The sequence below is a fragment of the Agathobaculum sp. LCP25S3_E8 genome, assembly GCF_052117165.1.
Taxonomy (GTDB): Bacteria; Bacillota; Clostridia; order Oscillospirales; family Butyricicoccaceae; genus Agathobaculum.
Map to the genome: position 1 here is coordinate 1 of NZ_JBQKJR010000029.1, position 40,630 is coordinate 40,630.

47 protein-coding genes, 1 tRNA gene and 1 pseudogene are annotated in these 40,630 nt (G+C 52.1%); 36 read left to right on the forward strand and 13 right to left on the reverse strand.

The features are described from left to right. The 6 genes from ACTQ34_RS10635 to ssb all read right to left on the reverse strand — a co-directional run. A partial coding sequence (locus tag ACTQ34_RS10635) for an LPD25 domain-containing protein (protein WP_441363788.1) occupies window positions 1-3,682 on the reverse strand: 3,682 nt, incomplete at its 3' end. Beyond that, window positions 3,610-3,999, reverse strand: coding sequence for a TnpV protein (locus ACTQ34_RS10640; protein WP_441363789.1), 390 nt, complete (start codon window positions 3,997-3,999; stop codon window positions 3,610-3,612). The genes ACTQ34_RS10640 and ACTQ34_RS10635, both read right to left, overlap by 73 nt. Window positions 4,000-4,869: 870 nt before the next feature. Next, window positions 4,870-5,364 carry a hypothetical protein gene (locus tag ACTQ34_RS10645; RefSeq protein WP_441363790.1) on the reverse strand — a complete coding sequence of 165 codons (495 nt, stop codon included), beginning with the start codon at window positions 5,362-5,364 and terminating at the stop codon, window positions 4,870-4,872. 455 nt (window positions 5,365-5,819) lie between these two features. Beyond that, window positions 5,820-7,061 carry a hypothetical protein gene (locus ACTQ34_RS10650; RefSeq protein WP_441363791.1) on the reverse strand — a complete coding sequence of 414 codons (1,242 nt, stop codon included), beginning with the start codon at window positions 7,059-7,061 and terminating at the stop codon, window positions 5,820-5,822. Window positions 7,062-7,076: 15 nt separating this feature from the next. Further along, window positions 7,077-7,511 carry a hypothetical protein gene (locus ACTQ34_RS10655; RefSeq protein WP_441363792.1) on the reverse strand — a complete coding sequence of 145 codons (435 nt, stop codon included), beginning with the start codon at window positions 7,509-7,511 and terminating at the stop codon, window positions 7,077-7,079. Window positions 7,512-7,561: 50 nt separating this feature from the next. Next, window positions 7,562-8,293 carry a single-stranded DNA-binding protein gene (gene ssb, locus ACTQ34_RS10660; protein ID WP_441363793.1) on the reverse strand — a complete coding sequence of 244 codons (732 nt, stop codon included), beginning with the start codon at window positions 8,291-8,293 and terminating at the stop codon, window positions 7,562-7,564. A gap of 393 nt (window positions 8,294-8,686) precedes the next feature. Here ssb and ACTQ34_RS10665 point away from each other — a divergent pair, with 393 nt between their 5' ends. Next, complete coding sequence (locus ACTQ34_RS10665; RefSeq protein WP_441363794.1) at window positions 8,687-9,205, forward strand: hypothetical protein; 519 nt, start codon at window positions 8,687-8,689, stop codon at window positions 9,203-9,205. Between the two features lie 11 nt (window positions 9,206-9,216). Here the strand turns inward: ACTQ34_RS10665 and ACTQ34_RS10670 are convergent, their stop codons facing one another. The 5 genes from ACTQ34_RS10670 to ACTQ34_RS10690 form a co-directional block, all read right to left on the reverse strand. After that, the gene (locus ACTQ34_RS10670; protein WP_441363795.1) at window positions 9,217-9,717 is read right to left on the reverse strand and encodes a hypothetical protein; all 501 of its coding nucleotides are present in this window, start codon (window positions 9,715-9,717) and stop codon (window positions 9,217-9,219) included. Between the two features lie 19 nt (window positions 9,718-9,736). Further along, on the reverse strand, window positions 9,737-9,901 hold the full coding sequence (locus tag ACTQ34_RS10675) for a hypothetical protein (protein ID WP_441363796.1): 165 nt from the start codon (window positions 9,899-9,901) through the stop codon (window positions 9,737-9,739). A 174-nt stretch (window positions 9,902-10,075) separates the two neighbouring features. Further along, on the reverse strand, window positions 10,076-10,927 hold the full coding sequence (locus ACTQ34_RS10680; protein WP_441363832.1) for a DNA-methyltransferase: 852 nt from the start codon (window positions 10,925-10,927) through the stop codon (window positions 10,076-10,078). Between the two features lie 147 nt (window positions 10,928-11,074). Further along, on the reverse strand, window positions 11,075-11,950 hold the full coding sequence (locus tag ACTQ34_RS10685; RefSeq protein WP_441363797.1) for a 3'-5' exonuclease: 876 nt from the start codon (window positions 11,948-11,950) through the stop codon (window positions 11,075-11,077). 217 nt (window positions 11,951-12,167) lie between these two features. After that, window positions 12,168-12,587 carry a DNA N-6-adenine-methyltransferase gene (locus tag ACTQ34_RS10690; RefSeq protein ID WP_441363798.1) on the reverse strand — a complete coding sequence of 140 codons (420 nt, stop codon included), beginning with the start codon at window positions 12,585-12,587 and terminating at the stop codon, window positions 12,168-12,170. On the opposite strand from ACTQ34_RS10690, the gene ACTQ34_RS10695 reads away from it, so the two are divergent. From ACTQ34_RS10695 to ACTQ34_RS10815, 25 genes are all read left to right on the forward strand, one after another. Further along, window positions 12,588-12,920, forward strand: coding sequence for a hypothetical protein (locus ACTQ34_RS10695; protein WP_441363799.1), 333 nt, complete (start codon window positions 12,588-12,590; stop codon window positions 12,918-12,920). 4 nt (window positions 12,921-12,924) lie between these two features. Beyond that, window positions 12,925-13,443 carry a hypothetical protein gene (locus ACTQ34_RS10700; protein ID WP_441363800.1) on the forward strand — a complete coding sequence of 173 codons (519 nt, stop codon included), beginning with the start codon at window positions 12,925-12,927 and terminating at the stop codon, window positions 13,441-13,443. A 4-nt stretch (window positions 13,444-13,447) separates the two neighbouring features. Continuing rightward, on the forward strand, window positions 13,448-14,164 hold the full coding sequence (locus ACTQ34_RS10705; protein WP_441363801.1) for a hypothetical protein: 717 nt from the start codon (window positions 13,448-13,450) through the stop codon (window positions 14,162-14,164). A 44-nt stretch (window positions 14,165-14,208) separates the two neighbouring features. Beyond that, window positions 14,209-14,622 carry a DUF1492 domain-containing protein gene (locus ACTQ34_RS10710; protein ID WP_441363802.1) on the forward strand — a complete coding sequence of 138 codons (414 nt, stop codon included), beginning with the start codon at window positions 14,209-14,211 and terminating at the stop codon, window positions 14,620-14,622. 119 nt (window positions 14,623-14,741) lie between these two features. Next, window positions 14,742-14,816, forward strand: a tRNA-Gly gene (locus ACTQ34_RS10715). 162 nt (window positions 14,817-14,978) lie between these two features. Next, on the forward strand, window positions 14,979-15,383 hold the full coding sequence (locus tag ACTQ34_RS10720; RefSeq protein WP_441363803.1) for a terminase small subunit: 405 nt from the start codon (window positions 14,979-14,981) through the stop codon (window positions 15,381-15,383). Next, window positions 15,376-16,803: a phage terminase large subunit gene (gene terL, locus ACTQ34_RS10725; RefSeq protein WP_441363804.1), complete on the forward strand. Its 1,428-nt coding sequence runs from the start codon at window positions 15,376-15,378 to the stop codon at window positions 16,801-16,803. The genes ACTQ34_RS10720 and terL overlap by 8 nt, the downstream gene beginning before the upstream one ends. A 6-nt stretch (window positions 16,804-16,809) precedes the next feature. Further along, window positions 16,810-18,150: a phage portal protein family protein gene (locus ACTQ34_RS10730; RefSeq protein ID WP_441363805.1), complete on the forward strand. Its 1,341-nt coding sequence runs from the start codon at window positions 16,810-16,812 to the stop codon at window positions 18,148-18,150. Continuing rightward, window positions 18,147-19,064, forward strand: coding sequence for a phage minor head protein (locus ACTQ34_RS10735; protein ID WP_441363806.1), 918 nt, complete (start codon window positions 18,147-18,149; stop codon window positions 19,062-19,064). The genes ACTQ34_RS10730 and ACTQ34_RS10735 overlap by 4 nt, the downstream gene beginning before the upstream one ends. Beyond that, complete coding sequence (locus tag ACTQ34_RS10740; protein ID WP_441363807.1) at window positions 19,036-19,470, forward strand: XkdF-like putative serine protease domain-containing protein; 435 nt, start codon at window positions 19,036-19,038, stop codon at window positions 19,468-19,470. The genes ACTQ34_RS10735 and ACTQ34_RS10740 overlap by 29 nt, the downstream gene beginning before the upstream one ends. Before the next feature lie 39 nt (window positions 19,471-19,509). After that, window positions 19,510-20,421, forward strand: a complete 912-nt coding sequence (locus ACTQ34_RS10745) for a hypothetical protein (RefSeq protein WP_441363808.1) — start codon at window positions 19,510-19,512, stop codon at window positions 20,419-20,421. Beyond that, a complete protein-coding gene (locus tag ACTQ34_RS10750) occupies window positions 20,422-20,811 on the forward strand; it encodes a capsid cement protein (RefSeq protein WP_441363809.1) in 390 nt (129 codons plus the stop codon). A 16-nt stretch (window positions 20,812-20,827) separates the two neighbouring features. After that, the gene (locus ACTQ34_RS10755; RefSeq protein ID WP_441363810.1) at window positions 20,828-21,853 is read left to right on the forward strand and encodes a hypothetical protein; all 1,026 of its coding nucleotides are present in this window, start codon (window positions 20,828-20,830) and stop codon (window positions 21,851-21,853) included. Between the two features lie 13 nt (window positions 21,854-21,866). Then, a complete protein-coding gene (locus ACTQ34_RS10760; protein WP_441363811.1) occupies window positions 21,867-22,319 on the forward strand; it encodes a hypothetical protein in 453 nt (150 codons plus the stop codon). Beyond that, window positions 22,319-22,723 carry a hypothetical protein gene (locus ACTQ34_RS10765; RefSeq protein WP_441363812.1) on the forward strand — a complete coding sequence of 135 codons (405 nt, stop codon included), beginning with the start codon at window positions 22,319-22,321 and terminating at the stop codon, window positions 22,721-22,723. The genes ACTQ34_RS10760 and ACTQ34_RS10765 overlap by 1 nt, the downstream gene beginning before the upstream one ends. Continuing rightward, on the forward strand, window positions 22,723-23,115 hold the full coding sequence (locus tag ACTQ34_RS10770; protein WP_441363813.1) for a hypothetical protein: 393 nt from the start codon (window positions 22,723-22,725) through the stop codon (window positions 23,113-23,115). The genes ACTQ34_RS10765 and ACTQ34_RS10770 overlap by 1 nt, the downstream gene beginning before the upstream one ends. Further along, entirely contained in the window at window positions 23,069-23,494 is a 426-nt protein-coding gene (locus ACTQ34_RS10775; protein ID WP_441363814.1) for a hypothetical protein, read from the forward strand. The genes ACTQ34_RS10770 and ACTQ34_RS10775 overlap by 47 nt, the downstream gene beginning before the upstream one ends. Before the next feature lie 4 nt (window positions 23,495-23,498). Then, on the forward strand, window positions 23,499-24,365 hold the full coding sequence (locus ACTQ34_RS10780; RefSeq protein ID WP_441363815.1) for a hypothetical protein: 867 nt from the start codon (window positions 23,499-23,501) through the stop codon (window positions 24,363-24,365). 2 nt (window positions 24,366-24,367) lie between these two features. Then, a complete protein-coding gene (locus tag ACTQ34_RS10785) occupies window positions 24,368-24,577 on the forward strand; it encodes a hypothetical protein (protein ID WP_441363816.1) in 210 nt (69 codons plus the stop codon). A gap of 9 nt (window positions 24,578-24,586) precedes the next feature. Then, on the forward strand, window positions 24,587-26,026 hold the full coding sequence (locus tag ACTQ34_RS10790) for a phage tail sheath subtilisin-like domain-containing protein (RefSeq protein ID WP_441363817.1): 1,440 nt from the start codon (window positions 24,587-24,589) through the stop codon (window positions 26,024-26,026). Window positions 26,027-26,041: 15 nt separating this feature from the next. Further along, window positions 26,042-26,521, forward strand: coding sequence for a phage tail tube protein (locus ACTQ34_RS10795; RefSeq protein ID WP_300186430.1), 480 nt, complete (start codon window positions 26,042-26,044; stop codon window positions 26,519-26,521). An 11-nt stretch (window positions 26,522-26,532) separates the two neighbouring features. Then, window positions 26,533-27,018 carry a phage tail assembly chaperone gene (locus ACTQ34_RS10800; protein ID WP_441363818.1) on the forward strand — a complete coding sequence of 162 codons (486 nt, stop codon included), beginning with the start codon at window positions 26,533-26,535 and terminating at the stop codon, window positions 27,016-27,018. Window positions 27,019-27,104: 86 nt separating this feature from the next. Further along, complete coding sequence (locus ACTQ34_RS10805; protein ID WP_441363819.1) at window positions 27,105-27,230, forward strand: hypothetical protein; 126 nt, start codon at window positions 27,105-27,107, stop codon at window positions 27,228-27,230. A 3-nt stretch (window positions 27,231-27,233) separates the two neighbouring features. Beyond that, window positions 27,234-30,338: a tape measure protein gene (locus ACTQ34_RS10810; RefSeq protein WP_441363820.1), complete on the forward strand. Its 3,105-nt coding sequence runs from the start codon at window positions 27,234-27,236 to the stop codon at window positions 30,336-30,338. Continuing rightward, window positions 30,339-31,046 (forward strand): LysM peptidoglycan-binding domain-containing protein, encoded by a 708-nt coding sequence (locus ACTQ34_RS10815; protein ID WP_441363821.1) that lies wholly within the window; start codon window positions 30,339-30,341, stop codon window positions 31,044-31,046. A 10-nt stretch (window positions 31,047-31,056) separates the two neighbouring features. Here ACTQ34_RS10815 and ACTQ34_RS10820 read toward each other — a convergent pair whose 3' ends face one another. Next, the gene (locus ACTQ34_RS10820) at window positions 31,057-31,974 is read right to left on the reverse strand and encodes a hypothetical protein (RefSeq protein WP_441363822.1); all 918 of its coding nucleotides are present in this window, start codon (window positions 31,972-31,974) and stop codon (window positions 31,057-31,059) included. Between the two features lie 6 nt (window positions 31,975-31,980). Then, complete coding sequence (locus ACTQ34_RS10825) at window positions 31,981-33,378, reverse strand: DUF4041 domain-containing protein (RefSeq protein ID WP_441363823.1); 1,398 nt, start codon at window positions 33,376-33,378, stop codon at window positions 31,981-31,983. 417 nt (window positions 33,379-33,795) lie between these two features. Here ACTQ34_RS10825 and ACTQ34_RS10830 point away from each other — a divergent pair, with 417 nt between their 5' ends. The 10 genes and pseudogenes from ACTQ34_RS10830 to ACTQ34_RS10875 form a co-directional block, all read left to right on the forward strand. Next, window positions 33,796-34,047 carry a hypothetical protein gene (locus ACTQ34_RS10830; protein ID WP_441363824.1) on the forward strand — a complete coding sequence of 84 codons (252 nt, stop codon included), beginning with the start codon at window positions 33,796-33,798 and terminating at the stop codon, window positions 34,045-34,047. Further along, entirely contained in the window at window positions 34,044-34,793 is a 750-nt protein-coding gene (locus ACTQ34_RS10835; RefSeq protein WP_441363825.1) for a BRO-N domain-containing protein, read from the forward strand. Before ACTQ34_RS10830 ends, ACTQ34_RS10835 begins: the two co-directional genes overlap by 4 nt. A gap of 73 nt (window positions 34,794-34,866) precedes the next feature. After that, complete coding sequence (locus tag ACTQ34_RS10840) at window positions 34,867-35,865, forward strand: XkdQ/YqbQ family protein (RefSeq protein ID WP_441363826.1); 999 nt, start codon at window positions 34,867-34,869, stop codon at window positions 35,863-35,865. Between the two features lie 10 nt (window positions 35,866-35,875). Then, window positions 35,876-36,124, forward strand: coding sequence for a hypothetical protein (locus ACTQ34_RS10845; RefSeq protein WP_441363827.1), 249 nt, complete (start codon window positions 35,876-35,878; stop codon window positions 36,122-36,124). After that, entirely contained in the window at window positions 36,125-36,595 is a 471-nt protein-coding gene (locus ACTQ34_RS10850) for a DUF2634 domain-containing protein (RefSeq protein ID WP_302665711.1), read from the forward strand. Further along, on the forward strand, window positions 36,596-37,723 hold the full coding sequence (locus ACTQ34_RS10855) for a baseplate J/gp47 family protein (RefSeq protein WP_441363828.1): 1,128 nt from the start codon (window positions 36,596-36,598) through the stop codon (window positions 37,721-37,723). Beyond that, window positions 37,720-38,295: a putative phage tail protein gene (locus ACTQ34_RS10860; protein ID WP_441363829.1), complete on the forward strand. Its 576-nt coding sequence runs from the start codon at window positions 37,720-37,722 to the stop codon at window positions 38,293-38,295. The genes ACTQ34_RS10855 and ACTQ34_RS10860 overlap by 4 nt, the downstream gene beginning before the upstream one ends. Then, window positions 38,292-39,638 (forward strand): hypothetical protein, encoded by a 1,347-nt coding sequence (locus tag ACTQ34_RS10865; RefSeq protein ID WP_441363830.1) that lies wholly within the window; start codon window positions 38,292-38,294, stop codon window positions 39,636-39,638. The genes ACTQ34_RS10860 and ACTQ34_RS10865 overlap by 4 nt, the downstream gene beginning before the upstream one ends. Further along, on the forward strand, window positions 39,639-40,367 hold the full coding sequence (locus tag ACTQ34_RS10870; protein WP_441363831.1) for a DUF4376 domain-containing protein: 729 nt from the start codon (window positions 39,639-39,641) through the stop codon (window positions 40,365-40,367). Then, window positions 40,364-40,630 (forward strand): annotated as a pseudogene (locus ACTQ34_RS10875) (putative ABC transporter permease); the annotation flags it as partial. The gene ACTQ34_RS10870 and the pseudogene ACTQ34_RS10875, both read left to right, overlap by 4 nt.

A 40,630-nucleotide genomic window follows, 5' to 3' on the forward strand; every position in this document is an offset into this window, starting at 1 on the left:
ACACATCACGTGAAGGGTCTGCGGCAGCAGCCTGCACGGCTTCTTCCAGTGTGTTCCCTTGGAACACATCACGTGAAGGGTCTGCGGCAGCAGCCTGCACGGCTTCCTCCAGTGTGTTCCCTTGGAACACATCACGCGAAGGGTCTCCGGCAGCAGCCTGCACGGCTTCTTCCAGTGTGTTCCCTTGGAACACATCACGTGAAGGGTCTGCGGCAGCAGCCTGCACGGCTTCTTCCAGTGTGTTCCCTTGGAACACATCACGTGAAGGGTCTGCGGCAGCAGCCTGCACGGCTTCCTCCAATGTGTTCCCTTGGAACACATCATCAGATGAAACGGGCTGTTCTGCGCTTGCGTGCAGGGCAGGATAGGTTTCATCAAACACCGCTTTATGCAGACGGTTATGGAAAGAACTTAGGTCATAATAAAGCCGGAGGAACTCGGTATCCCCGACACTCACCGCCGCGCGCCGTGTTGCAGCATCCGCTTCAATACGGGCATTTTCCTCGTCTGAATTCATGCAGGCATTTTGATAGGCAGCGTCAGCCATGACCTTTTCTTTAATCACTGGCAGGTATTGGTCATAAATCTCTTTTACCGTCCGCGCCGTCCGTTTGGGCGCGGCGCTTTCCGATGTGTTCCGTCGGAACACATCGTCGGCAGCAGGCTGTGTGTTCGATTGGAACACATCTTCAGCGGTGGGCTGCGTGTTCGACTGGAACACATCGCGCGAGGGGTCTGCGGCAGCAGCCTGCTGCAATATCTGCAGGATGCTTTGGTATTGGGGATACCGGCTCAGGAAATCCAGTACCCCACCATCACCATCACCAATATCCTGCCGCTCCGTATATGTTTGCCCATCAGGCATAACGATAGTAAATTTGGTTTTATCATAGCCAAGAAACCTCGCGTTTTCAGGATCATCCGCTTCGTACCAGTCCTCCCATGTGCCATATTTTTTCAAAGCGGCGTTTTTCCCTGCAACCTGTTCGTCATCCGCCTGCTTCATCAGGCGGTCAAACTCATAGATGGAATACCGTTTCCCATCTTCAAATACGGGGCTTTCGCTCCATTCGCAGATGATATAGGGGACGCTGTCCGGCTCATATGGATTTTCCACCGGCGTTTGGGGCGTGGCGGGCGGAATCACATGGCCTGTCCGTCTCTCCGGCATAGAGGGCGCGGCCATTTCATCTTTAGCGGCAGGCTGTGTGTTCGACTGGAACACATCTTCAGCGGCAGGCTGTGTGTTCGATTGGAACACATCCGCAGGGGTGGTCTGCGTGTTCGCTTGGAACACATCGTCACGCTCAACGCTGACCTGAGCCTGTGCAAGCCGGTCGGGAAAAACGCCGTAAATGCGAAGATATTGCTTTTCCTTTAAGTCATAGACGGCAGCGCCGTCATAGGCAAGCCCGCCGGTTTCCATACTTCCGCGAATATACGCCTGTGCAATGCGTTCTGCCTCCTCCTGCGTCTGATACTCCGGCTTTTCATCAAAACCGTTTTCTGTGCGGTGATAAACTATTACCTGATAGCGCGGAGCCATGCGGCGCTCATAGCTGCTGATCGCGTCCTCTGTCAGCCAGTCCGGTTTCTCCGGCAAAGCGTGATACAGTTCCCGCATTTTTGCAATCTGTTCACGGACAGTCCCTGCCCATAAGTGCCTTTCGTTCCGCTGCCCGCCGCCGAGGAAATATTCGCAGTCTGCGCGCAGCCGGTCTAAAAGCTGGTACTCAAAGCTGAAGTCTTTCTGCGGTTTCGCGGATGCGCGGGGTGCGGGCTGCTCTTGTCCCGCACCCTGCTCAATGGTTGCTTTATCCGGTGTAGGGGATACAATGGACGCCTCGCGCAGCTGCGGCAGGATGCTTTGGTATTGGGGATACCGGCTCAGGAAATCCAGCACCCCGCCATCGCCATCGCCAATATCCTGCCGCTCCGTATAGGTCTGCCCATCAGGCATAACGATAGTAAATTTGGTTTTATCATAGCCAAGAAACCGCTCGTTTTCAGGATCGTCCGCTTCGTACCAGTCCTCCCATGTGCCATGTTTTTTCAAAGCGGCGTTTTTCCCTGCAACCTGTTCGTCATCCGCCTGCTTCATCAGGCGGTCAAACTCATGGATGGAATACCGTTTCCCATCTTCAAATACGGGGCTTTCACTCCATTCGCAGATGATATAGGGGATGCTGTCCGGCTCATATGGATTTTCCTCCGGCGTTTGGGGCATGATGGGCGAAACTGCATGGTCTGTCTTGTCCTCTGGCACAGAAGGCGCAGCCATTTCCTCCTGTTCCGCCAGCGCGTTCTCCTCGCGCACCTTATCAGCAGCAGCCTGTGCTTCTGCGGACAGATACCGGTTGTTCTGCACCAGCGCGGCAATGCGTTTCGCGGTATGTTCCCATGTGAGGTGGATATCCGGGCAGCCGTTTTTTCTATAATGAATCCCTTTTCCGTCATAATCTTCCCAACTGTGGGAAGAGCCGGACAGCGCGTGGGATCGCCCGCCGATGCCATATTCCTCCTGCAGGAAGTCTTTCTGCTCTTTCGCAGAGTGTCCCTGCTGGAAGAAGGCGTAGATACGGTTTTTCCCGCCTGCGACGTTTCCACCGCCCGAAAGGGAAACATCAATTTCATCGTCTGTGATAAACCGGCCGATCTCCGGGATTTTCGTCATTCCCGAAGCAAAAGTCCTGCGGGGCAGGGATAGATCATGCAGACCATCCATGATGTCCCTAGGGGTATGATGCCGAAACCGCAGCAGGTCATGGTTCAGGTCATAGGCGGACAGGAACGCGGCATATTCCTCTGTGAACGTCCGGAGAAATTCTGGACTTTTCAGTTGTTCCGCGAGCCATGCGGTTTCTTCCGGATAATTGTTTCGCCGTATTCCAGACAGGCTGGGCAGATAGCCTTGTGCATTTTTGCCGAAGTCATGATAAAGGAACCAGATTTTTTCCGAAAGCTGTCGGCGTTCGTATCCCTCGGCTTCCGCGACCTCGGCATTGGTGGCAAACTGTCCAGTTTCTATAAGATGTCCGATCCGTTTCGCCGCCTGTTCCCATGGGATGAGATACGCCCCGGCGTCATACCGTGCGGAGCGCCCGCGGGAAAGATGGACACCGTCCCTGTCATACCATGCGGCAAACCTTTCCGCGCCGATGGAAAAACCGTTACCGCCGTGGTAGATGGTTTGCAGATCGGCTGCAATCCCGCCGATGGGTTTCTGCTTTTCAAAGGCTGCAATGATACATTCGCGGTGGCGGTCTGTGTTGCTGCCGAGCCGCAGCACATGGTCTATTTCCGCCTGCGTAAATTCATGCCGGCCAGACTGTGTGTTCCGATGGAACACATCTTCGGCGGCTGGTTGCGTGTTCTGCTGGAACACATCTTCGGCGGTTGGCTGTGTGTTCGACTGGAACACATCTTCGGCAGCGGTTTGCGTGTTCGACTGGAACACATCCGCAGCGGCGGGCTGCGTGTTCCGATGGAACACATCCTGCGCAGGCATTTCCTCCGGCATCAGCGAAAGCTGAACCGCGGGCGGTTCGTCAGAAAAAGGGAAAGCAGCAGGTTTTTTCAACTCTGTCGCTTTCCCTTTTTCATTATCATTTAACAGTAAATCCAGTCCTGCCGCACGATCTCCAGCGCGCAGTGGCGGTAGTTGTTCATCAGCCTCACCCATCTCATGGGGTCTGTCCGTTTCAGGTTTTCGTCCGTCCCATCCTGTTCCGCCTGCGCCTGGATGAGCTGCTCCATTTCCTTCTCCGCGTTCTCCGCGATCTCGTTTAGATACTGGGTCAGCGTCCCTTTCACCACCATATCCTGATAGGATTCCGGGTCGTTCTTCATGAGATACCTCAGGTGCTCCTGCCCGAACGGCCCGTACTCCTTCGGCGTCTTGTCCGGGTATTTTTTCCCGTCCGTCCCTGTGTAGTAGGTGATCTCCTCCGTTTCGGCCTGCGCGGTCTGGCCCTGCATTCCTTCGGTCATTTTGCCCATCTCCTTCCGTAAGCTGCCGGTCTTTTTCCGTATCCTTATTATACACCCCCGCGCCCTGTCTCGCAATACGGTTTCGCGTTGTAAATCGAAAAAGTTTACACCCGTCCAAGTGTTTCATTGTCTGCTCAACGGACGATAATACGGTTTTAACGGACTGTTGGGTTACAGAACCCAAGCGGTGCAGGTCTGCGGTTGAAAACCCGCCGGTTGGGATAAAGCGGACATAAGGCGCGGGGTCTATGCCGCACCGGCGCAGCACGCAGTAGGCGGCGGACGCCACTGCCGCACGGATAAAATCAAGGTCCTGCGTGATGCTGCCCGCGTCATGGAACGCCTGGTTCTGCGCCGCGATAAACAGGTTATCAGAAAAGCTGTCCAGTAAACGGGTATCTTCACCGGACTGCGCGGACAGGTTATCCAGTACGGCGTCCTGCGCGTCTGCGCGCATCTCCCAAATGTACGGCGGCGGGATGTTATCCCGCCGGGGGAGGGTATCTGAAATATCAAACAGGTACTGCACCTGTTCCTGCCCATCCGCACGGCGCTGCACAATGCCGATGCCGGATGAATCGCGCGCTATCCTGCGCAGCGTGCGGTTGTTCCAGAACGGCAGGCCGGCGCAGGCGGTGGCGTCCGGCCGCTGGTTGAAGATCATGACCTGCGAGGGGAAATCGTACTTGTACAGCCTTGCCGCTGTGTCGAGGAACTGCATCCAGCTTTCCGGTGATTCGCGGAAACGGCGGACTGTCTGCTCCATTTGCTCTTTGAGCTGGTCTGGTGTGAATTTTGCCATATCAATTTTCCTTTCTGCCAGTTTCGCACTGGCGGCATATTAAAATAAAAACATACTGCGGACAATATGCTTTATTTTCAGATGGCGGTGCCGGAGGATAACAGTTCGCCCAGCCTGTGAACGCTTTCCCAAGCGCTTGGGCGCTGGATATTATTTTTGCGGGCGATTTCCGCAATGGATTTCCCGCGCAGGAAATAATCTATGAACCGTTCTTTCTGCGCTGGGGTCAGCCCGCCGCTGTGCAGCAGCAGGAGCGCCGCACGGACTGCGAGCCGGCGCTGTTCCCGCTGCAGCAGCGCTGTACACGGCTCAGGATCTGACGCCGGCAGCGCGGCGGCTACATCGTCAAAATCTGCATCGGTTTTCATGTAGCCGTAGCGATAATCTGTTTGATGTTGTTCAAAGAACATGCCGTCCGAGATTTCCTTGATCTGCCGGAAGTCCTCTGCGGTGTATTCCGGGTTTTCACGCAGGTAGTCCTCCAGACGGACCACCTGTGTTGTGCCGTCTGCGAAGCAGTATACAATCCCGTCGCTTTCCCTGTTGACCGCCCATTCGTTTACTCTGCCCATGACGCTGCAACCTCCTTTTTTAGCACAAAAAAAGAGCATCCAGCCATTTGGATGCTCTTTGCGGGCGCGTCCCGTCGGGCGCTGCCCGTGGGCTTCCGCCCAGTATACAGATTATCACAGGCAGGGTGGACAAAGCGGACAAGTTGCAGGGAAAAAGAAAGTTTTTTTCGGCTTGCCGTTCATACCGGTATTGTTATCAGAAATATAATTAAACAGGTATAAATGAAGGATATTTTATTGTTTTAAGACAAATTGCATCCTGCCTGAACCGCATACAGCCCTAATACCATTGCCCCTCTTTTCTACCACCCCCCGAAAACAGGCGTATGGTGTGTCAGGGGCGCGTGCGGGGCTGTGCAAACCGCAGATCCCGCGCCGGGACGGCGGCATTCCCCGGTTTTGGGCAGAAAAAAAGCACGGCCATAAGCCGTACTGCATAAACGCTGGTACGGCTGTCAGGTCGTGCTTGTATTTTTTTGTTCGGCTTCCGCAGCAAGACGCTGGCGGCGTACATCTTTGATCCGCTCCAGCCACTCCTGCTCCCAGTCGCTGAGCGGCTTGGCGCGCTGATTCCCCGCGGACGCGCGCTCCTGCATCCATTTCAATAGCACCGCGCGCAGATAGGCGGCAGGGTTGCCGGCGCGGGACAGGTCTATTTTCGTGCTGAGGAAGGACGCCATATCCGCATAGGTGCAGCCGGACGCCAGCGGCGCGCGCTCGGCAAGGGGAACGCTGCGTTTGCTGACCGTAAGTTCCGGCGCGTTTTCGATCTCCGCCAGCGCGCCCGCTGCCATACCTACAAGCCCAGCGTCATACTGCCATTCCAGACGGTCCGCGTCAATGCGCCGCCGCACGGCTTCTATTTCCGCTTGGGACGGCGCATACGGCGTTTTTGACGTCTTAGCAGGAATGGATGCAGCGGCATTGGAACCGCGCGTGTGCGCCGGCTGGGTGCAGGCGCGGCGCAGTGCGCGCAGCTTCTTCCCCGCATGACTTAAATACTCCGCAATCGTTTTTGCAGTGGATACCGTGCCGTCCGCATGATGGTTCGTAAGATACGGGGTTTCCTTGTCCGGTTCCGCCAGCAGCTCATACTGATAGGAAAAACCGTCCTCCGGCCCCGTGGGGTAGCGGTGCTGCTTGAGCAGGCCGCTGAGCTTCAGCGCGCGCCATACCGAGGAAAAGCGTTTCAGGCGTTCCGCGCAAAACGCGCGCACGCCCTCCGGGTTCAGGTGGAAATGCGGGATCTGTGTCAGATGTAAAACCACGCCGAAAAGCCCTTTGACTGCCAAAGGGATGGTTTTGCTGCGCAGCACGGCATTGGGGATACGGGTAAAATCGCGCATGGTATCGCCGGCGGGGTGGAAACGGCAGTCCCCGCCCGTGCGCCCGGACGGCGCGGCATACTGATATGCAGGGGAATCCTCCGGCATCTGCAGCAGGTCATATGTATGGACAAATGCGCCGCTGTTGCCAGTCTGGGAAAAGCGGTGCTTCAAATATCCGGCTTCCAGTAGGTCATGCCACGCTTTTTCCAGTGCATAGCGGCTTTCGCAGAACTGCACCAGCTGGGACTTGGAGAGCCGCCATCCCGGCATACCGCAGAACGACGATATGACAAGGTACAACCCCTTGGCTGCAAGGGACAGGCCTTTGCTGCGCAGGGCATAGCTGCACCCCATTGTAAATCCGGACATTTGAAGCACCTCTTTTCATATCGCTTTTGATGTGTCTTGCGGCAATGTTTTTAAGTATCGTTCCGCGATCTTGCGGACGCTGCTGGCGGTATTGTCCCCGCCGACCCGTGCGGCGATCTGACGCCACTGCAGATTATCTACATAGCGGTAAAGCAATATCTGCCGCAGCAGGGGGTCTTCTATCCCATTGATAAATGCGTTGAGCTTGGCATACTCCAGAATACTTTCGAGCACGCGGTCCATGATGACCCGTTTCAGTTCGTCTATAATGGATATGTACAGGCTGACATTATCCTGCAAAACGCCGATATGCGGCAGACCGGATATGGAAGAAGTGCGGCCGGAAACGGCGGATTCCAGTTCGTGCAGCCGCCGCAGGTCATGCTCCAGTTCACGGTTCAGGCTCCTCAGATGTTCCAATTCCTCTTTGCTCATGGTTACCTCTGTCATACAAGGGTATCCGTGTGTTCCATTGGAACACACGGATATGGGCGCGGCGGTCAGATGGGGGAACCCGTGTCATCGTCCGGAACCCCCTCGGGGATGCTGTACACAGCGGCTGGCGCAGGCTCCGCCGCAGGGGGCGCTGCCTGTGCGGTATGCAGTATGCTGATCACACAGTCCTCGCCCGGCCTGACAGACGCTGTGACCGAGCGCGCCGCAGGAGAGTAGTGCGCGGGGGCTGCAATCTCTGTGATGATGTACTCCCCGGCGGGCAGGCCAACGATATGCGCGCCGCTGTCCGTCCCCGAAATGTTGCGACGGACAGGCGTGCCGTCCGCGTGGTACAGGTCATAGGCTGCGCCGGACAAAAGCATACCGGTATCTGCATCCAGCGCCATAATCTGTACACTGCCGCGCGCGGCGTCCTCCTGCTTGTCCGCAGATTCGCGTTCCACCCGTTGGCGTCTGGTTTCCCCGAACTGGATCTGGTCGCACAGGACCTCAAATGCAATGTGGTTGCCGCCCTGATCGTCCGCCCATATACGGGAGGTAACCTGCCCGATCACGACAGCCAATGTGCCTTTGGAAAACCACTGGGATACAAACTTCGCTTTTTCACGCCATGCCACGCAGGGGATAAAGTCTGTTTTCTCTTCACCGGAGGTCTGCCGTGCGACCGCCAGCTTAAAAAAGCACATGGGGATATCCCCGTTGACATACCGCAGCTCCGGATCGCGGGTAAGGCGTCCCATAAGGACGGTGTTGTTGATGGAAATTGCGTTGCTCATGTGTGATCATCCTCCTATTGATTTTTTTGTGATGTTCGTGATATAGTTAGTGGCGCTGTTTCCAATTCTATATAAAGAATTGATTTCTGGTTTATTTCTGTCCGGCCGTTGCTACAGTGTAGCACCATCTTCCCATGACGGAATTCAACTATGTCCGCATTCATCAGAAAGAAGTCAATATCATCGTGAAAATAATTGGAGTAAAAACAGAATGACAGATTCGTCCGGTCTGAAAGATGGATGATAAGACGGTGAAGATAGGCTTTGCCGGTTGGGTCACAGGTTACAAAAATTTGGCGCTTTATATGGAAATAGCGCCCAAGCAAGCAGGATAACGACAAAGCGACAATAAAGATTGCTGCAAAATGTATTAGCATAAGGAGTTCGACTTCCATGTTCGAAGGAATATTAAAGCTGCTGCCCGCGATAAGAAAAGTAAATTTTTATGTATTTACCCTTCTATGGATAATCACTATATTAGTGGTATTACCGTTCTCGCCGATAAAATCAATACTTTCTGCCTACCCATTAGAATTTGTGACAGCCTCTCAATGGTTTATTAAATACGAAACTTTGCTGTTTCAGATAGCTAGTATATTCTTTTTGATATATTTTTTTGTTGTCTTGTTGTGCGTTATTGCTTGGCAACGTGAGAGAAGAGAAAAATACATACAACTTGATATGCTTTCAGATGGGATGATGCTGATTGGTCACTATTACATCATGATTATGGAGATATTGCATAGTTTGGGAATAACGCAATTTGGCATGCTTCGAAGCGTTTATGGCCTTGCTAATATGATTTCGCACAACTGGAGTATGATTTTTAGCATGCTCAGCTATTTTTTCTCGATTGTCACCTTGTTGGTTGCAATACTTGACTACTTTATTGACATCCGAGCACATAGCTGACAGGTGATGTCCTATAGTTCTGGGCTATCAATGACCTTTTGAGATCCGGAATGGGGAGAAGCGGGGGTATGTCCGGCAACATGCTGCAGGCGATCCTGCACCTCGGCTCGCTTGGCGTTATTGAACCGGTCCAGATCGCCAACCTGATAGCCGGTAATGCGCCGGATATGTTCAAACCCTACACTCTCACCAATTATCGGATCGTCTGAACCCTGATGTATTGTACGCCCGCCTGCTGTATCGTGATGGAAGCGCGCCATAAACTGATCCTCGTCCAGACGGCTGGCAGAGCCAGTAGCATCGCAATACTTCTGGTACAGGGCATAGTCCAAGCCAGGCGCAGTATCTGACACGACCAATTCCTGCACGAGATTCTGTTCCATGATGTTCTGGAACGCATAGAGGGCAGTGTCGGCCTCTTTCGGTTTAAAATGAAGCTCCACGCGGTCGCCAGACGGCTCAGTATAGGCGATAGCCGCAGCGTCCCCTGCTTTTAGTGTTATATTCGCCATTTTACCCCACCTTTCTTTTTCACTTCTCAACATGCTTCGCTTTGCGCGCGGCTCGTATCTCTGTCAGGACATATGAGCGGCGCGCCATTTCTATATGACGCCGGATGTGTTCCGGCTGTCCGCCTGTCTTTTCATCCAGCTTGACCGTCTGCTCCGCAGAACTGATCTCAAAATTAAACTGCATTTTATTACCTCCCTCCTTTATGGGTCTGCGTTACTGCGCATGGCCATGCGCCGGATTGGTGGGGGATACAGGCAAAGGCAAAAAGGGGGAAAGCGTCCGCCTGTGGTTTCCGACGCATGACCACGGGCAGTAAATGCCGTGGCCGTATGTGGTTGTGGTTCCGTCCGGCAGCGCTCAGTCATTGTCCGGTCCGGATAGCCGTTCCTGTGCCAGCCCGCAAAAAGCAGGGTTCAGTTCTATGCCAATATAGTGTCTCCCCAGCTGTTGGGCGGCTAAACCGGTAGTCCCGCTGCCGAAAAAGGGGTCAAGCACGATGCCGGCAGGGGGGCATCCTGCCACAATGCAGGTTTCTGCCAGTTTGGTAGGGAAAGCAGCAAAGTGCGCGCCCTTATAGGGGACTTTATTGATCTGCCATACGTCCCTGCGGTTCCGGGGCGTGGATGCTGCCGTAGGCTCCGCCACACTGTCCGCATCATAAAAGTAACGGCGGGATTTTGAGAACAAAAAAACGTGTTCATAGCATCTGGTGGGGCGGTCTTTCACACTTTCCGGCATGGGATTATTTTTCATCCAGATAATGTCCGAGCGCCAGTACCACCCGCCTTGCCGCAGTGCGAAGGCCAGCATCCACGGAATACCCATCAGGTCTTTCGGTTTGCAGCCGGACGGAAGCTGCGCTTTGTGCAGCACACCGGCTATTGTCCCGCGATTGGTACCCTGCTTGCCGCCTTGCCGGTGACTGCCGTCCGCGTCCCGCCCCTTCCCGCTTCCGGCATAGCTGTCTGCTATATTCAGCCACAGGGTGCCGTCTGCCCGCAGTATGCGCCTTACCTGACAGAACACCTCTGCCAGCCGGCTTATGTACTGCTCCGGCGTATTCTCCTGCCCGATTTGACCGTCCATGCCGTAATCACGCAGGCCGTAATACGGCGGGGATGTTACACAGCAATGTACGCTGCTGTCCGGCAGCTCCTTCAGGATTTTCAGGCTGTCACCGCACAGGATGGTATCAGGCAATAATTCCATATTGTATTTCTCTGTCAATTTGTATTCCCCTTTATATTTTTTACCGGATTACCCCAGCCGCTATTCACACTTCCTCTGCATTTTGAGCTATGTTTTATCGTCTGGGTTTTATAATCAAGTAATACCGTCTCCGTGTGCTATAAACCTTTAACTTACGATTAGCTTTTTGTAGCAGTGCAGTGTTGCCATGGCATCGTGCAAACTGTTATGCGCAGATCCCTGCCATGCATAGCCGAAATAATCAGCGCAAAATGTGAGTTTGTGATATCTGTTCCCGTCGCAAGGGTCATCATGCACAGCATAATAATCTGCAAAATCCTGCATTACGTCAAAAATCTGTATATTGGATGGATGAATACCCCAATTCCGGAGGAATCCAAGGTCAAAATCAGGATTGTATCCTATCAAAAGTACTGTTTCAGAGAAAATTGTTTTGATGGTAGGTAGTAGTTCGTGAGGGTATGGGGCATTAGCTGCCATGTCAGGTGTAATGCCGTGAATTTTTTCTGCATCAGGCCATGTGCTGTGATAATACGGATGGACAAGCGTATCCAGCAGAATGTTGCTGTTATCGTCGATAATGCTGATCTGTAAGATCTCATCCGTAGGATTTAATCCGGTAGTTTCTGTATCGAGCACAATCACTTTGCTGCGGGCAGATACAGGCGGTACACAACGAGCTGCGATATCGGAAAGGAAGTTACGGACGAGCAAATGGTTGGCTTGAATCTGTGCATCCTTAATTTCCTGCGCCTGTTCCTGCTGCGCTTTTTCTAATTTCCTCTGATGGGCAGCTGCGCGTTGATCGCGTTGTCTGGCGCGGATCGGAGCAAAAAAATCCGTCAATTCCTCGTCAGTTCCATCGTGTACGTCGCTGGGGGCAAAGTAGATAAATGATCGTTGGCGATGTCCGTTGCTCCACATACGCATACCAACGGAATCGCTGTTAACGATTTTCCCGTCTTTGGCCCACTGCAGCTGTGTGCGATAATCAATGTGCGGGTAATTTGTCCGAGTTTCCATACGGCTTATCCTTTCTTGGGCAGATGTCCCCATAATATGAAATCAAATATGCTGTCCATTATGCGGTACTTATTTGATATGCTGCTCATGGTCATGCACCGGAGTGATTCGAGGATATAAGCATTGCGGGGGATGATTCACAAGACTTATGTCCCCGGCACATGACCACAAACAGCATGGTTTGTGGCGCTTTTTAACTTGACGGTTGTAAAATAATTTAACTCGTTGGCCTAAATACTACGACCATGGACGGAAACGGCGCGCTGTTTTTGCTGTTACCAAACTTCAGCCGTCCACGTAAAAACCGGACTTCAACACGGCCTTTTTGGTATATAAAATCGTGAAACCATCTTGTGTCAGTCCGGGCAGGCAACAGCATAACAACCGTTGCTCCCCTTGCTCCAGATGCTATCGATGCCGTAAGTATCCATTTCCCGATGTCCCTTCCATATGGAGGATTGCACCATACTACGCCATCCCACGGCTGAGACAGTCCATCATCATCTGGCGTATAAAACTTCTCACACTTTGCATTTCCCTGAACTGCGCATACATCAAGCGTAAAGTGGAATTCGCTGTTTAATTCATCAAATAAGTCCTGCGGGGTTTCCCACATATCAGTTCGGCTTGAAAACATATGGCCAAGGTGTTTCGGCTCGGTACCGCGCAGCTGAGCGGATATGAGTGCGGGCGCGCAGAGCCGCCGGAGGATGTGAAGGAAGCACTGGTATTTCTGATTTTGGGCGACCAAAAAGAAAAGCGAGACGACCGGGAACTGCAAGAAATAGAAAAGACGCTGATGGTCCAGCTTAGTAAACCGAACATTCCTCTCGAAACGGGCTGCCTGCTCAACCCAGCAGGACAATATGCAGTGAAATTCGCGGAGAACCACAGCATGTCGATCAATGAGGCAATGGAGCAGCCTATGGTAAAGGCACGGTTTGAGTTTTTCAACCAGACAGGAAGGTGACAAAGTGGATAAAATCCGGATCTCAACCAAGAAAAAGGTTTTGACCATAGAAATGACGGAAAGGCAAGCGGACCGCTATTTCGACGAGTTATGTCAAAAACTGCGCAGCGTGCTCCAAAAGGATGAGCTGACAAACGCGCCCGTTGACCATGCAACTGTATTTAACAATCCGGTGTGTGGCTGGCCGGCAGAAAAAGACGACGCAGATCAATCGGGGGGGGTAAATGTGAGACAGGACAAGCCTGACGGCTACAAGGGATTTCTGTACCTACGGTGCGAGCACTGCGGCGAGGAACATGTATTTAATATCAAGGCACCAATCGAAGACTATGTCTGCAAAAAGTGCGGAGGTGCAATGCCGCTGCAGGATTTGCGCCGGGCGCGCTTCCGCTGCGAATGCGGTCGGGAATGGAAATACCATACCAATATCGACGCTCGGCTGCTGGAAACGACGTGTGTAAACTGCATGTCCCCGATGGTTGCCGAGCAAGACAAGAACGGCGATTATTGGCCATTGAGGTGAGGATATGAAGCCTATTCTTTTCAATACGGGAATGACACGCGCGATTCTCGAAGGTCGAAAGACGGTAACGCGGCGGGTTGTGAAGCCGCAGCCGGAGGGACACCCAGTCCCGATGCCAGCGGATAGTTGCTGGTCAGGTTATTTTGCTATTCAAGGCGCAGAAAGAGTTGTCCGGCCGCCGTATCAGCCCGGTGATGTCCTGTGGGTGCGTGAGACATGGAGAAACGCAGTTCTTGATGTTTCTCAGTACTCTTTTGGCGAGGTTGTCAACGAAGAATCGTACGACGGATATCAATACAAAGAGGATATGTCGTTCAATTTCCCGAACAGGCCATGCGAAAAATTCGACCCGGAATATTATATTGTAAGCCCTTCAGCGGTTGGAAGGTGGAGACCATCCATCCACATGCCGCGCGAAGCTGCCCGTATCTTCCTGAGGGTGACGGGTGTAAGGGTAGAGCGGTTGCATGAAATAGCTACAATTGAAGCACAGCAAGAGGGACAACCAGAATGCACAGGCGGTATTATGTCGTGTGGAGGTCAGGAGAGCTGTTTCGACTGCGAAGCGAGTTACCAAAACGCGATACGCTGGTTTTCCAGTGTGTGGGATAATACAATCAAATCGGCTGACCGAACCACCTGTGGCTGGGATGCTAACCCGTGGGTGTGGGTGATCGAGTTTGAGCAAATCAGTAAGGAGGAGGCCGTTTACGGTGTCTGAATACGCGGCTCACATAAAACAGTACATGCATTGGAGGTATGGAGTTGACCAAAAAGGAACTGTCACAGCTGCTTTGGCTCAACCGAGAGATTGCGGAAGAGAAACGAAAGCTGGCCGAGCTGGAAGTGGCAGCGGCCGGATCAACAGCAAAAATCACAGGTCTGCCACATGTGACGGGTGCGCATGATAAGGTTGGCGATCTGGCGATCCTGATTGCCGAACAGCGCGATCTGATTGACCTAAAGGTGCGGCAGTCAGTTATCGAGTACAACCGCCTAAATCGGTACATAAATGGCATTGAGGATGCGCAAATGCGCATGATTCTGTCGCTGCGGTATGTTAATGGCCTGAGTTGGCAACAGGTGGCGTTTGCCATAGGGGAGAGCGATGAAAGCTATCCGCGCAGAAAGCACAATGAATTTTTGCGAAAAAGCGAATCCGCCGAAAATGCCGAATGAATCCTGATACAATGGTATTAGGCAAAGCCGAAAGGCGATGCCGAGACTAAATCTTTCTCTTTTTCTTTCTTTCCCCAATATACCCCCTATATCCGCCCTGCAATCGCGGGGCGGAACACGCGCCGCTGATGTAGTCGGCAGCATACCAGTCCTCCAAACTGGGCGGACGGGTTCGAGGCCCGTGCGGCGCTCCATCAGGTGAAAGCCTGAATATTCGTGCGGGTGAGAAGTTGCCCGAATGCTTGAGCCCGCCGAAGCCCTACGTTCCTACGTGGGGTCAGGCGGGGCAGGTAAAATTTATTTACAACACCGCTCAAATATGGGCGGTTTTCTTTTGTAGAAAGGGCGGTGAGACTATGCCAAAACTGACAGAAAAACAAAAAGCGTGGATCGATTACTACAAGCAGGGATATACTGCGGCGGAAGCAGCACGTCTCGCCGGGTACAGGGCAAAAAGCGATAAAGCATTCCAAAATATTGGTAGCGAAAACTTGGGGAAACTTGGGGCGTTCATCGCAGATCGCGAAGAAGTCCTTGAAACTCCGCGTATTGCCGATATGAAAGAGATCAATACCTTCTGGACGGATATCATGCGCGATGAGGACGAGTCGACAAAGAACCGTCTGAAAGCATCGGAACTCCGGGCAAAGGCCGCGGGTGCATTTATCGAAAAGCTGGAGCACTCGGGCTGTGTGGACGTCAACCCGTATGCCGGCCTGACGACCGAGGAGCTGCGGAAGCTGGCGGGATCGGATGGTTGATCCGGCGATCCGGCGCGCGGCTCGGATGGAACTTGCCCGGCGTGAATTCTGGTCGTACTGCAAGCTGATGGCGCCGGACTTCTATCGGGAGGATCGGCCGTACCTGAAGGAGCTTTGCACCCGCTTGCAGGCGTTCTGCGAGAGCGACCGCAAAGTGCTGGTCGTCAATATGCCGCCGCGTCATGGCAAGAGCCGCACGGCGGTTTTGCTTTCTCAGTGGCTGTTTGGACGCGATCCCAGCGAGCAGATCATGACCGGCAGTTATAACGAGACACTGTCCACCACATTCGCACGCTCAGTGCGCGACGGCATTGCCGAGGAAGCGTTCGACCCGAACCGCACCGTGTTCTCGGATATTTTTCCTCACACCCGCATTAAGTACGGCGAGGCAGCGGCAGGTAAGTGGGCGCTCGAAGGCCAGTATGCGAGTTATCTGGCGACCTCGCCCGGCGGCACGGCGACCGGCTTCGGCGCGCGCAAGCTGATTATCGACGACCTGATCAAGAAGGCCGAAGAGGCGTTCAACGAGAATACGCTCGAAAAGCAGTGGCAGTGGTTTACCGACACCATGCTGTCACGAACCGAGACCGGCTATAAAATCATCATCATTATGACACGCTGGGCGACCAACGACCTGGCAGGCCGTGCGCTGGCGCATTGGCCGGACGCGGAGCACATCACGATGAAGGCGCTGCAGGACGACGGCACGATGCTGTGCGACGCGGTGCTGACCCGGGCAGACTACGACGACAAGGTGCGCACCATGTCCGAGGAGATCGCGTCCGCCAACTACCAGCAGGAGCCGATCGACCTCAAAGGCAGGCTGTACAGCAGTTTCAAGATCTACACCGATATTCCGCGGGACGAAAACGGCAAGCCGCTCTTTACCCGCATCAGTAACTACACGGATACCGCCGATCAGGGCAGCGACTTTCTGTGCTCGATCATCTACGGCGAGTACAATCACGAGGCCTATGTGCTGGACGTGTACTACACCAAGGCGCCGATGGAGGCCACCGAGCCGGAGACGGCGCGGCGGCTTGCGGCGCACAGCTGTAACGTGGCCCGTATCGAGAGCAACAACGGCGGCCGGGGCTTTGCCCGCAATGTGGAGCGGGAGCTGCGCGTGCTGGGCACCAACCGCTGCCGCATCGAGTGGTTCCATCAAAGTGAAAACAAGATCGCACGGATCCTCACCAACGCAACGTGGGTGCAGGATCATATTTATTTTCCGGCAAATTGGCGCGACCGGTGGCCGGAATACGCAAAAGCAATGCAGTCCTACCAAAAAGAGGGCAAGAACGCGCATGACGATGCGCCCGACGCCACGACCGGCATTGCGGAGCGCATGACTGGGAAACAGCAGGTGGTTGTGCCAAAAACCACAGTGCCGTCGCAACAATCGTATTGGAAGAGGTGACCGCGATTGAAATATGAATATGGACGCATCGGTCAATACAGATATTCTGGCATGTTTTTTGAAGAGTTCTTGCCGGAGCTTCGCGGGACACGCGGTGTGCAAACGTACTACCAGATGTCCGAGAACGATGACACAGTCGGGGCCATCCTGTTTGCCATCCAGATGCTGATGCGGCAAGTGGATTTCACAATCGAACCGGGCGGGCCGTCCGGCATCGACAAGGCCGCAGCAGAGTTCGTAGAGAGCTGTCTGTATGACATGGCGAACACATGGCAGGACACGCTGGCTGAAATCCTGTCCTTCCTGACATACGGATGGAGCTATCACGAAATTTGCTATAAGCGCAGGAATGGCCGAAAACGTGACCCGGATTTCTCAAGCAAGTTTGACGATGGATTGATTGGATGGAGCAAGCTGCCGATCCGTGCACAGGACACCTTGTTCCGTTGGGAATACAAGCCGGGAACGGATGTGCTGCTTGGCATGTCCCAAATGCCGCCGCCGGACTTTGGCGTGTTGACAATACCGCTGGAAAAAGCGCTCCACTTCCGTACCACCAGCGTGAAAAACAATCCGGAAGGGCGTTCTATCCTGCGCACAGCGTACAAGTCATGGTATTTCAAAAGCCGCATTCAGGAAATAGAGGGAATCGGTATTGAAAGAAATCTTGCAGGCTTTCCGGTACTGTATACGCCGCCGAATATGAATCTGTGGGACCCGGACGATAAGGAATCGCAGGAAGCGTTAAGCTGGGCGCGTGACATTGTGACCGGTATCAAGCAAGATAGCGAAATGGGTATCGTGCTGCCGGGCGGCGAGGGAGGCTGGAAGCTGGAACTGCTTCACGGGAATACCGGAAAAGCAATCGATACCAATGCAGTAATTGAGCGATACGACAAGCGGATTGCGACAACGGTTTTGGCTGACTTTGTCATGCTTGGCCAGCAGTCGGTCGGTTCATTTGCATTGGCATCAAGCAAGACAAAAATATTCGCGCTGGCGGTCGGTACATATCTGGATGTGATTTGCGATGTGTTTAATAGCCAAGGCATTCCGCGGCTAATTGACCTTAACGGCAAGGCGTTTTCGCAGATTACCGATTATCCGCACATGGTACATGGAGATATCGAAGATAAGGATCTGGCTGTATTCGGAGAGTTCTTGCAGCGCGTATCTGCGTCTGGAATCATCCAACCGGATGAGCAAATTGAGGATTATGTCCGGCGTGTGGCGGGGCTGCCAAGTCGGTTGGAAACGGAAAGCAGCACTGCGGATCTTTCCATTGGACGAACAACAGAACCAATCCAGACAGAGCATGGTGCAGTGTCGCCGGGTGATATGGCATGAATGCGATCATCAAGAAAACATTTCGCCGGAACAACGCATTGACAAAGTTACGGTCCTTTCTGGATGCAAATGAGCCGGGGCTTGTGCGCGTATTATACCGCCTGTGGGATAGTCAGAAAAAGGAGATCACCTACAAGGAAATTCGCGCGGCAATCCTGTCTGGCGATTTGGATGCAGATTATATCGAGCAATGGAGGGAAGAATACGCGGCATTTGTGATGGAATATCTGTATCCGGAATGGGTCAAGGCCATGGATGAAGCTGCTGCGGAGTTCAAAATGCGCTATAAGGGTTATATTTTCAATCCTATGGCTGACGGTATCGCAGAGTGGACACGCAATCGCGCCGCAGCTTTTATCACGGAAGTAACAGATACCCAGATGGAAGGACTAAGGGCGGTGATCAACCGGGCTGTGCAGTTGGATGGACTGGGCGCGGATAACCTTGCGCATGTCATCCGCCCCATGATCGGTCTGACAAGAGACCAATCGCTCGCCAATATGCGATACTATGAAAATGCGATTGAATCCGGCATGAAAGAAGTCCGGGCACAAGAGCAAGCAATCAAATACGCAGAAAGACAGCACCGATACAGGGCATACAACATCGCCCGAACGGAGCTGTCTTTTGCATATAATCAGGGATCCTATCAGGGTGTGAAGCAGGCACAGGAGCAGGGGTATATGACACGCCCGGTCAAAGTGTGGTGCACCGCGGATGATGAGCGCGTGTGCCCGGTGTGCGGCGCATTGGACGGGATGAAAATCGGGATAGACGATGATTTTCCGTTTCGGACCAAATTACAGGATCCCGGCATCCGTCGAACACCGCCGGCGCATCCATCCTGTCGGTGTGCGGTGTATTACGAGGAGGAGGTGACAAAAAGTGTTTCATATCCTGAAAGCGGACGGTGACCAGCGGCTGGTATTCGGCTGGGCAAATGTATCCGTAACTGTGGACGGGAAACAGGTGGAGGACCTGGAAGGAGATGTGATCGATCCGGAGGAACTTGAAAAGGCGGCATACGCATATGTGCTGGATTTCCGCGATGCCGGAGAACTGCACGATCGGGGCTTGCGAAAGAAAGCACGTCTGGTTGAAAGCTGCGTGTTCACGCCGGATAAGTTGACTGCCATGGGTATTCCGGAGGGGACTGTCCCGCTCGGCTGGTGGGTTGGGTTCTATGTCGATGACGATGAGACATGGGAGAAAATCAAGAACGGTACATACACCATGTTTTCCATCGAGGGGCGCGGCGAACGCGAGCCGGTAGCCAAGTCGGCAAAGACGTTTCAAGAAATCGTTCGAAACGGAAGATAGCCGTTTCCAATACATCTCTATATTGCGAAAGGAGAAACCATGAACAAGCTCAAAAACATGAAGCTGACCAGCGTTGATTTTGTGCCTAAGGGCGCAAATCAGCACGCGGACATCGAATTGTTCAAGTCCGCACCTGCATCCCCTGCACGCGAAGGATTTTTTAAGTCCCTGGTGGACTGGCTGACCAAGGGCGCGCCGGGTACATTCGAGCAAACCCTGAGCACGGAAGATATGCGCGGGAAGCTGTGGCAGTACAGCCATGCGCTGGATGATTCGTTTGAATCCATCCTCGAAAGTGACATGAGCGCCGATGAGAAAAAGAAAATGCTGCGAGAAAGTCTCGAGCAGTTCCGTTTGGCTGTTGACGGAATGATCGAGGCTGTCAATAAGGAAAGCCCGGCTGCGGAGCTGACCGCAGAGCCGGAAGTCGATAAGGCGAGGTGTGACAAAATGAATATCGACAAGAGCAAACTGACCCCGGAGGAGCAGGCGACGTTTGATGTGTTGCTGGCCAAGAGTTGCGGCGATTCCCAGCCGCAGGACGACATCTACAAGGGACTGCATCCGGCGGTCAAAGCAGAGCTGGAGCATCTGCGCAAGGCCGTAAATGCGCAGGAGGATCGTGAACTTGCGGCTGTGGCCAAGAAGTATGAGGTGATCGGCAAGAAGCCTGAAGAGCTGATTCCGGTACTCAAGAGCCTCAAGGGCACATCTGCCTATGATGAGATGATCAGTGTAATGGATGCAGCGGTCGATGCGGTTGAAAAGTCCGCGCTGTTCACGGAGATCGGCAAGACAGGCCACGGCACGGGTGACGCCATGAAGCAGGCCAATGAAAAGGCTGCTGAGATCATGAAGGCGGATCCCAATCTGTCCCACGCACAAGCGCTGGACAGGGTATTTCAGCAGAACCCTGAGCTGGCGGCTCAGGTTGAGAAGGAGGGCTTCTAAATGAATTTTGGCGATTCCGTAAATACCAGCCCCTATTTCCAGGGCGAAGCAGGCGCGGCGATTGAGGATCCGCGCGGCAAGGCGGTAAAGTTTTCGTCCGGCCAGTTTGTACTGGGTACTTCGAATGATGCGGTAGTTGGTATTGTGCCGATCACCAGCGACCAGAATTTGCAGCAGGGCGACCCGCTTGACGTGGTATGGAAGGACATGGTCCTTGCGCTTGCGGGCGGTGAGATTGCAGCAGGTGATGTGCTTGCATGCGATTCCAATGGCGCAATGGTCAAGGCATCTGCTGCCGGCGGCACGATTGGCGTTGCGATGGAGGCCGCAGCCTCCGGACAGTATTTCCGCATGATCGTCGAGCGCGGCACCTTCACCGCTGCCGGCTAAAAGGAGTGTGACAGAAATGAATAAAATTAACGCGAAAACGCTGGAAGCTGAGATTCGGAAGGGTTCGTTCCAGCCTAACATGGTTCTCTCCAATATGGGCCTTGCCTATTTTCAGGATGACAAGAACTTTGCTGCGCGCAGTATGTTCCCGATCTGCCCCGTGCAGCTTTCGACTTCCTACTATTATAAATTCGGCAAGGGCGACCTGATGCGCGATAATGTAAAGCCCAAGCCGCAGTATGGCAAGGTCGCCCCGGCAATTTTTTCGAACGATACCGATTCGTATCGCTGCATCGTGGATCAGGTGATCATCGGTATTGATGAGATCGATTCACTGAATTACCAGCGGCAGCGCGCGCCGTGGTTTGCAGATCCTCGTCGTGCAAAAGTTCGGTTTGTCGCCGAGCAGATGAAAATTCACATGGAACACCAGTTCGCCAAGAAGTTTTTCCAGTCTGGTGTGTGGTCGGAGGAATGGACGGGACAGGACAGTTCGGCATCCGGCAAGCAGTTCATCAAGTTTACGTCGGATAACAGCGATCCGGTTGCACTCATCGACCAGCTTTGCGATCAGGTCGAGAGAAGTACCGGACGCCGCCCGAATCGACTTGGCTTGGGCGCGGATACGTTTACGGCGCTCAAGAACCACCCAGCCATTCTGGAGCGCGTCAAGTATTCCGGCGGCACGGCCAATCCGGCAACGGTCAATGAACGGGTGCTGGAAACCGTATTCGGTATTGAGCGTGTGCGCCGCCTGTCTGCGGTTTACAATGCTGCAGGATACGGTCAGGAGGACAGCATCGAGTACATTTGCGATGAAAATGCAGCGCTGCTGTGCTATGCGACCGATACTCCGGCCATTGATGAACCGAGCGCAGGCTATACGTTCACTTGGGATATGCTGAATAACGGTCAGTTTATGCCGATTGTGCAGTATCCGGGTGAGGGCGGTACGCATACCGAGTTCATTGAGGGATTGATGGCGACGGATATGCAAAAGACGGCGGATGATCTTGCCGTATTCCTCAAGGACTGCACATAAGGAGGTAGGCGATATGAGGTATATCGCACGAAAGCCTTGCTCTTTTGGCGGCAAAAAGTATCTGATCGGCGAAGATGTGCCGGCTGATGTTGTTCTGGACGGAAAGAGACAGGTTGCGCTCGGAACACTGGCGGCCGTACAGGATGATAAGACATCTGCAATCCTGATTTCGCTGGGCGAGGAACAGGTTTCTCTCACCCCGGAGGAATTGCAGCGTATTTTTGATATTCTGCAAGCCAAAAGCGAAGATGCGGTTGCATTGCTGCAGGAAGAGACCCGTGAGAATGTTTGCGGGGTAATCGCCGTATGTGACAGCCGACGCGCAGTGAAGACCGCAGCTAATCGAAGCAAGGGCGAGAAGGAAAGCACAGACGACTCTTCGAACGAAGGCGAAAGCGAGAAGGACAACTCCGATGCCAATGTAACTGTGGGCGAAGGCGAAAAAGAGGAGGCAGGTGAGGCGTAATGCCGGCAACCTACACCTATGACCCGTCCATGATTACGGTCGAAGGGAAAGATCGGATGCGCTTTGAGCTCGGCGATACGGTGGTGCAGGGCGGCAATCTGACCGCGGCACTGTGCGACGAGGAGTATGAGGTAACAATCGCCCAATATCGGGACAACTGGCCGCTGGCCAAATTCCGGTGCCTTGAAGCGATTCTGATGCGCTTGGCGTATCAGGTCGACAGTACAATCGATGGCTTGTCCTACAGCCTGTCCGACCGATATCCGCGGTGGAAAGCACTGCATGATGAGCTGAAAGCAGAGTTGGCGGCACAGAATGCGGCAGGGGCGCTCAAGGTGAATAAGGGTGCTCTGAAGCCGCATGTATTCCGTAATTTCATGTTTGAAAATCGGAGGCGGTTCTAATGTTTCTGGTTCCGGGACAAGGGTTTCAGACGTTTACCCGTTTGACGCGCGAAACCACAACAACACCCGCCGGTAGGCCGTGGGGCAATGGTTTGACCGAACACGGGCAGATCATGGGAATGCTGACAAAGGCAACGCCGAAAGAGGTTGACCAATGGAAACAGGACGGGCATCCGGTTACGCATAAGATTGTTCAATGGCTTACGGACAATCGAGCAAATCCACAGGATGTGCTGACGCTGCCGGATGGAGACACAACGCGGACGTTTCTGATTCAAGGTTTGCGCAATCCGGGGGAACTCAATCACTGTATCGTCTATTACTGCGAGGAAAGGCGGGATTTGAATGGGCTTTATCATCCAGTCGACGGAGAAGTTGACCCGCGGAATTGAACTGCAGATGATAAGCCGCGCCTACCGAGCGGCAGAAGCGCTCAAAAAAGCAGAACTGCAAACCTTGAGAGGACAAGGCAGCGGAAGACGGTATCGCGTCCCGGGAACGAAAGTATTCTACAACGCTTCTGCCCCGGGACAGCCACCCGCCGTGAGAACAGGCGCATACCGTATCTCGTTCTTGACCCGTGCACGAAACGAGGGAAACGGCGTGTTTCGTTCCAGCATTGAGAGCGGATTGTCTGTGAATGGATGGAATCTCGGCAATCTGCTGGAAGATGGTACGCGCCAGATGGCGCCGCGACCGCATGATGAGCACATCATCGAAAAGGCGGCGCCGGAAATCATACGAATTTACAGCCAGCCATTTACGAGGTGATGGGATGATTGAACAATCCATTTATGAGCATTTGCAGTCGGCATCAGAGCTCAATATCTTGACGCAGTATGGCGGGAAAACGGCAGTATTCAATCAGAACGCGCCCGCTGATACGGACCCGATGTGGGCGGCAAAGCCGCAGTATCCGCGCATTGTATTTGCGGCGGACTGGGAACACAGCGCGGACCGCGCTCTTGGCGGAACGCTTTCTGTGGACGTTTTCTGTCAGGAGCAAGGGATCCCACCGGAGAACATGGAACCAATCGTGCGGAATCTATTGCATGGTTGGTTCTTTTCGTCCGGCGTAGAAACAGTTGCAGCGCAATGGGTCAATTCCAACTACTTCACCGAGCCGAAGAACAAAATAGCAGGCGTGACATTGACGTTTGCATTGCTGGGTTTTCCGAAAATGACGATCTCGCCGGATGTGATTGCACGGATAAACGTCTGGACTGCGGAACAGTTCCCGCAGCTTTCGGTAATCAATCAGACGGAATTGCTGCCGGCGTGGAAGCCGGAAACGGGTGCCGCAGTATATTGGAGGATTTCTGCTACCGCACCGGCCGGATGGATACCGGATACCTACCAAACCATCTGGCGCACGGCATCGTTAAGAGGGCATGTGTTTGCACCGGATATCGCTTCGGTGACGCAAACAGCACAGGAAATCATTGGCGGATTGTATGCCGCCAAACGTCTGAAAAAAGAGCACGAGGCGCCCGTCATGGTGAATACGAATAATTCCATCGACCCTACTGCGGATGCATTGAGAACGGGGCAAATGATGGTGGACGCCACATTTGGCGTGATCGTTCACCGCGTTGCGAATCAGCCGCTCAACCACATTTACACAGATAAGATCGAGGTGTGAATATGACAAGAAAAACCGAAGCGGCAGCAGAACAGGCTGCTGCTCCTGCAAAAAAAGAAGCAGTCTACACTGCAGAGGAGCTTGTCGCCGGTCATAAGGCGTTTGGCGCAAGCCCAGAAATCGTCAAGGTGGCATTGATGACCGCAGGCCTTGACAAGGCGACCAAGGCACAGACTGCCAAGGTCGTAGAAGAATTCCGACACAGAAAGTGAGGTTTAAATATGTCGATTTCGTATACCGCAGGCGAAACAAAAGTGCGCCCGGGCGTGTATCAGCGCTATTCCAAGACCGGAAATGACCCAGTGCCGGGTGCGGTGGACGGCATTTGCGCATTGCCGATGCAGTCCAACTGGGGGCCGGTCGGTAAGGTTGTCAAAGTGACATCGGTCAATGCGCTGCATGAGATCTTCGGCAACGAAGCATACAGTGCAACCAATACGGTCATGGCTGCGGAAATGATGTTCAACGGCGGCGTCAATACGGTTTACCTGTATCGTATGGGAACCGGCGGAACGGCGGCATCCATTCAGCTCAATAAGGCAACCGAAACGCCGTCGGTCAAGATCGAGGCGATTTATCCCGGTACTTATGCGCTGGCAGTTTCTCTTGTGCCGTCTGTATCTGATGAAAATACCAAAATCTTGAGTGTCTACCATGGAACGACGCTGCTGGAATCGTTCTCGTTCGATGGGGACGGCACGAATGACGGTAAGAATCTGGTGGCGGCTGTTACGGCGCAGGGCAGTGATTACATCACGGCCAGTCTGGTGGATGATGGCACAGGGGCATTGGACACTGTGCAGGTCGCGGCCGGTGCATTGGCTTCCGGCGCTGATCCGAGCGTGGACAACGATTCGTATTCGGCGGCATTTGCCGCGCTGGAACCGTTCTATTACAACTGCATCGCACTGGATGTGGACGATGACAGCAGCGTATCTAAGTCACTTCTGCTGGCAACCTATCTGCAAAACGCATACCCGAACGGGAAAATGGCAATCGGAGTCGTGGGCGAGAAAACAAGTGTCGAGCTTGCGACCAGAATGCAGCATGCAAAGGCGTTCAATTCGGACATGGTTGTTTATCTGGGGAATGGCTATAAGACCCCTGCGGCGATCTATGAAGGCGCACTGGCGATTTGCTACACGGCGGGCGTGATCGCGTCCACACCTGCGAATGCAAGCATCGTTCATTCTGTGATTTCCGGTGCGACCGAGCCGACCGAAACCTTGACCAACGCGCAGTATTCGGATGCAATCACCAGCGGTATGTTGCTGCTCAGCATGTCCAAGAGCGGGCAGGTATGGTATGACAGCGGTATCAATACGCTTGTGACACCTAATGCAGATCAAGACGAAGGCTGGAAGAAAATCCGCCGCGTCAAAACACGCTTCGAGCTGTTCTATCGTATCGATCTGGCGCTGGAACCCAAGGTCGGTAAGATCAACTGTGATGCAGATGGCATTGGCGATGTGATCCAGACGGCGCAGCGCGTCATTGATACTATGGCCAATGAAGGAAAGCTGCTGCCGGGCGGCACATTCACGACCGACCCGAACCTGCCGTATGGCGGGGATAGCGCATGGTTCCTGATTGATGTGGACGATGCGGATAGTCTGGAAAAGATTTATCTGCATTACCGCTTCCGTTACTCGCCGAACTGAGGAGGGAAATAAGGCATGGCTAAAAATAACACACTCAACACGACAGAGCTCATGACCGGCAAGGACGGAAAGTTGTTTGTGGAAGCCGGAGACGTGAATGTGTTTCTGGCAGAAATCAACACTTATACCGTCAATATGAACGTCAACACGACAGAGCGGCAGCCGGTTGGCTCTATCCTTGTGCATCGCATTCCGACGGGCGTTACCTTTGACCTCACATTCACTGAGATGGTTATTCGTGACGATTTGCTTCTGGCGCCGCTGCTGGAGTCCATTGCGAAAGGCGCAATCCCGACATACAATTTCCAGGGCCTTGCGGAAAAACCGGATGGGCAGCAGGAACGCATTGCGTTCAATAATGCAGTTCCGAACGGCACGTTTGGCATTCAGAACCTCACCCCGGGCGAGGTTGTGGAACGTGAGATGAACTTCTCGCTCAACCAGATCCCGCAGCTGATTCAGCAGATTGCAGCCACCTATGAATACGCAGGTTAAGGAGAATGGATATGATGGAAAAGGAAATGCGTCAGCAGGAAGAATATGATCTGGTAAAAGGCCTGTTGGAGGCTGCGGATTATCGCACGTCGAGCAGCGCGGTCAGCGAAGAGGAGATTCGCCGGAACGGCAAACTGCTGTTCCGCGTTCGTATTCATCCGCTCGGAAACGATGATTTTCAGACGGCACGCAAAAAGGCTACCACCTATATGCCGAATCCGGTAAACAAGAAGCTGCCGCAAATTGAAAAGTTGTTCAATGACGCGCTCTATAATTCGTGGGTGATTTATCTCGCAACGGTCGAGGAAGATCAGTCCAAGGTATGGGGCAATAAGGACATCCGCGAGAAGTTCAGCCTTGCACTTCCGGTGGAATCCATTGATGTACTGCTGACTGCTGGCGAGAAGGGGGCACTCATCAACCGGATCGGAGAGATTTCCGATGTGGATGAAGAAGACGAGGACGAACTTTCCGACGAGGATACGGCAAAAAAGTAATACAGGAAACAGATCTGGGGTATAAGCTCCATGTCTGTTTCCAGAATCAAGGTATTATGCCGGGCGTTGCGATAGGGCTTCGGTCTATGGCCGAGCCTTCTCTGCCCGGCGAATTGGCTTTTATCATGGCATCCACCACAATCGCACTGGATGAAGGAGATACACCGGTCAAGATAAGGGATTTTATTACCAAAAAGAAGAAAGGCGGTTGACAGATGGACAGGCATATTATTGATGTTACCGCTCGTTTTGATGACCAGTTGTCCGCTGGTGCGAAGAAAGCGGATGATGCACTGGAAAAACTGGAGGATCAGGCCAAGAAAACGGAAGCCGCCGTTAAAAAGAGCGGCAAGACGAAGTTTGATCCTAAGGTCAGCACATCCAAGGTGGATAAGCTGATGCAAAAGCTGAACCGGTTTGCGAGCAAAGCGAAGTCCGGTGTTATGGTGACAGTAAAGGCGCTGGATAAGGCGACTGCCACGCTAAATAAGGTCAGTTCTGTTGGTGCAAAGATTTCCGGAAAAACCTTTACGGCGACGGTTAAGATCTCTGACTATGCCACCAGACCAATCCGCGGAATATTGAGCGCCTTAACCAGTGTGCAAGCGCTGATTGCCGGTGTGGCAACTGGTGCCGCTGTGAATTACGGTGCCATAAAACCAATACAGCAATTCGACCAATACAAACAGGCGCAGCTTGCCTTTTCAAAACAGCTTGGAAGCGATGCAGCCGCTCAGAAATTCATGAATCAAATTGACGCGTTCAATCTGCAAACACCGTTTAATTCTTCGCAGATTATTGGATCTGCAAAACAGATGCTGAATATGGGCTGGGATGTAGGCGATGTTTTGCCCGATCTCGGAACAATTGGCGACTGGGCGGCAGCGACCGGCACATATGAGGAAGGTATCAATAGTGTTATTCGTGCGCTTGGTCAAATGCAGCTCAAGGGGCGCGTTTATGCCGAAGAGTTGCAGCAAATGAATGAAGCTGGCGTTGCGGCGCAGAAGTACATTGCGGACTATCTGGGTGTAAGTGAAGGTCAGATGCTAAAAATGGTAGAGGCTGGACAAATTGGAGTGGATCAGGCCTTGACCGGCATCATGGCTGGTATGAAAGAATTTGACGGCATTGCAAATGAGTTTGCAAATGAGACTGTTGGTGGTATGCTGGGACAGATCGGCGATGCGCTTTCATCCAGTGTTGTGCGTGACTGGGGTGAGGGGCTTTCCGAAGGGCTGCGGCCGGGTCTTGAATATTTTCAGGATTTATTGGGAGAAAATCAGACTGAACTTGATCAATTCGGGAATGCCCTAAAAGATTTTGGAAAAGATGTTGCAACCGGATTTTCGAATTCGGTTATTGGGATTTCCGAAAAACTGCGAGGAATTATTACTGATATTGATTTCCAAAATGCTACAATAGGCGGAAAAATCAATATATTGTGGGACGAAATGATTGCACAGCCCTTCTCTGAATGGTGGGACGAAAGCGGTAAGCAAATGGTCGTTGACGCGGGAAAGAATTTTGCCGGATGGCTTGGCGATGGTATCATCGATGGCATCGGGCAGTTTGCTGAAAAACATCCGCTCATCACGACGCTGCTTGGCGCATTGGGCATCTCGAAGGGTGTGCAGACTGTGAAAGGACTGTTCAACCTCGGCGGCGGCGCAGGCAGCGGTGCTTCTGCTGTCGGTACAATGACAGTGACAGCTGGCGTTGTGAATGTAAATGGTGCAACTGGCGGCATACCAGGGGCTGGTGTTGGCGGGACGCCGCAGATTCCAGCAGGAGCTGGAGGAACAGGCGGGCTTGCAGCGTTTGGAGGCAAGCTCCTAACAGGAGCAAGCGCTCTGGCAACAGGAGCAAGTCTTCTAAGTGCTGGGATGGATATTTATAAAGGATGGAATACAGACGGAAAACAACGCGAAGATGCGTATTGGAAAGGCGGAACGAAGGTAGCGATGACCGCCGGTGGTGCGGCCATAGGCGCGCTACTCGGAACACTAATACCGATACCCGGGCTTGGTACTCTGGCGGGAGCAAAAGTCGGAGCACTGTTAGGAAGCGGGGCGGCTTTGCTCACAGGAGACTCTGCCGGTCAGTATCTTTCAGATCAGTTCGATGCAAGCCGCGCAAAAAACTCAGCGGATAAGGCTGCGGAATTGATGGGACTGTCACGCCAAGGTGGCAATTTAGAGTACTTGTCAAATGCGGCAGGACGAGCGACAGACGCCCTGGCGTATACCGCTCCATCTATTGCGAAATTAGCAGGTAATAATGTGTCATCTGCTTTCCGTGATGGCCTAACCGGGAGTATGATCACAGCGATGCGGGAAGCGGCGTCGGACCCGTCCGTTTCCCAGTCTTTGACTTCGATGCTTAACAGGCTCAAGCCAACCACAGCACAGATCGAGAGCATAGCCGAGGGTTTCGCTGCAGCCGGGAAGGCCATTCCGCAAAGCATTACCGATTATCTGGCCAATGTGGATTTTTATACGGCTTTAGCTGGTGGAACGAATGAGTTTCAAAAGTATCTGGATGGTTTTGCTCTGACAACTGATATTCTGGCAGAGATTGACCCAACTGTAAAAGTTAATCCGATTGATCCGAGTGCGCAAATAAGGGCTGCGCTTTCTGGAAAGACCACGACCGCGCATGTAGGAACAACTGTTATTCCTGATTTTCTGTACGAAAATAATGAACTTGATACAACACAGCTTGGAGATGGAAAAAATGTTATTTCAGTTCCATCTGTTTTGGTCAAGCCAAGTTATATGTACAGTACATCCGGTTTTAACAGTGCGCTTTTGACGCCAAATAACTTAACCGTTTCACCCAATGTCACGGTATCTGCAAAATATACAGTTGACGCTGTTTCTAATGTTTTTAAAACAACACTTGGTGCAGAAGCTGCTGGCGGTATGGTCAGCAGATATGGACTGTATTCCTTGGCAGAAGAGGGGACGCCTGAAATGGTCATTCCTCTCGGCTCTCATCGCAGAGATCGTGGTGTCGACCTTTGGGAGCGCGCAGGACATATGCTTGGGATTCCGGGTTTCTTCAATGGAGGTATTGCGGGTGACGAGGATAAGGCTGTCGGTGCGTCACGATATGCTTTGCCGGAAATGGATGCAACCGGAGATGTGGACAACAGTGTGACCATGACTTTTGGCGACATTGTATTGCAAATCAACGGATCAAACGGCGATATCATTGAGGAGCTACGCGCACGTGCTGCAGAAGCTGCGGATGTGATTGCTGGTGAGTTCGTGAAGGTCGCACGGGCGCGAGCACAGAACTCTCCGAGGAGGGCGTAAATGGATACCGATATTTATATTGCAGAAAAGACGGGAAATCGTTCTATGCGTATCCCATGGATACCGGAATCCATCACATTCGATTCAAACGGGACAAGATTTGCCAAATACGAAATCTTGAAAGCAGGCGAAGTTTATGTACCGTCCGGTGTCAATATACACAGCTATTCATGGAAAAGCATTCTGCCGGGGGAGGGTAGAAAAGACAATCCTTTACAGCGCGGAACTTGGCAGGATCCGTTGTGGTATCAGCAGATATGGAGCTCGTGGAGAAATAACGGCACGCCTTTGCATCTGCTGGTAACCGGCACGCCAATCAATCACGATGTATATCTGGAAGATTACGCTGTCGATTATGAGGGTGCGTTTGGCGACTATGATTATACGATCAAATTTGTTGACGCTCGCACACTGTCAATCGATCAGCAAGCATCGACGCAGTCATCTGGCAACGTGCAGGCAGCGCAGGACTCCAAAGGAACAATTACGCGGTCGGAGACGGATTCTTCTCAAAAAACGTATACCATAAAAGCTGGTGATACGCTATGGGCGATAGCAGAGCGGTTTCTCGGCAGCGGTGCGCAGTGGAGCGTGTTGTATGAACTGAATAAGACCGCCATAGAGCAGGCGGCGAAACAGGCGGGAAACTTCTCGAGCCAAGACGGTAGGATCATTATTTCTGGTACGACACTGACCATCAGGAAATAAAAAACCGCCCTCAGCGGGGCGGTTCGGAGTATTCCTTGATTCGATTGTGTGCCGTTTGCAAAGCGATGTTTCCAGCGGCGATATAATCCTTGGCCTGAGTAAAGTCGGGGAGGAAGCACCACCGCCCGAACATCGTCCAATTGGCGGCGGCTGGCACCCAAGCCTGCGGTAGATCAGCAGGTGATCCACTGAATGGAAGACCGTCCACACCATATTTCTGGTGCAGATATGCTTTTAGTTCGCGTTCAAACGCTTCTGGCTGGGTGCGCAGGTATCGTGTGTTGCGGAAGCCGAATTTTCCATGATACATAATAAGTTCGTGCGCGGATAACGGTTGGTTTATGCTGGTGCGTGCCATAACACATAGGTTGAAATCGCCTTTGTGAGTGACATAATCATTCAGAACGTGGTGTATGGTCTCGCGATCACCGTGACGATACGCAGCAATCAATAGTGCATTTGAAGAATAGTACCAGAGCGATGGATGGTCAAGAATATTGCGTAGGCGAAAGATTAAAGGGACCGCTGCTGAATAGTCTCCCAGATAGAGATGACGTTCCAAACCATAATAGAGAAGAAACGCATACCCGATCTCAACAGGACGGAATGGATCTTCCAAGTATCGAAGATAATTCCAGCGCTGACCGGGCGATAGCTTGCTCCAGCGTGGGTATCCCGGTATAGGCGGCACGTCTTGCTCCTGATAAACAGGCAACGAAGAAAATATGGCGCTTGGCTCGCGCGTATTATCGTGGAATTCCCAGATCATACGACTGCCGTCGTCCAAATCAAATATTGCATGTGCCACTTCGTGTGTATGCCCGCCAAGATTGGGAGGGTCAGCCGGATAGTCCGGGTCATCCCAGTTCTTGTTCGGACCATCTCCATACCAGAGCAGAGGGGCAATATCCGGATGAGGATGGAACATTTCAAATCACCCTTCTTTAGAAGACGCATTCATTTGTTGAAGTATCAGTAAGGATTCTCTATATTGCTGGGCGGGAGGTGTTATCGTGAAATCAACGGTTTTATCGTAGTTATCCTTAACAACGCGTTCAATATCCTGTAACGATACATTGAAAAATTCTCTGCGCGTATTTACCATATTAAGCTTTTTGTTCTCGAAAGCGCGATGCAACGCAGCTTCAAGCTTTGGTGCATCTTCTGAAAATATCATTGCGTGAACATCAAAATTAAATGGAACAGACGCATCACCTAATTCATCGACGCGCTCCATCGGATCAAGTCGGCGGGTCATTCCTATTTTATAGATATTTTCTCCGAAAGAACCGATGTTGGATATGATATAAACATATCCAGCCTTCTGATTGGCTTCTCGGTAGTCAACATCTTTTAAAGATTGTTCTAATTTGGAAAGATGCTCCTCAATTTCGAGTTTTTTCCGCTGAAGCGCATCTTGTTCAGAAATATCGGAACTTTCGATTTTTTTCTGGATAGAGCAAAGTGCATTTTGATAATGTTTTTGCTCTTTCTTAATAGTACGGCGCGCTTCTTCAATTTCTTTTTGCAGTTTAGCCTGTTCTCGCAGTTCTTCACGGATTCGTTTCTGCTCTTCTTTTTCTTCCTGCTTTTTGATCTGGTACTCAAGAGCAAGTCGGAGTTCATCAATTTTAAGCAAATAATATGCAGGTTCGATGGAGACGTTCATGGTGCGCCCCAACTTGGAAATCGCATCTTTAGAAGCAGTGATTCTCTTTTGCGCAGTTTCAAATGTGTTGAATTTTACCTTGGAAATGGCTTCATCACATTCGCTATTAAAGGCACGCAGTAATAATTTCTGCATATCTTTAACCATTTTCTTGCCATCAGATTTGCTGCCATTAACAGTCCAGTTAGTAGCTCCTGTTGCAGCTGTGCCATCCTTTATCATTTTCTTTTGAGAATCGCGTATTTCTGAAAGACGCTGTTTATATCGTTCGGAATGAGCAAATGCATAGGTAGGCTCATACAAACCGAAACTTTGAAGCGTGAAATCTTCATCGCATCGAATAATGCGCTTTTCAAGCTCTTGCAATTCTTTTGCTTTTTCAGTAACGCGATTTTGCAATTCGGCCTCTTCTTGTTTAAGACGGTTAGATGCCTTATCTATACTTTGCTGTAAATTAGCAAGAACCGTGTTGGCTGTTTCGATGGCAGCTTGGATAGATTCAAGTTCCTTATGTTCTGGAGTGAGTAAGCTTTCCAATTCAGCTACTTTGGCGCTGATTTCATGGTTTTCTTGTGTAAGAATCCTGTTTTTAGCTTCCAATTGCTCAATTGTCGCTTTTAAATCTTTGTTCTCAGAAGACTTGAAAAAATCCCCTAATCCCATGCTATCTCCCCCTTATCTTTCTACGCAGATTATACAGCACTGGGGTGAAAATTGCAAAATTTTCCTTGACTTTTGGAAGACATAAGTTATAATATTTATGGAAGACAAAAGAAAGGAGGAAACGAGATGTCTCCAAGAACCGGTAGACCGACGGATAATCCCAAACCATATAAGATAACCGTTAGGCTGGATGCGGAATCTCAGGAAACGCTTGAGCGATACTGTAAGCAGGAGCATATAGAGCGTGGCGAAGCTGTTAGAAGAGGGATAAAAAAGTTGGATACTGACAAAAAATAAAGGTTTCGGCGACCCGGAAAAGTCTATACCGAAACCTCTATAACCCACCAACAAGTGGAGGTATAAATATTATAGCACTGTACCTTGCTGTTGGTCAATTACATCATCAGGAGGTAAATCATGAAATACCCGAAACTCATTGAAAACCACTATCTGGATGCACTGAAACAAACAGAAAAAAACGATGATTTGTATAGCTTGTACAAAAGCGAATTGAGCACGCCGCGCTCGGATATCCAGAAGCTGATGGATGGTGGCGATATTTATGCCATGGAGGATGCGATTTCACATTGGCAGGCAAAAGCAGAGGGAATGGGTTTTCTTATCGGCTACCGTTACGCAATGCAGCTTGCCCAAGAGGTGTTCGCATGAACAAGCTAACTTTAGTCAAGGCAGAGCATTTCGGGGAGATCGAAGCCGATATCTATTCTAACGGAAAAGAAATGTTTATGACAATCGGCCAGTTAGCGGCGTGTCTTGGGTATGCAGGACGTGATGCGATTGAAAAGATTGTTAAGCGTAATCCATATCTCACAGAGGAACAATTTTCAGTTACCGACAGATTGTCGGCTACTGATGGAAAACAATACGAAACCCTCATTTTCACCGAGGATGGTATTTACGAAGTGACAATGCTTTCCAAGCAGCCAAAGGCGCGCGAGTTCCGTGCATGGATTCGTGGCATTCTCAAGGCATTACGACGCGGTGAGGTAAAGATTGTCAGCATGACGGACTATCAGCGCATGATGGCAGAAACTCGGATGCAGAATGTTCGCATCCGAAAGGCACAGATTTTAGAGCGGCTTGCCGAGGAATATCAGGGAACATACCGACAGGTGTTGCAAGCGCATGCGACGAAAGAACTGACGGGAGAGTTTCTTCTGCCGTTGCCCGAAATCAAGGAGCGCACCTATTCCGCGACCGAGATTGGAGAAATGCTTGGTATCAGTTCTAATAAGGTTGGCATCCTGACGAACCGACATAATCTCAAAACGGATGAATACGGTGCATGGTACAATGACAAGGCAAAAGGCATCGCAAAAGAAGTGCCGACTTTCCGATACTATGAAAAAGTCGTTCCTGTGCTGCGCTCTATTTTGAATGGAGAAACAGCATAAGCAATCCGAATACGGGAACCACCTTACAAAGTAGGGTGGTTTTCTTATACCCATTTTCGAAAGGTGGTGGAATATGGCGAGCAGAGATAATCCTGAATACAGCGCAGTGATTGTGACAAAGTCGGGTGCGCGGTACAACATTACCAGCATCATGACTGGTGTGGAGACGGCAGAGGAAGAAGGACAAGTCGCGCAGCGCGTGACGGTGTCCTTTTTTAATGCCCCGAACGGGTCTGCATATCTCAATGAAGCAATCGACGTTATGGATCGGATGTACCTGTATGCCAATGATGGCAACAGTCCGAAAGAGGTGTTTCGCGGCTTCATTTGGGAAATTGAATATTCCAGCGATCTGGAAAAGATCCTTTCGGCAACCTGTTATGATAATCTGATTTTCTTTCAAGAATCTGAGGAAAGCAAATTCTTTGCGAAAGGGCAAAGCACATCACAGGTTACGTCGTCGCTCTGCGCGGATTGGGGTGTAAAACAAAATTACACCTATGACAGCATTACACACGACAAGCTGACGCTGCAGGGAACGCTTTCGGATATTTTTCTGAATGACTTGTTGGGAGAAGTCAAAAGGCAAAAAGGCATCCGGTTCGTCATGCGGTCGCGTGAGGATATTATCGATATTGCGCCGGTTGGCCAGAACGATACGGTGTATACGCTGCATCAAAATGAACGGGTCATATCGACAAACAGTCGCGTTTCAATGTCGGGAGTTATAACAAAAATCAAGATCATGGGCGCCGCAGATGACAGTGGAACAAGCAATACTGCTGCGGTCGTGACCGGAAAGACCAATGAATACGGCACTTTGCAGAAAATACGGCAAAAGGATTCTGACAAAAGTCTGGATGCGGCAAAGAAAGAGGCGAATACCGAAATTTCTGAAAACGGTGCGCCAAAAAAGAAATTCGAGGTGGAAGCTGTGGACATCCCTTGGATTCGAAAAGGGGACAAGGTGAAGGTAGTGGCAGGAGACATGAATTCCGATTTTATTGTGCTTGGCGTCCAGAGAAAAATCAAAAGCGACAGCAAGAAGATGACGCTTACTTGCGAGTATTGAGGTGATACAGATGAACAATATCGAACTTCTTTTCGATATTCTGGACAATCGCTCGAAAGGCGTTGCAAAAGCAAATAGGAGTCCGCCCAGTTCACTATTCGGGCAAGTAGATGGAGCAATGAACCTCACGCTGGACGGCATCTCTGGACAGGTGCCGCAGGGTCAGTACATTGCATCCATTTCTCTTATGCCTGGGGATCACGTTCTCGTTTTGCATACCGAGGGCGAATACGTCGTCATAAGCAAGGTGGGTGGTTAAATGCCTAATTTGTTTCCGGTTGGATATGAAAATGAATTGTCAACGGCTGCTGACCTACTGATGCCTCAGCCGATTGGCTATAAGCCGTCGGCGGACTTCGACTTTGAGCAGGGAGACTTCATCAGAAACGGAGCACAGCAGATTGAAAGCAATTCCGGCGTAGATGCGTGGGAGGCATGGTGCAAAACCTGTCTCTTGACGGACCGGTACAATCACGCGGCCTACACTACGGACTTCGGCATTGAATTCGATACGGTTTTCAAATGCAGCACTCGGGAAGAAGCTGAATCAATGTTGACGCGGCAAATAACGGAAGCACTGACCGCGGACCCTTATGGAAGGACTTCGTATGTGCAGGATATTTCCTATGAATGGACCGCGCCGGATGCTGTTCTGGCAGACGTCACAATCGTCGGCATTGATGATGTGACCATCAACATCCGCGTTCCACTTCCGGGAGGTGACTACTAAATGGAATTGCCTGAGTTTCTACAAAACAAATCAACCGATGAAATCCATACGCAAATGCTGGATTCCATGCCGAGTGATATCGACAAAAGTCAGGGTCAGCATCCATATAACTATACACGGCCTACCGCCATGATTGCTTCGGAGCTTTGCCAGCAGACGCTGCCGGAGATCATCAAACTGATTTTTCCCATGTATGCTTATGGGGAATGGCTGGATTATCATGCACAAATGCGCGGAATATCGCGCCGCCCGGCGACAGCGTCTTCTGGAACATTGCAGCTTACCGTGACGAAAAATACCAATATCCCGGAAGGCTCTCAATTCTCAACTGCATCCGTGGACGGACAGCCGTCTGTTGTATTTGAAACTACGCAGGGTAAGTTCAATCTTCCTGAAGGGACAACAGAGGTACCAGTGAAATGCACGCAGACAGGAACTGCCGGAAACGTGATTGCCGGAACGGTGATTTTCAAACTATCGCAGCTATCTGGTGTAACAGCTGTTACAAACCCAGAGGCAATCACAGGAGGCACGGAGGAGGAAGATGACGACAGCCTTAGGGCTCGTATCGTTTCACTTGATCAGAGCCAAAGCGTGTCGTATGTCGGTTCTGTGGCTGATTACAAGCGATGGTCGTTGGAAGTTCCCGGTGTCGGCGGCGTGACGGTGATTCCTGCGCAGGATGATAGCGGACTGGTGACATTGGTCATCACGGATAGCAATGGGGATCCCGCCAATGAGGAAATATGCCAAAACGTCTATGACTACATCATGTCACCCGCAGACCCAGAATTGCGGTTGACTGCCCCGAATGTGAAGCTGAGTGTGATCCCGCCAACGATTACCGAGCTTTCCATCTCGGCCACTGTGGAAGTGGGTACAGGGTCAAGTTTAGACGCAATCAAGACTGCGTTCATCGAAGCGGTGCAAGCATATCTGGACACCGCTCGTTCAGATGGGGAAGTGCGCTATACGCAGATTGGAAAGATCCTTGCCGGAATACCAGGTGTGTATGACTATGACGCGCTTACCTTGAACAGTGGCACGACAAATATCAGCATCACCAATACACAGCTTCCTCAGGTGACGAGTGATAGTGTGCTGCTCACACAGGGGGTGGTGACTTGAGGTACCGCACAGAGCTGATGGATGAGATTTTGAAAAGTCAGACTGCACAGCGGATCATTGACTTTGTCGCTCCGATCTATGGGAACGGGTATGTTGCGCTGTGGATGTTCCAAGCGATTGGCAAGCCGCTGGATGCGATTGCAAGTTTTGTCGATTCTCTCAGAGATCAGACCATACCGCAAACGGCAACATGGTCATTGCCCATCTGGGAGCAGGAGTATGGTGTCACGCCAGATCCAGCTTGGACGGATGCGCAGCGACAGGCAAATCTGGTTTCAAAGATGAAGTATATTCCGCCGGTGAATCCGGCGAAATTGGCTGAATATGCGTCCTCAGCGGCTGGTGTACCATGCGAAGTTATTGAGAACGTGGCAAAGAACACATTTGCCGTGGTGTTGCGTGCCAACTCGGATACGATAGACCGAGCGAAACAAGCGATCGACGAAGCAAAACCCGCACATCTGATTTATATCATTTATGTGGCGCTGCAGCGGGATACGTTGGCAAATACTTATCTCGCGTTAGCAGGAACAGAAAGAAAAGCATATCCGACAGTTGAGGTGAATCTATGAGCTGGACAAATGCGGTAGTTACAGAGGTTGGTTTGGCATTGCAAGCAAAATTAGTAGATGGGCAGACGCTTGGCTTTTTGCGCGTTGCAGCTGGTACAGGGACGGTGGATCCGTCTGTTTTAGCAAACCAAACCGCACTTGCGAATGAAAAGCAGACACTGACGTTTCAGCCACCGAATGTTTTGGACGGCGCAAAAATCAAAGTGCCAGTCATGCTGAATAATATTGGCTTAGAAACCGGATATATGATGCAGCAACTGGGGTTCTTTGCAGATGATCCGGATAATGGCGAAATTCTGTATGCAATCGTGCAGGACGAGGTTGGCGACGCAGTGCCAAGTCAAACGGAAAGCCCGGGATTTGTTATTGAATGGGCGTTCGTGTTCCAGTTCGGCAACGCGAGCGAAGTCACGGTGACGCTCGACCCGGTGGGGCTGGTGAGCATCGGGATGGTGGGCCAGCCGGGCGGCGTCGCGGGCCTGGGTGAAAACGGTGCGGTGCCGATTGGGCAGGGCGGTACTGGTGCAACAACCGTGCAAGATGCGATCGATGCGCTTGGAGCACTGCTGGCCGTCGCGGCGGCTGCGGCATACGACCCGGAGGGCAGCTACGTCGTGGGCGACTACTGCACGCACGGCGGCAAGCTGCATAAGTGCAGCACGCCCATCGAGAGCGGCGAGCCGTGGAACGCGACACACTGGACGGAGACAACCGTCGCAGCGGAGCTGGCGAATAGGGTATCGCGCGCAGGAGAACTGGTGCCACTTGGAACCAATATTCTGACCCTTGCCCCGGGGAGATATTGTGTGGATGGCGTTTCTGATGAAGATACGGCAAATTCGATGAACCTGCCGGTCACAACATGGCATTACGAAATTGATGTGATTGCTGCTGAAAACAAGACAGGACTGATTGGCAATTATAAGGTGATCAGTGTATATCCAAGTTCAACTGTGGTGCTTCCTTATATCAACATTATGAATTATGAAGGGGAATGGACTGGGTGGACACGGATTCCCACCGCCACACCACCACAGGAGCGCAACCTTACCCTACAATCTGGGTTCACGGCAAACGGCGACTGCACCTTTTTCGTGACGCAGGAGAGTGCGGTCTTTCTCGCGGGCGGCGTGTCCGGCACGCTACCAGCAAATCAAGATACGCAGATCGGCACGCTGCCAGCAGATGTCAGTCCGGCTGCTCAGCGCCGTCGCCCCGCGGTGACAAATGCCGGAGTCGCGTACATTGATATTCACACGGACGGTACAGTTTGGGCACACCCGTTTGCGGTTGCGTCGCAGTGCTGGTTCGATACGTCGTTTGTGGCGGGAGGAGGTTCATAAATGCAAAACGCAACACTGAAAGACTGCTGTGTTGTTGATGCAGGCGGTTTGTATCGCGCCTTTGTCACCGTGCAGACCGAACAGGGCGCGGATGGAGAAACCAAAGAGGCGGTGCTCGGCTACAAGCTGGCCGAGGGCGACCGCCTGATAGACGCCGCGCCGCCTGACAAGCGCCTGCACGCGGGCAGCATAGGTTTTGTCCGTGCCCGCTGGGACGAGGAAGCGGAAACATGGGTCGAAAGCGCGACCGCCGAAGAGCAGGCTGCATGGGAGGCCGAGCACCCTGATCCGGTATCGCTGGAGGAAAAGCGCGCAGCAAAGCACGCAGAAATATCTGCGGCGAGCGAAGCCGCCATCTATGCGGGCATGGACGTGGAGACCACGCAGGGCACAGAGCATTTCTCGCTGACCGAGAAAGACCAGATCAACCTGACCACGGCGAAAAACGCGGTAGACAAGGGTGCGGCGGCTTATCCGTACCACGCGGACGGCAAGATGTGCCGGATTTTTACGGCGGCGGAAATCAATGCGATTTCGCAGGCCAGTATTGCGCATATCATTTACCACACGACCTACTGCAACCACCTGTTTGACTGGATTCGGCGCGCAGATGCTGTGGAGCTGGCGGGCATCACCTACGGTGCAGAGCTGCCGGGCGATCTCGCGGCGCACATGCAGGAGATTCTGACGCAGGCGGGCGCGGTAGCGGAAACGGGGGCTGTCATGTGAAAAAACTGCTGTTACATATCGTGCTTGCCGTGATCGGCGGCGTGGTGTACATGGGCATTGAAACCCTCTGGCGCGGGTACACCCATTGGAGCATGGGCGTGCTGGGCGGGGTGTGCTTCGTGCTCATCGGCCTGCTGGACGAATGGCAAGACCACCCGCCGCTGTGGCTGCAAATGCTGGAGGGCGCAATGATCGTGACTGTGCTGGAGCTGCTGGTGGGGCTGGTGGTCAACCGCTGGCTCGGCTGGAATGTGTGGGACTAT

Bases quoted from the DNA above. Each gene is read 5' to 3' on its own strand.
- ACTQ34_RS10765 (WP_441363812.1), top strand. From the start codon at position 22,319: ATGCCGGCAACCTACACCTATGACCCGTCCATGATTACGGTCGAAGGG.
- ACTQ34_RS10690 (WP_441363798.1), bottom strand. From the start codon at position 12,587: ATGTTTTCAAGCCGAACTGATATGTGGGAAACCCCGCAGGACTTATTT.
- ACTQ34_RS10695 (WP_441363799.1), top strand. From the start codon at position 12,588: ATGGCCAAGGTGTTTCGGCTCGGTACCGCGCAGCTGAGCGGATATGAG.
- ACTQ34_RS10855 (WP_441363828.1), top strand. From the start codon at position 36,596: ATGGAATTGCCTGAGTTTCTACAAAACAAATCAACCGATGAAATCCAT.
- ACTQ34_RS10675 (WP_441363796.1), bottom strand. From the start codon at position 9,901: ATGCAGTTTAATTTTGAGATCAGTTCTGCGGAGCAGACGGTCAAGCTG.
- ACTQ34_RS10640 (WP_441363789.1), bottom strand. From the start codon at position 3,999: ATGGGCAAAATGACCGAAGGAATGCAGGGCCAGACCGCGCAGGCCGAA.
- ACTQ34_RS10775 (WP_441363814.1), top strand. From the start codon at position 23,069: ATGGGCTTTATCATCCAGTCGACGGAGAAGTTGACCCGCGGAATTGAA.
- ACTQ34_RS10755 (WP_441363810.1), top strand. From the start codon at position 20,828: ATGAATAAAATTAACGCGAAAACGCTGGAAGCTGAGATTCGGAAGGGT.
- ACTQ34_RS10770 (WP_441363813.1), top strand. From the start codon at position 22,723: ATGTTTCTGGTTCCGGGACAAGGGTTTCAGACGTTTACCCGTTTGACG.
- ACTQ34_RS10745 (WP_441363808.1), top strand. From the start codon at position 19,510: ATGAACAAGCTCAAAAACATGAAGCTGACCAGCGTTGATTTTGTGCCT.
- ACTQ34_RS10760 (WP_441363811.1), top strand. From the start codon at position 21,867: ATGAGGTATATCGCACGAAAGCCTTGCTCTTTTGGCGGCAAAAAGTAT.
- ACTQ34_RS10705 (WP_441363801.1), top strand. From the start codon at position 13,448: ATGAAGCCTATTCTTTTCAATACGGGAATGACACGCGCGATTCTCGAA.
- ACTQ34_RS10850 (WP_302665711.1), top strand. From the start codon at position 36,125: ATGCCTAATTTGTTTCCGGTTGGATATGAAAATGAATTGTCAACGGCT.
- ACTQ34_RS10845 (WP_441363827.1), top strand. From the start codon at position 35,876: ATGAACAATATCGAACTTCTTTTCGATATTCTGGACAATCGCTCGAAA.
- ACTQ34_RS10795 (WP_300186430.1), top strand. From the start codon at position 26,042: ATGGCTAAAAATAACACACTCAACACGACAGAGCTCATGACCGGCAAG.
- ACTQ34_RS10800 (WP_441363818.1), top strand. From the start codon at position 26,533: ATGATGGAAAAGGAAATGCGTCAGCAGGAAGAATATGATCTGGTAAAA.
- ACTQ34_RS10685 (WP_441363797.1), bottom strand. From the start codon at position 11,950: ATGGAAACTCGGACAAATTACCCGCACATTGATTATCGCACACAGCTG.
- ACTQ34_RS10780 (WP_441363815.1), top strand. From the start codon at position 23,499: ATGATTGAACAATCCATTTATGAGCATTTGCAGTCGGCATCAGAGCTC.
- ACTQ34_RS10785 (WP_441363816.1), top strand. From the start codon at position 24,368: ATGACAAGAAAAACCGAAGCGGCAGCAGAACAGGCTGCTGCTCCTGCA.
- ACTQ34_RS10665 (WP_441363794.1), top strand. From the start codon at position 8,687: ATGTTCGAAGGAATATTAAAGCTGCTGCCCGCGATAAGAAAAGTAAAT.
- ACTQ34_RS10655 (WP_441363792.1), bottom strand. From the start codon at position 7,511: ATGACAGAGGTAACCATGAGCAAAGAGGAATTGGAACATCTGAGGAGC.
- ACTQ34_RS10835 (WP_441363825.1), top strand. From the start codon at position 34,044: ATGAACAAGCTAACTTTAGTCAAGGCAGAGCATTTCGGGGAGATCGAA.
- ACTQ34_RS10735 (WP_441363806.1), top strand. From the start codon at position 18,147: ATGAATGCGATCATCAAGAAAACATTTCGCCGGAACAACGCATTGACA.
- ACTQ34_RS10865 (WP_441363830.1), top strand. From the start codon at position 38,292: ATGAGCTGGACAAATGCGGTAGTTACAGAGGTTGGTTTGGCATTGCAA.
- ACTQ34_RS10805 (WP_441363819.1), top strand. From the start codon at position 27,105: ATGGCCGAGCCTTCTCTGCCCGGCGAATTGGCTTTTATCATGGCATCC.
- ACTQ34_RS10790 (WP_441363817.1), top strand. From the start codon at position 24,587: ATGTCGATTTCGTATACCGCAGGCGAAACAAAAGTGCGCCCGGGCGTG.
- ACTQ34_RS10645 (WP_441363790.1), bottom strand. From the start codon at position 5,364: ATGGGCAGAGTAAACGAATGGGCGGTCAACAGGGAAAGCGACGGGATT.
- ACTQ34_RS10670 (WP_441363795.1), bottom strand. From the start codon at position 9,717: ATGGCGAATATAACACTAAAAGCAGGGGACGCTGCGGCTATCGCCTAT.
- ACTQ34_RS10680 (WP_441363832.1), bottom strand. From the start codon at position 10,927: ATGGAATTATTGCCTGATACCATCCTGTGCGGTGACAGCCTGAAAATC.
- ACTQ34_RS10830 (WP_441363824.1), top strand. From the start codon at position 33,796: ATGAAATACCCGAAACTCATTGAAAACCACTATCTGGATGCACTGAAA.
- ACTQ34_RS10750 (WP_441363809.1), top strand. From the start codon at position 20,422: ATGAATTTTGGCGATTCCGTAAATACCAGCCCCTATTTCCAGGGCGAA.
- ACTQ34_RS10810 (WP_441363820.1), top strand. From the start codon at position 27,234: ATGGACAGGCATATTATTGATGTTACCGCTCGTTTTGATGACCAGTTG.
- ACTQ34_RS10825 (WP_441363823.1), bottom strand. From the start codon at position 33,378: ATGGGATTAGGGGATTTTTTCAAGTCTTCTGAGAACAAAGATTTAAAA.
- ACTQ34_RS10815 (WP_441363821.1), top strand. From the start codon at position 30,339: ATGGATACCGATATTTATATTGCAGAAAAGACGGGAAATCGTTCTATG.
- ACTQ34_RS10650 (WP_441363791.1), bottom strand. From the start codon at position 7,061: ATGTCCGGATTTACAATGGGGTGCAGCTATGCCCTGCGCAGCAAAGGC.
- ACTQ34_RS10720 (WP_441363803.1), top strand. From the start codon at position 14,979: ATGCCAAAACTGACAGAAAAACAAAAAGCGTGGATCGATTACTACAAG.
- terL (WP_441363804.1), top strand. From the start codon at position 15,376: ATGGTTGATCCGGCGATCCGGCGCGCGGCTCGGATGGAACTTGCCCGG.
- ACTQ34_RS10820 (WP_441363822.1), bottom strand. From the start codon at position 31,974: ATGTTCCATCCTCATCCGGATATTGCCCCTCTGCTCTGGTATGGAGAT.
- ssb (WP_441363793.1), bottom strand. From the start codon at position 8,293: ATGAGCAACGCAATTTCCATCAACAACACCGTCCTTATGGGACGCCTT.
- ACTQ34_RS10870 (WP_441363831.1), top strand. From the start codon at position 39,639: ATGCAAAACGCAACACTGAAAGACTGCTGTGTTGTTGATGCAGGCGGT.
- ACTQ34_RS10840 (WP_441363826.1), top strand. From the start codon at position 34,867: ATGGCGAGCAGAGATAATCCTGAATACAGCGCAGTGATTGTGACAAAG.